The organism is Acinetobacter sp. 766875 (assembly GCF_000582055.1).
GTDB lineage: Bacteria > Pseudomonadota > Gammaproteobacteria > Pseudomonadales > Moraxellaceae > Acinetobacter > Acinetobacter nosocomialis.
Map to the genome: position 1 here is coordinate 1 of NZ_JEXX01000021.1, position 57,671 is coordinate 57,671.

Sequence of the window (57,671 nt, forward strand, 5' to 3'; positions counted from 1 at the left end):
TGGAAAAAGCTGCCGCCTTCTAGCATGGTCACAAACTCTTTACCCGCATTAATCAGTTCAGGGTCTTCTTCACCTACAGCTGGTGGTGGGCCAAATGCCAATAGGCCATTTTCAGAATGAAGGAAAATATCTTTATCGTTAGGTAAGTAGCTGGCAATTTTAGTCGGTAAGCCAATGCCCAAGTTTACATAGGCGCCATCGGGAATATCTTGTGCCACACGTTGTGCAATCTGGTCACGGCTGAGTTTCTGGTAGCTCATGTTATTTCTCCTTATTGCTTACTGTGCGGGCTGTACTTGTACAACATGCTGTACAAAAATGCCTGGGGTGATGATGTGTTCAGGGTCTAATCCCCCCAGCTCAACCACTTCAGAAACCTGGGCAATAGTGACATCAGCAGCCATGGCCATGATCGGGCCAAAGTTACGTGCAGATTTACGGTAAACCAGATTGCCCCAGCGGTCGCCCTTGTAGGCTTTAATCAGGGCAAAGTCAGCCTTGATCGGATATTCAAGTACGTAATCTTTACCATCAATCTCACGGGTTTCTTTACCTTCGGCCAAAAGAGTTCCAAAGCCTGTTGGAGTAAATACAGCACCTAAACCCATACCGGCAGCTTGAATACGACAAGCCAGATTACCTTGCGGTACAACCTCAAGTTCCACCTTTCCGGCACGGTATAGTTCATCAAACACATAAGAATCTGACTGACGTGGGAAAGAACAGATCACTTTTTTTACTGAACCGGCCTTAAGCAGTTTAGCCAGACCATAGTCACCATTACCGGCATTGTTGCTCACAATGGTTAAGTCTTTAACACCGAGTTCAATCAGACCGTCAATGAGTTCAGCGGGTTGTCCTGCGGTACCAAAACCACCAATCAGTATGGTTGCACCATCTTTAATCTGCGATAGAACCTCGCTTAGTGAGGACTTACTTTTGTCAATCATTAGACAACTCCATTGTGCTCATTGAAGAAGAGATAGGTAAGAGAGTTAGGCACACTGAGGCGAGAAGAATAGATAAATATTTCACTCAATCCCGAGTGTTTCCCTTAGATTTCCCTTTTAATCATTTTTGATAATTTTCGTATTTTGATCTAGTAAGCTATATATAGTTTTGTTCGATTTAGGATTTTTTTGTTCGACTATCGAACATTATCTCATTAAATTACTTAATCTATCTTATAAACTCAAGTTGTAAAAAAATACCAATAATTTTGCATAGATATGTATAAAACAACATATTTGCTTAGGCTATTTCATAAATAAAATAACCATCAGCACTGTATATAAAACCTTAAGACTGTGATTGTAAAATTAAACGAGCAAGTTCCAAATCATCAGGATAAGTAATTTTTATATTATCAGAGCGCCCCATGACCACTTGTACACTTTCGCCCACAGATTCAAGTGCACTCGCCTCATCGGTAATGGTCAAATTATTTTTTAATGCTGTTTCTATTGCTTTTTTAAGCATGCCAATTTTAGCAATTTGGGGAGTTTGAGCCTGCCACAAAAGTTCTCGACTCACAGTTTTATCAATTTGGTGTTGTTTAGTTACTTGTTTTAGCGTATCGCGTACAGGAATTGCCAAAATAGCACTCTGGTTTGTTTCAACTGCGGTTTTAACAAGAGCACTAAGACATTCAAAAGTCACACAAGGTCGTGCAGCATCATGTACTAATACCCAGTCATTCTCATCCGCTATCTGCAATAGATAATTTAGAGCGTTTAATACTGAGTGCACACGTTCAGCACCACCATTACAAAAATGAGCCTTATATTTATCCTGAAAAGCTAAAGTCGAGGCAAAATTATCCTGTGCACCAATTGCTAAAACATAGCCACTTAATGGAAGTTGACTTAAACGTTTAACCGTATGTTCTAAAACAGTAGCGTCTTGAATGTATTGATATTGCTTTAATTCAGTTTTGGAGAACCGACTTCCCGAACCAGCAGCAGGGATAACTGCCCATAATTTAGTCTGGGATGTCTGGCGATGGAGGTGTCTCATTAGTTTCCAAATCTACTTTAGCGTTCGGGTCAATATAAATAGGCTTATAATTGGTACTAATTGTACTCATTTGAACAAATGTTTCATGAGGCTTAACTAAACCAAGATCAAGACGAGCATGCTCTTCTATTGCTTCTGTACCGTTTTTTAGGTCAAAAACCTCAGCTGCCAAAATGCGGTTTCGCTCTTTAAGCTCATCATTTACTTCGGCTTGCTGTTGGATCTGTTGCATAAGCGCTTGATGAGGAAAATAACCACCCTCACCTAACCAGAACTGATATTGCAATATAGCTACTAAAACAATAACCAGTAGCAATATAAGTTTGCTTGAAGTGGATCGAAATACTTCTAACATAGCATTAAGAGCTTTAATTAAAAACTTTTATTAAGTTTTTGTATTGTATGACAATTTACAAGCGACATGCAAAATTCCTGCAAAATTCCTGCAAAACGATGAATGATCATATTACTTTAAATTGACCATCGTAACATGTTTCATTTTGTCAAAATTAAACTCAATTGGAAAGGAAAATAATGTTTATAAACACAACTGTTTATAAATCAATCTATGTATATAAAAGTTACTCTTAAGAATGAGTAAAAACTGCAAATATCATAGAAAAACCAGCAACCGCCAACATGCAATCTAGCAATAAATTAAAAGTTTCCTCAGACATCTTTATTACAAATGTTTTACCAATATAATTACCAATAATTAAAGAAAAACCAACCGCAACTCCCGCAATTAAAATATTTTTATGTAAAACACCTAGCGCACCAAAAGTTAAGCTTTTTGTTACGTAAATTCCAAATGAAGCTGCCGCCTCTGTTGCCAAGAGAGCTCCCTTAGTTAAACCAAAACCATTAAAAACCGGAAGTAATAATGGACCTGTGGAGAATACTACACCAGTGATATAGCCAAGCACTCCACCTGCGACTATCATTTGCCATGAATTAAATTTAAAACTATGGCGTTTGGCATAATGCCTAATCGGTATTAAGCAAAAGAAAAAGAAACCTATACATAAGTTGGATAATATCGGTGACATAACCCATAAAGTATTGGCTCCCAGTATCGTTGCGGGTATGCCCAGACTCGTAAACAACAGAAATGCTTTAATATTAAGATCTTTATGCCACATCACTACACGTGAAATATTACCCATGATTGCGGCAATTGCCATAATAGGTACTGCAAGCTTCGCCCCAAAAATATAAGAAAGTATAGGCAACAAAATAATAGATGATCCAGTCCCTACTACCCCACTAATCAGTCCTGATAGAACCCCAATAACAGCAAGTGCTACATAGATCATAGGCCTAACCAAAATAATTATTCTTAAGAGTCTACAATAGTCTAGGTTTTAAAATCGTACTATAGCTCTGTTCTGTTTTAGTATTTAAAATTTGCATTTTAAAATACTTAATTACTTATGCGATTAGCCCTATAAAACTTATTAAATTTTTATTTGAAGCTATATAAAATCACATATTTCTTATATTTTTAACCAATAACTACCTAAAAAAGTATACTTTTTTGCTTTACATTTTGATAAGAATTTTAAATGTATTTTTGATACATATTTTAATAAGTGAGAAGAAGATGGATCTTTCTAACATTTTTATAGGTGACACAACTTGGACCTTTGTTTTAGAAATTTTAATCCGATGTACTGTGATGTTTATTATCATCATTACTTTTTTAAGACTATCTGGTAAACGTGGTATTCGACAACTTTCCTTATTCGAACTGGCTATTATTTTATGTTTAGGATCTGCTGCTGGCGATCCTATGTTTACTAAAGACTTACCTATTGCTCATGCATTTGTTGCTTTTGTAGCTATTATTTCTTTATACCGCCTCGTTACTTGGGGTATGGTAAAAAATAAAAAAATTGAAAATTTATTAGAAGGACGAGCTCTCTGTGTCGTTAAGGACGGTCTCTTAGTTTATAAAGATTTCCAGAAACAAACATATTCTCATGACGAGTTTTTCTCGGAAATGCGCCAACAAAATGTAGAGCATTTAGGTCAAGTCCGAACAGCCTTACTTGAATCTGATGGTATTTTGAGTTTGCTTTATTATGAAGATGAAGACGTTAAATGGGGACTTCCTTTATTTCCAGATGCTTACCACAAAGCTGATGTACTTAAAATTAATACTTTTTATTCTTGTATGAAATGCGGTGAAACAAAAATTTTAAACAAACTCGACCAAGAATGTTCTCGCTGTCATCATCATAGTTGGGCTGAATCTTTAAAAACTCGACGTTTAGGATAAATAAAAAAGTGCTATTCCCAAAAAAGAAATAGCACTTATATTTTAAATATTAATTTGTCATCAATATTTAAATCAGCAAAGTATTATTCAAAAGATTAGTTTAAACCTTTGAACTCAGCTTTACCGCGGTAAACCGCTTTAGTCAACTCTTCAATACGAAGTAATTGGTTATATTTAGAAACACGGTCAGAACGGCAAAGTGAACCAGTCTTGATTTGACCTGCTGCTGTACCAACTGCTAAATCAGCAATAGTTGAATCTTCTGTTTCACCAGAACGGTGAGAAATAACAGTCGTGTAACCATTTGCTTTAGCAAGGTAGATTGCATCTAAAGTTTCAGTCAATGTACCAATCTGGTTATATTTGATCAGAATTGAGTTACCTACTTTCTCATCAATACCACGTTGTAAAATCTTAGGATTAGTTACGAATAAATCGTCACCAACCAATTGGATTTTATCACCAAGAATTGAAGTTAAATAGCTCCAGCCTTCCCAATCAGACTCATCTAAACCATCTTCAATAGAGATAATTGGATATTGCTTAACAAGACCAGCTAAGTAATCAGCAAATTGATTGCTTGTAAAAGACTTGTTGCCTTCACCTTCAAGAATATATTGACCATTCTTGTAGAATTCTGAAGATGCACAGTCAAGTGCAAGCATCAAATCTGAACCAGCTTTATAACCAGTTTGCTCAATTGCTTGAAGAATTACAGTAATTGCTTCTTCGTTTGAACGAAGGTTAGGTGCAAAACCACCTTCATCACCTACAGCTGTATTCAAACCTTGTTTTTTAAGAACTGATTTCAAAGAATGGAATACTTCTGCACCAGCACGCAATGCTTCAGCAAATGAAGTAAAACCAACTGGCTCAATCATGAACTCTTGAATATCAACAGTGTTGTCTGCGTGAGCACCACCGTTCAAAATGTTCATCATTGGTACAGGCATAGTCAAAGTAGTTTGACCACGTAAGTTAGCAATATATTGGAACAATGGAAGTTTTTGTTCAGCTGCTGCTGCGTGAGCTGCTGCCAAAGATACTGCCAAAGTTGCATTCGCACCTAATTTAGATTTGTTTTCAGTACCGTCAAATGCAATCATTTTTTCATCAAGTGCTTTTTGATCAAAAACACTCTGACCAACAAGCAATTCATGAATTGAGCTATTTACATTCTGAACAGCAGTACGAACGCCTTTACCCAAGTAACGTGATTTGTCACCGTCACGAAGTTCTAAAGCTTCACGAGAACCAGTTGAAGCACCAGATGGTGCACATGCACGACCAACCACCCCAGATTCTAAGATGACGTCTGCTTCGATGGTTGGGTTACCACGAGAGTCCAAAATTTCACGTGCACGAATGTCAACGATTTGGCTCATGAACAATTCCTCAGTTGAATGAATAACGCGATGCAAGTTCCTGCATCAATGAGTATCTAACTTTTTGAATCCTTTAACTAAAGTATCCAATTCTTTTAGTTGTGCCAAGAATGGCTCAAGCTGCGACAGGCGCAATGCAGATGGTCCATCACATTTTGCTTTGTCTGGATCTGGATGAGACTCTAGGAATAATCCCGCTAAACCTGTTGCCATACCAGCACGCGCCAAAGTTGTAATTTGAGCACGGCGACCGCCAGCTGAGTCAGAACGACCACCTGGAGTTTGTAAAGCATGAGTCACGTCAAAGAATACCGGTACATTCATTTCTTTCATGATGTCAAAGCCAAGCATATCTACAACTAAATTGTTATAGCCAAATGCTGAGCCACGCTCACAAAGAATAAGTTTGTCATTTCCAGCTTCCAAACATTTATGCAAAATATGACGCATTTCATGAGGAGCTAAAAACTGTGCTTTTTTAATGTTGATAATAGCTTGGGTTTTAGCCATTGCTTCAACAAGATCAGTTTGACGACTTAAAAAAGCTGGAAGCTGGATAATATCAGCGACTTCGGCAACTGGTGCTGCCTGATATGGTTCGTGAACGTCGGTAATAATTGGAACATTAAAATGCTTTTTAATGTCACCTAACCATTCAATACCCTTTTCAAGTCCAGGACCACGGAATGAATGCAAACTAGAACGGTTTGCTTTATCAAAGCTCGCCTTAAATACATAAGGAATATCTAGGCGTTTACAAATATCAATATAAGTTTCAGCAATTTCAAAAGCTAAATCTTTTGACTCAAGTACGTTCATTCCGCCAAATAATACAAATGGCAAATGATTTGCCATTTGTATATCGCCTAAACGTACAACTTCTTGTGGTTTTAATTGTGGCATTTAAACTTTCCCAGTTTATTTAAAATCGCATTACTTACTTTTTTGATGCTGTGTTTTTGCAGCGTCAATAAAACTAGCAAATAATGGATGTCCATCACGTGGTGAACTTGTAAATTCCGGGTGGAATTGTACAGCAATAAACCAAGGATGGTCAGGAATTTCTACAGTTTCAACCAAATGTTGTGCTGAAGAATAACCAGAAATCTTCATGCCCGCTTTTTCAATCGCCTCAATGAAACGATTATTCATTTCATAACGATGACGATGACGCTCAGTGATTTCAGCTTTTCCGTAGACTTCACGTGTTTTTGTGCCTTCAACCAATTCTGATTTTTGTGCACCTAAACGCATTGTTCCGCCTAAGTCAGACTCAAGGCTACGCTGTTGTAATTCACCACGCTCATCTAACCATTCAGTAATTAAACCAATGAGTGGATATTTTGTAGAACGGTTAAATTCTGTAGAAGATGCTTCTGGCATACCTGCAACATGGCGAGCATATTCAATAACTGCCAATTGCATACCTAAACAGATTCCTAAGAAAGGAATACGATTTTCACGTGCGTATTGAATAGCTTTCATTTTGCCTTCAGTACCACGTTCACCAAAACCACCTGGTACTAAAATTGCGTCAGCTGTACTTAAAATAGATACGTCTTGGCTTTCAAGCTCTTCAGCGTTGACATAATCAATTTGTACTTTTACACGATTTTTAATACCCGCATGTAACAATGCTTCGTTTACAGATTTATAAGCATCTGGTAACTCAACATATTTACCAACCATAGCTACACGTAAAGTGTATTCAGGGTTCAGTAATGCTTCGACTACATTGTCCCAATCTTCTAGATTTGCTTCTGGAAGATCATTAAATCCAAAACGCTCACAAATTAGATCATCAACGTTTTGTTCATAGAAGGTACGTGGAATTTGATAAATCGTTTTTGCATCTTTACATACCACTACAGCACGTGCTTCCACGTTAGTGAATAATGCAATTTTGCGTTTAGTATCAACATCTACATCATATTCAGTACGGCAGATAAGAATGTCTGGCTGAATACCGATTGAAAGTAACTCTTTTACAGAATGCTGAGTTGGTTTAGTTTTTAACTCTGCTGCCGACTTAATATATGGCAATAAAGTTAAATGCATAAGCATGGTACGTTTATGACCAAGCTCAACCATTAACTGACGAACCGATTCCATGAACGGTAAAGATTCGATATCACCTACGGTGCCACCAATCTCTACGATAGCAACATCGTAGCCTTCACCTGCGCGAAGAACACGTTCTTTAATATTATCGGTAATATGAGGAATAACCTGAACTGTACCACCTAAGTAATCACCACGACGTTCTTTATTTAAAACGTCTTGATATACACGACCACTAGTGAAGTTATTTAGTTTGGTCATTTTCGCGCGACGTAAGAAACGTTCGTAATAACCCAGATCCAGATCGGTTTCTGCACCATCTTCGGTAACAAAAACTTCACCATGCTGGAATGGGCTCATTGTCCCTGGATCGACATTAATATAAGGATCCATTTTAACCATTGTGACTTTTAAGCCACGAGCTTCCAAAAGTGCAGCAACAGAAGCAGCAGAAATACCTTTACCTAGCGATGAAACCACACCACCAGTGACAAAAATAAAATGGGTCATTAAGTTTCTCGTACAATCAAGCCGAAATCGGCCTACAATGTTTGGCAATTTTACTGTACTCTGCCCCTATAAAGCAAAGTCAAACCGCATCAATTCAAAGAACAATAAACAACTGGTTATTCTATCAGCATTTTTAATAAAAAATTAGCTCAATCTGACATGATTTTTTCATTGCTATTTACTGTTATAATGCCAATTCCTCAATTAAATGTTGTTTAGGGCAATGGCAAATAAAAAACTTTTAATCTGTGCTGCAATTGCGGCTGGACTATTGTTAACCGCATGCGTTAAAAAAGAGACACCGAAAGAAGAAGAGCAAGACAAGGTTGAAACTGCTGTTTCAGAACCTCAACCAGAGAAGCCTGCAAAATTTGAATCTTTAGAGAGTGTAGATACTCATCAAGAAGCTCAAGTTCCAGCGCAACCACAAGTTGAAGTTGAACGTGAAGAAACAACTAATACTACAACTGAAATTCGCCGAGAAACCCGTCCTGCGCATTCTGCTGAATCTTCACAGACACAAGTTGCTGAACAACCTAAATCTGAGACACCAAAGGTAGAACCTAAACCTGAAAAAAAACCTGAGCCTAAAGCAGAACCTAAACCTGAAAAGGCTCAGTCTAAACCAGCTAAGGCAACTGAGCCTGCGAAGACAGAAGATGACGCAGTTGCTGCTGCAATTGCTGCTGCAACACCAGCACTTAAAAACTAAGCTTCTGTTTTATAAATGCCCAAATTAATTTTTTGATTTGGGCATTTATACAAAATTCATAATAAAAACAGATTAAATTCATTTAAATTTCAATTCAAACACTTGGAAAAATGAAGCAATACCGCTCTTATTTTAAGATATAAAAATAAAGCCCAAAATTTGAGCTTCACTTATATATTCAATAATTATCTATTTATTTCGTTCAATTAGAAAATAATCAGACATAAGACGTGCTGCCCATGACGTACTGCGCCATCCTTCATAAAATGCACAATGACTTCCCTTTTTAGTTGTGACTACAGCAACAGTACTCATTTGCTGAATTGGCTCTTTATAAGGTTCTAAATTTTTAATAGAGCAAACAGGGTCATCTTCTGCATTAAGAATCATTAATGGAATTTTGATATTTTCAAACACATAAATCGGGTTAATAGATTTACAGTAAGTCTCGTAATCTTGAAAACCTGCCATTTCAAAGTATTCTTTTTCAAATTCTTCTAAATTGGTCGTCGATAAGACTTTTTCTAAAGATGCTATTTTGCTCCACGTATTTTGATACGGATAAATAAAATACTTGAAGAGTTTTTTCGTCATCATTTTACTGTAAAAAGGATGAACATTTTTAAAACCAATTTCCGTGTTATAACCCGGGCACATCGCAAAAGCAGCTTTAAAAGGTGTATCTTCGCCTTGTTCACCTAAATAACGAACAAGCAAGCCAGTACCTGCTGAAGAACCTACTGCATATAAATCTGATGTCGGAAATAAACTTTGAATATAGTTAAGCTGTTCTTTTAAATCACTAGTAGATCCAAAAAGAGAAATTTGCGGCACAGGCATTGGCAAACCTGCGTGCCCACGGCGCAGGCATAGTGCAATTCGCCAGCCTGTATATTGATTCAAATCACGTACTAACTCACGCATACTTTCAGGCGTACCTGTAATAGTATGCATAATTACAATTGTTGGAGTATCTGCCGGTAAATCATATCCATACCAAGCTATAGCGGTAATCCCACCATCACTCATAGTGAGTTGATCAATTCGGTCATATGCCAACTTTATTGTCTGTTTTCTAATAAGATCAAAATAGAGTAAATGGACATGACTGTTGGTTAACCAAGGCGTAGGTCGATATTTCTGTTTGAGTTGAGGAAGCTTCTCCAACACATCTTTTATTTGCCCTTGAGGATCATAATAAACTTTTGGATGCTCAGCACCTAACACTAAATCAAACAGCTCTGAACCGAAATCTTTAATTTTACTAAAACAGATATGCCCATGTCCAATGACTACCTCTGACTATGAGTTAAATGATTGCCGCACTAAAGCAGCAACCTGCCTTCCCCAAATTGCGTAAACTTCTTTACTTGGATGAAAACCATCACTTGCCATTGTCAAATTCATGGCTTGAAAATTTTCAATATCGTATTGAAGAAACTTAAACTGGCTCTGCGGTGCTAACCATTGTTGTAATTTTTGATTCATTTGCTCTGCATATTGCCCAAATAACCAAGCTAGTGGATTGGGTAAAGCAGGGAAATGTTGCATTGGAGGCACACCAGAAACGATAATCAACTTTGGCTGAAAACGTTTCTGTATGTGCTCAAATAATTGCTTCTGTTGTTTAATCCATGATTTAGCAGAAGTTAATTTAGTAACATCGTTTACACCAATAGATGTCACAATCACATCATACTTCCGCTCATCTAAATGCTGTAAAGCATTAAAAACTTGTCGAGTTGTATCACCAGTTTTAGCATGAAGTTTCCATTGCAGGGAAAATTCATTTTGCAGTTCTTGAATAATAGCACCAGACAAAGCATCTTTCTGATTTTCTACACCAACACCTGCTGCAGCAGAATCTCCCAAAATAAGCATGGATAAAGGCTTGCCTTGACCAATACAACCTTCTCGTTCACCTTTGGCTTCTGCTAAACGTGGCGTGTTCTTTCGAACTTTACTACCTTGTACAAATAATACGGGCAATAAAAGCAATGTTGAAAGTTTTAACCACATTTTATATATCTCAATACTCTTAGGCTATTTAACAAAATTATTGAGGTTTAAATTGAGCTATTCTTATACCCATTTGCTCAGCTAATGCAGCTAAACCACTCATTGGACGAATCATTACTTCAAAATCAATAATTTTACCCTGTTTATTAAAACGAATCATGTCAATCCCTTTTAATGATTTATCACCTACATTCGCACTAAACTCCAGTACTACATTTTCACCATCTTCTGTGTAAAACTCTCTGTGATAGGTAAAATTTTGGAATACTTGAATCACATTAGTAAGAATAAAGAAAACAACTTGTCTTCCCTCATAAGGTTTATAAGCGACTGGTGAACGGAAAACGACTTCATCTGCCAGCAAATCATTTAAGTTCGATAAGTCGTTTGATTGAATCATGTGGTGCCATTTTTCTAATGACTGTTTAGTTGTTTCAAGTGTCATTTTTCTTTTCCTTCAAATTGGTTTTAGTAGTGAGCATTCTCTTAATTAAGATAATACTCACTTAACTCATTAAAGAACCGCTGCTAGTTCAGCACCTTGACGAATAGCACGTTTAGCATCCAACTCACCGGCTTCTTTAGCACCACCAATCAAATGAACATTCTTACCATCTGCTTTTAATTGGTCATACATTGCAGTAAATGATTCTTGGCCTGCGCAAATCACTACGTTATCAACTTCAAGCACTGTTGGTTTTCCATCAACAGTAATATGAAGTCCTTGATCATCTACTTTGTCATACTGTACGCCTGCCAACATTTTCACATTTCTGTTCTTAAGCCCTGTACGGTGAATCCAACCAGTCGTTTTACCTAGTCCCGCACCTACTGAAGAAGCTTTACGTTGTAACAAATAGATTTCTCGTTCAGAAGCTTCAACTTTCGGCTGCTTTAAACCACCAACGTGTTCATAGTGAGTATCAATACCCCACTCTTCATAAAATTTTTCTGGATTTAAACTACCACTTTCACCTTCATGGGTTAGATACTCAGCTGTATCAAAACCGATACCACCTGCCCCAATAATGGCAACACGTTGACCTACTGGTACACGCTCTTTAAGTACTTGTAAGTAGCTCAGTACTTTTGGATGATCAATACCTTCAAATTGTAATTGACGAGGTGTTACACCTGTTGCAACTACAATTTCATCGAAGTCTGATTGGCTTAACTCTTCATAAGTCGCTTTATGATTTAATACAAGTTCAATGTTCGGACGTAATTCAATTTGACGATTAAAATAACGTAGTGTTTCGTAGAACTCTTCTTTACCAGGCACAGTTTTAGCAATATTAAACTGTCCACCAATTTGATGACTTGCTTCAAAGATTTTAACTTGGTGTCCACGATCTGCCGCATATACAGCAAAACTTAAACCTGCTGGTCCTGCACCAATGACAGCGATATTCTTCTGTTTTTGTGCTTCTTTAAAAATAAGTTCTGTTTCATAACATGCGCGAGGGTTAACTAGACATGTTGCGATTTTCATAGAGAAAATATGATCAAGACACGCTTGGTTACAGCCAATACAGGTATTGATTTCATCACTACGACCTTCACTTGCTTTTAAAACAAACTCAGGATCTGCAAGCATTGGACGTGCCATTGAAACCATATCTGCATGACCCGATGCCAATACATGTTCAGCCATTTCTGGGGTATTAATACGGTTTGAGGTAATTAATGGAACGGAAACTTCACCTTTTAATTTTTCAGTGACCCAAGTAAATGCAGCTCTTGGAACTTTAGTGGCAATTGTTGGTATACGAGCTTCATGCCAGCCAATACCCGTATTAATGATCGTAGCGCCAGCTTTTTCAATCGCTTTAGCAAGTTGAATCACTTCTTCTAAAGTAGATCCGCCTTCAACTAAATCAAGCATTGATAAACGGTAAATAATAATAAAGTTTTCACCGACTATTTCACGTGTACGTTTTACAATCTCGATAGGAAAACGAATACGGTTTTCATAGCTACCACCCCATTCATCATCACGATGGTTTGTTCTTGCTGCTATAAACTCATTAATTAAATAACCTTCAGAACCCATAATCTCAACGCCGTCATATCCAGCGTATTGAGCAAGCTTCGCACAGTTTGCAAAATCATCAATCGTTTGTTGAACCTCTGCAGAAGTCATTGCTTTAGGTTTAATTGGATTAATCGGTGCTTGAATTGCCGAAGGTGCAACAATCTCTGGCTGATAAGAATATCGACCCGTATGTAATATCTGTAAAGCAATCTTTCCGCCAGCAGCATGTACAGCTTCGGTAATGACTTTATGTTTTTCGGCTTCTTCTGTGCTATCTAGCTTAGAAGCATGAGCAAAGGTTAAACCTGCCTGATTAGGTGCAATACCGCCAGTAACAATAAGACCAACATCTCCTTTAGCACGTTCCGCATAAAAAGCCGCCATGCGCTCATAACCACCTGGCGCTTCTTCTAGACCAACGTGCATAGACCCCATCAATACGCGATTTTTTAATGTCGTAAAACCTAAATCTAATGGTTTTAATAAATGTGGATATAACGACATAACAACTCCTTGGCTTGCTAATCTGCTTGCTTAATGCAACTTGTTGCACAAATTTATAATCAAATTTTGACTTTTATGCAACATGTTGCATAATCTTATGAGTCACACTTTACTTTTGCTTACAAACGGATTGCCATGTCACTTCCCCATGTTTTACTAACCAGCTTACTAGAACGTCCAAGCACTGGCTTTGAACTCGCTCGCCGTTTTGACCGCTCTATGGGCTTTTTCTGGAATGCCACACATCAGCAAATTTATCGTGAACTCAATAACATGCTAAAAAAAGGCTGGGTTTCTACTTTAGAAAATGAGATGGATAGCGGCCGAAAAAAAACTTATCAAGTCGAACAACTTGGGCGTATAGAACTGGCCTCATGGATGACACAGCAAAGTGAACCCGCTCAGCTTAGAGATGACTTAATGGTAAGATTGCGTGCCGAGGCACAATTGGGCAATAATCAAATATTACCCGAACTGTTACGACATCTTGGCTTACACCAAGAAAAGCTTAAGCTTTACCAAAATATTTACGATAAAGATTTTAAAGATAGTGATGACTTGAATAATCGAGTGTTATATATCCACAAAATGATCTTGGAACTCGGTATCACTATGGAAACTGAGTGGATCAAGTGGTTAGAACAGGTCATCCCACAATTAAAACTTTTTGCTCAAGATAACGCATCTGGAGAATAACCATGCCTTATTACACCATGCCCGATCAGGAAAAATTATTTGTACGCCGTGTTGGTCGTGGTGAACCAGTATTAGTATTATCTGGTCTAGGTATGCAAAGTTGGCAATGGCTACCGTTTATCTACGCAAATCGTAAAGAATATGAATTTATTATTCCTGACTGGCGTGGTTTTGGCGGTTCAAAAAACTGTGCTATTCCCGAGCAAGATGCTATATCAAGCCACTGGCAAGATGTCGCTCATTTAATTGAACAACTAAAACTTGATCACTTTATTTTAATGGGCTATTCAATGGGTGCTACCACTGCAATGCATGGTATGAAGCATGCTCATCTTGCTCAGCAGTTAAAAGCTTATTTACATATTGATCAAACGCCTAAAATATCTGTAGATGCGACATGGCAATATGGTTTATTCGGACCATTACATGCCCAATTTAAACAATTACTCAATGATATTTATCAATTATTATCAAAACATAAAAATGCTAAATATCTTTATGAGTTATCACTTCCAGACCGTCAAAAATTGGTACGTTTGTGGGTAGATTTTATTGAATTGCAAAGTAGCAATCCTTTTAGTCCATTTGTTTTTAAAACTGCGTTAAAACAGCCATTTTTACAGAAATACTTATTACCGATTCAACGCTTAGACTACTTATTTTGGTACGTCGAAAATTATCTTTTTCACAATGAAGACTATCGTGAGGCATTGCAACAATTACAGTGCCCAACAACTTTCTTTATTGGCCGTAATTCAACACTCTATCCAGAAACTGGTCAGACACTGATTGCACATAGTGTCGAACATGCAAAAACAATTTATTTCGAGCGTTCTGGCCACACGCCATTATTAACCGAGCCAAAAAAATTCGGGCATGAAATCACTACTTTTTTATCCGAACTCAAACATGCTTCATAAAAAAAAGGGATCTGCAAAAACAGATCCTTTTTTAAACCATAAATCATTAAGCTGAATGAGCTAACTCATTTGCTTTTAACTCTTCAGCAACATTTAACAAAAGTTGTTCAGTTTTATCCCATCCTAAACAACCATCTGTCACAGACTGACCATAAGTCATTTCACACGAAATTTTCTGATTACCATCAACTAAATGACTTTCAATCATGACACCCTTCACCTGAGTTTTTAAGCGTTCAGCAACGATTTGCTGCAAAACCTCTGGCTGACGTAAAGGGTCTTTACCACTATTGCCATGACTACAGTCAATAACTAAGGCAGGTAGGTTTTGTTTGTGCTTTTCTCTAATTGCCTGAATTGAAGCCAAATCATAATTAGGACCATGATTCGCTCCACGTAAAATCAAGTGTGGCAATGGATTTCCAGCACTCTGAATCACTGAAGGCAAACCTTGCTGATTCATACCTAAAAATTGATGCTCATTTTGTGCAGATTGGATAGCATCTAAAGCAATTTGAATCGAGCCATCCGTACCATTCTTGAAACCAATACTGTATGGCATATGACTTGAGATTTCACGGTGAATTTGAGACTCGCTGGTACGCGCACCAATTGCGCCCCAAGCCAACAAATCATCAAAATAACCTGTTGCCATTGGACTTAGAATTTCGCTCGCAATCGGCAAACCCTTTTCAATAATTTGTAAATATAGCTCACGCGATTTTTCTAAACCTAATTGTAGATTAGATGAACCATCAAGGTTTGGGTCATACATGTACCCCTTCCAACCTACAGTTGTACGCGGCTTTTCAATATAAGCACGCATCACAATGAATATTTGATCTTTAACTTTTTCTTGTAATTTTTGCAGTTTTTCTGCGTATTCAAGAACCGCAACTGGGTCATGAATTGAACATGGTCCTGTAATAACCATTAAACGCTGATCTTTACCAGCAAGAATATTTTGAATAATTTGACGGTGTTCTGCAATTTGACGTGCGAAGGTCTGCACAAGCGGATATTTAGCTTTTAACTGGAGAGGTAAACTAACTGGTGTTTCTTTTGTATTACTTTGAGTTAGTAAAGTATTTAAAGCATTCATTGGTCTTTTCCTTTGGACTGAAACCGAATCAGTCCGATCATTTATTTGAGCGTTTTGGATCTATTCGTTGGCAAAGGTAGGCAAAAGTAAAACCAATAAAAGTTGCTAAAGTATGAATAAGTCATGTTGTTCATTTTGAGTTCCTCGATTTGAAAAAGATAAAGCATAAAAAAACCTGAGCGGGGTTGCCGATCAGGTATTAACTGTGATGGGCAACTTTCGTGCCCGAATACGCTCAGGCAACTATCTAAATTGCCAGAAATAAAAGTAAGCGTTAGAATTCACAGATTGATTTAACATCTTTATCTCAAATATTAAAAAATGTTCCTTAAATCTAAAATACGCATTGTTGATGAATTTGACAAGTATTTTTTGCGAAAAAATTTCTTATTTTTTAGTTAAAATTTAATTGCTCACTTCATTATTAGCGAATTAATCCTTGCGGCTGCAAAATAATCAAACTTGCACCACAAAGCACTATAAAACCACCTAAAACATCCCATCTCGTTAAAGCGATTTGATCGACAAAACGAAGCCACATGAGTGCAGTAAAAATATAAATACCGCCATAGGCCGCATAAATGCGCCCAGAAGCAGCTGGATGTAATGTAAGTAACCAAACAAAGATCGCTAAGCTTAAGGCTGTAGGGATCCACAACCAAGCAGACTTCCCTTCTTTTAAAATAAGATAAGGAAAGTAACAGCCTAAAATCTCAGCGATCGCAGTAATAATAAATAACCCGAACACACTAAGTATTCGGGTTATAGAAAGACTATCAATTAACATAAATTAAGCTGGTTCTGCCGTATGGTGATCTTCAAAAACTTCAAGTTTTAGACCAACTGCCTTGCCATCTTCTTTCTTCACTGATACCGCCACATTACCACCATGATCTGCAAGTTCACCAAACAGAATCATTTCAGCTAATGGTTTCTTCAAGTGTTCTTGAATGAGACGTTGCATTGGGCGAGCACCCATTAAACGGTCATAACCATTGGTTGCTAACCAGTCACGCGCACTTTGATCTACATCTAGAACTACACGTTTTTCATCTAACTGTGCTTGTAATTCTGTTAAGAATTTATCAACTACAGATTCAATCACTGTGGTTGGTAAAGCTTTAAACTGAATAACACTGTCTAGACGGTTACGGAACTCTGGAGAGAATGCACGCTTCATAGCTTCTTGGTTATCCGAGCTATGGTCTTGCTCAGTAAATCCAATGCTTGCACGAGAAATGCTTTCTGCACCAATGTTTGTCGTCAATACAATAATGACATTTCTGAAGTCTGACTTACGACCATTATTGTCAGTTAACGCACCATGGTCCATGATTTGCAACAACAGGTTAAACACATCTGGATGTGCTTTCTCAATTTCATCGAGCAATAAAACACAATGCGGATTTTTATGAATCGCATCTGTGAGCAAACCACCTTGGTCATAACCGACATAACCTGGAGGAGCACCAATTAAGCGAGAAACAGCATGACGTTCCATATATTCAGACATATCGAAACGGACAAGCTCTACACCTAAAAGTTTTGCTAATTGCTTAGTGACTTCCGTTTTACCAACACCCGTTGGACCAGCAAAGACGAAGCTACCAACAGGCTTGTCTGGTGATTTCAAACCAGCACGTGATAACTTGATTGCAGAAGCCAATGCAGTAATTGCCTCATCTTGACCAAATACAACACGTTTTAGGTCACGCTCAAGATTTTCAAGTACTGATTTATCATCTTTAGACACTGTCTTAGGCGGAATACGCGCAATTTTAGAAACGATGTCTTCGATATTTTCTACAGTAATTAAGCTGTCTTCACTTTCTGCTTTTAAGCGGCGTTGTGCACCTGCTTCATCAATGACATCAATCGCTTTATCCGGCAAGAAACGATCATTAATAAATTTCGCAGAAAGCTCAACCGCAGAAACTAAAGCTTTGTCGTCATACTGTACGTGGTGGAAATCCTCAAACTTCGTTTTCAAGCCACGTAAAATATCAATAGTTTCAGAAATGCTTGGTTCATTTACATCAATTTTTTGGAAACGACGAGATAACGCATGATCCTTTTCAAATACCTGACGATATTCTTGGAAAGTCGTTGAACCGATACAACGTAAAGTACCATTTGCCAATGCTGGTTTAATAAGATTCGATGCATCCATTGTACTGCCCATACTAGAGCCTGCACCAATGATCATATGAATTTCATCAATGAATAAAATCGCATTTGGATTTTTCTTCAAAGCATTTAACAGTTGTTTTAAACGTTTTTCAAAGTCACCACGGTATTTTGTACCAGCAACCAATGCACCTATATCAAGGCTATAAATCTCTGCGTTGCTAAGTGGTTTTGGTGCTTTACCATTTACGATGAGCCATGCAAGGCCTTCTGCAATTGAAGTTTTACCTACCCCTGGATCCCCGACTAGTAATGGGTTGTTTTTGCGACGGCGGCAAAGAATTTGTGCTGTACGCTCAATTTCTTTTTCACGACCAATGAGTGGGTCAGTTTTACCCTTTTGCGCTTCAACATTTAAATTAAGCGTATAAAGTTCTAATGGCCCAGCATTGCCTGAGTTGCTTTCACCCTCAATGTCTTCAACTTCTTCTTCAACCTGCACTTCGTCTTTACGTGTCCCATGAGACAAATATTGAGTCAAAGTAAGTCGATTAATTTGATGACGTTTAAGTAAATAAACAGCAAAAGAATCACGCTCTGAGTACATTGCGACCAAAACATCCGCACCTTCAACAGTACGATCACCACCACTTGATTGCACATGGAAAATTGCACGTTGCAAAATGCGGTCAAAACTTTCTGTTGGATGTGGAGCTTGCTCGCTATTTTCGCCAAGCTTAGGAGTATGTTGTTCTACATATTCTTCTAATTCTTTACGTAAAGAAACGATATCAGCGCCGCATGCTTTTAATGCATTCACAGCCGAATCGTTATCGAGTAAGGCTAATAGTAAGTGTTCAACTGTAAGAAACTCATGTCTCTTTTGACGAGCCATGCTAACAGCCAAACGTAATGATACTTCTAATTGACGACTGAGCATGTGACCCCCTTATGCTTTAGGCTCAATCTGGCAAAGTAATGGATGACCTTGCGATCGAGCGTAATTATTAACAAGGTTTGCCTTGGTTTCCGCGATGTCTCTTGGATATACCCCGGCAGTACCTTTACCTTCATAGTGTACTGTTAGCATTACTTGAGTTGCTTGGTCAAGATTCATTGCAAAGTATTGTTGTAAAATTTCAATTACAAAGTCCATTGGCGTGTAATCGTCGTTCAATAATACTACCGCATATAAAGGAGGACGCTTGAGTTCGGGAGGTGCTGTTTGAACAACAACCTCTCCGTCATGATCTTCGTTTTGCGAATCACTTAAGCGTGGATTGAAGTGCCAATCGACATAGCCAGACTGCTGAAAAGAAGCCTTAATATCTTTTAAATTTGTTTGACGCTTATTTGTTCGCATATGATGTTACTATTGTGAATTTGCTTCAGCTTGAGGAATTTCTGCAACAAAAGCAGAAGGTGTTTCGACAGGTTTACCGCGCTGCCAACTAAAACGTTTAATCACTGGTGTTTCAGAACCACCTATTAAACGTACTTCAATATACTGAGGTGTGAAGCCCTTAGGCATTGTCCATCGGCCAGTCAAACGCTCAAAATCAGTGAAGTTAAAGTTCTTATCTTCAAGTGGCACAACCAAGACTTCAGTATCTTTAATCAGTCTTATTTCAACTGAACCTGAAGCACGGCGTTTATTTGGACTCACCTGCACCAAATCAAGCTGATATTCATAAGCGTTTTCTGGTAACGGTTTAATTGCCAAATCCTGAATGGTTAAGCTTAATCCACCACGTTGTCTTAAAATTTCACGGTAGATATTACTCATACCTTCTTGTTGCGTTTTATCAGCATTGGCTTGATTAAGTGCTGTAAACAAGTCATTTGCATTTGTAACAGCAACATCACGCTCTTGTACAGCAGCATTCAGGCTTTTGTTAACTGCATCTAACGCTGTTTTTTGTTTTTGCACTACTTCAACCAATTGCTCTGCATCTGCATCGTAACCTACAACAGTTAAACCTTGACGGTGCCCAATTGTATAGCCGAGCGCAAAACAACCACTCATTAAAATAGCAGCACCAATAAACAAAGGCTTATTGGTGTTTAAAAATTTTTTCTTTTGCAACGAACTTTCTACAGAAGTCGTCTGTTCCGAGTTTTGCATCGTCATCTCAGTGTTTAAGATCAGAGTCAAGACACACATTTAAATCGAAATTTAAATGTGTGTGAAGCAAAAAAGAGTTTTTTATGGTAATAAACCAATCCCTTGTAAGCCTTCATCTTCATTAAAGCCAAACATAAGATTCATATTTTGTACAGCTTGTCCAGATGCTCCTTTTACAAGGTTATCTTGAGCGGCCAAAATAATGAGTTTATTTGGTTGTGGTTTATACAAAGCAATGCGTAATTCATTTGCCCCACGTACACTACGTGTTTCAGGTGAACTATTGGCAGGCATGACATCTACAAATTTTTCATTTGCATAGAAGTTTTCATACAAAGCTTGTATATCTGTTTGTTTCCCCGCCTCTGTCAAGTCCACGTAAATTGTACTCAACATACCTCGAATCATCGGTACTAAGTGTGGAACAAACAAAAGACCTTCAAAAACATCTTTTTCGCCTGCAATATTTTCCAAAGCTTCTACAATCTCAGGATGATGGCGATGTCCCGCAACACCATAAGCTTTAAAGTTATCCGCATTTTCACTGTAAATCATGCCCAAACTTGCTTTACGACCAGCACCAGAAACACCAGATTTTGCATCAATAATAATATTCTTTGTTTCAATTAATGCTTGTGCTGATTTTAAAAGTGGAGCCAAGCCCAGTTGAACAGTCGTTGGGTAACAACCCGGATTACCAATGACTTGAGCTTGCTTAATTTTTTCACGATTTAACTCGGTTAAACCATAAACAGAATCTTTTAGCACGTCTGGGCACGCATGTTCCATACCATACCATTTTTCAAACTGTTCAAGATTTTGTAAACGAAAGTCTGCTGCCAAATCAATAACTTTAGTTCCAGCCTCGATCAAATCTTTTGCGTGCTGCATTGCAACACCATGTGGAGTTGCAAAAAATACAACATCACATTCTTTTAATGCATCAATATTTAAATCTGAAAATTGAAGATCTGTATGTCCACGTAAGTTTGGGAACATATCAGCAACTGGTTTGCCTGCTTCTGTACGTGAAGTAAGAACTCGAACCTGCGCTTTTGGATGTCGTAATAAAATACGTAATAGTTCAACGCCTGTATAACCAGTTCCACCAACAATTCCGACAGAAATCACGTGCATTACCTCAAATATTGAATCTATACTTGCGGTAGTATGACAGGATGTCCAGGCTTACAAAACCATTTCATGCTTGGTAATTTTAATTTTTTTATTTTTTAGCGTTAATTACATAGCACTTGCTGGTCTGTCAGAACCAAACAAATATCAGTAAATAAATACCAGATTCATTTGTGGAGAGCTAGGATGCTTGATCAATCAAAACAAACAAAGTTGTGCACTTATCTCGGCCTTAGTACTTTAATTTTAAGCGCAGCCCTTGTTGGATGTGGTGGTGGCAGTAGTAGTGGAGGTTCATCTAGCACTCCGACACCGACTGTGCCAACTCCTGAAGTCACGACAGATTTTACACTTAAAACCCCCGTCGAAATGCGCAATGTGCAACTCAAAGTCTATGACAATACCGACAATAGTATTTTGATTGATACCCAAGTTGCCAGTTTAACAAGTTATAATATTAAACTTCCAAGTACCAAGTTGAATCGGCTTTATCGAGTAGAAGTCACAACTCAAGCCTCATCTCAGGTATTTGATCCAATTAATTCTAAATATGAGAACATTTCTGGCGTCTATCACGCTTTTATTACTCCAAGTTCAATAAGCAATAAAACGCAGCCGATTAGTCCAAGTTCAGAAGCGATTTATCAGCGTGCCGTAATTCGTTCAGGCCAACTTCCACAAGAAACGATAGACCCGACCCGTATTGAACAATCACATGTTGATTTGGCTTCTCAAGATGTTTACACCGCTCTTATTAGTGCGTTTAAAGATGCTGCCATTCCAAGCTTAAGCCCAGCTAGCCCGCTGACTGTACTAAATTTATTACAGTATTCAACAAAACAACCTAGTACTTATGTAGATAGCTATCTGAGTTTCGGATATTTACAATACTGGAATACGATTCATGGTAGTACCAATGCATATCAAGAACTTACAAATAGTCTTGCCACTGATTTAAAAGATGGATATTTAGATGGCAAAAAGCTTAATGGTGACAATACAACCATGACATCTATTTTTAGTCCATCGCCAGATAATATTGACCCTGTAAAAAATACGCTTTTGGACATAGCAGCCAATCAAAAAGCGACTCGCGATTATTTTGCTACCAATTTAAAAGCTGCCACATTGCAACTAGCAGATGCACAAAGTCAGTCCAGTTTAGATCAAACAGGATATGTTCTTTTGCAGAAAAAACTCTATTCTGGAGTTGTGCCTTCTGGAAATACAACTGACTTTTTCCGTATAGATGGTGCTGGTGACTACCGACGTGCCGTAGGATTTAGTGGTATTACAACAAGTTGTAATGGTTCGGCTTATCCATGTAAACAAGGCTTAACTAGCATCAATATATCTGACCCTAAACTGCCTGCTACGGACTATTTAGTTGGTCACTATGAAAACAGCGCATCGGGTTGCCAACTTAATTTCCGTGCTAATGGCCAAATTGAGTTAATTCAAGGTTCACTAAGTTATCGCTCAGCCTTAAGCGCAGATAGTACAGATAATTTACTGCAAACCGACGCTGCAAGTTATAGCTACTTACTTAACTCAAGTTCATCCGAACCTAACAATTCAACACAGCAATATAATTTTATACAGCTACATATTAAAGCGAATAAGATTGTCAGTGCTCAAGCTGGTCTTGATAGCCGCAAGGCACCAGATGTCTTACAAACAACACAATTAGAATGTAGCTTTAGCTAAGCTGTCACATACCACCACGCAGGCAATGGGTTACCTTTTAATTGTCTGCGATGCTGCATATAGTTTGGGTCGAACTTTGCAACTTCGGCCCAAAATGCAGGACTATGGTCGAAGTGTTTGGTGTGAGCTAATTCATGAATGCAAACATAACGAGTAATTTGAGCAGGCATAAGAACCAGACCTGCATGCAGCATAATATTATGTTGACTACTGCAACTGCCCCAACGAGTTTTAGGACGTCGGATAGCACACTCTGCATAACTCAACCGAGTTTTTTGGCTAAGCTCTGACAAAAGTGCTGGTAACTCTTGTTTGGCATAAGCAATAACGGCGCTTTGTAAAGCTTGATAGGTTTGCTGGTCTTTAATAAATAAACGATTATTTTCCCAATCAAATTGAAAAATGCGATGTTGCTTCTGTACAACAATTTGAAAAGGCTGCTCTCTATTAAAAAAAGAAATTTCTGAAGGAATCGCAAACGAGGTAGATTGAGCGTGGTGCTGTTTATTCCATGTCTCGATCAACCATTGTTCAGACTGAGCCAAAAACTGCTGAATTTGTTTCTTACTACAAAATAGCGGGACAGTAAGTCGTATAGACGCAGGCTCAACACGTAAGCGCAATTTTCTTGCCCTTACGTGACGAACAATTTTAATTTCTGGCATTTCCACAGACATTACTGTGCAGTACGCTCTTCAATACCATTATTTGTTGCAACAATTGCAATCGTTGCTGGATTTAACGCAAAAATACCGTTAGTCACAACACCCGGAATATTGTTGATTGTCTTTTCCAAATCAATTGCATTTAAGATGTTCAAATTAAATACATCTAAAATAACGTTTCCGTTATCTGTTACCACACCTTCACGATAAACCGGATCACCACCTAAGCTAACCAATTTACGAGCTACAGCAGAGCGCGCCATTGGTATCACTTCTACTGGTAATGGGAAATCACGACCAAGTTGATCAACCCATTTTGAATCATCAACGATACATACAAATTTTTTAGCAATTGAAGCTACAATTTTTTCACGAGTTAATGCTGCGCCGCCGCCTTTAATCATATGCATGTGACGATCAATCTCATCTGCACCATCAACATAAGCATCAAGGCTGCCTACATGGTTCATATCAACCACTTCGATACCTAATTTTTTAAGACGGTCTGCTGTTGCTTGAGAACTTGCTACTGCTGCTTCTAATTGTAGTTCAGGCAATAAGTCAATTAGAAAATTTACAGTACTACCGGTTCCTACTCCCAAAATGCCACCTTTGGGTAAGTGTTTTAAAGCAGCTTTCGCAGCGGCTTGTTTCTTTTCATCTTGGGTTGCATATAGGCTCATTACATCACTCAACTATTTTTTGACATTTATGCGCCAATAAACGGCGCAAATGCACAAGGGTTTGCTACAATAATTTCCTATTTTAAACTGTTATAGGGAAGATGAACATGCTGTCTCGTGTGGTACGACAAATTTTACAAGCAACGGTTTATGATGTTGCAATTGAAACACCTCTCGAAGCAGCTCCACGAATTAGTCAAAAATTAAATAATACAATTCGTTTTAAGCGTGAAGATTTACAACCGGTTTTTTCTTTTAAATTACGCGGTGCTTATAACCGTATTAGCCAATTACCAAAAGAACAGCTTGAACGTGGTGTAATTTGCGCATCTGCTGGCAACCATGCACAAGGCGTAGCATTGTCTGGTCAACGTTTAGGAATTCCTGCAATTATTGTTATGCCAAGTACTACTCCTGATATTAAGGTTCAGGCAGTTAAGCGTTTAGGTGGGCAAGTTGTATTACATGGTGATAGCTTTGATATTGCAAATAAATACGCTCAGCAGCGTGCCGAAGCAGAAGGATTAGTTTTTATTCCTCCTTATGACGATGAATTGGTTATTGCTGGTCAAGGTACTATTGCAAATGAAATATTGCGCCAATGGCGCGATGTGGAATACGTGTTCGTTGCTGTAGGTGGTGGCGGTTTAATTGCGGGTGTAGCAGCTTACTTAGGTGAAGTTGCACCACATGTAAAAGTCATTGGTGTTGAATATGAAGAGTCTGCATGTTTAAAAGCAGCACTTGAAGCCAATGAACGTGTAATCTTGCCACATGTAGGTTTATTTGCAGATGGTACTGCTGTTGCACAAATTGGTGCTTTGCCGTTTGATATTGTTCGTCTTCGTAAATCAGATAACTCTGGCCCAATTGTTGATCCAGACATTGTTACTGTTAATACAGATGAAATCTGTGCCGCAATTAAAGATACTTTTGATGAAAACCGTAGCATTGTTGAACCATCAGGTGCAATGGCCCTAGCTGGTATTAAAAAATATGTAGCGGAGCATAAAATTAGCGGTAAAAACATGGTATCGATTGTTTGCGGTGCCAACATGAACTTTGACCGCTTACGTTACATTGCAGAGCGTACTGAGCTCGGTGAACAACGTGAAGCAATTTACGCGGTGACACTTTCTGAAGAAAAAGGCGCATTCTTAGGTTTCTGCCGTGCTCTACAGGGCCGTAATATTACCGAGTTTAACTACCGTGCAAATAACACAGAAGAAGCACAAGTTTTTGTGGGTATTAGCTTAAAAGGTGGTGACGCTGAACGTCATGAAATTTTAGAACAACTTAAACAGCAAAATTATGTTGTAGATGATTTATCTGATGATGAAGTTGCTAAATTGCATATTCGTTATTTAATTGGCGGTCATGCTAATCTAGATGATGAAAGATTGTTCCGTGTTGAATTCCCTGAACGTCCAGGTGCATTACTCACCTTCTTAACTCGTTTAGGTCCAACCCACAATATTACGCTGTTCCATTACCGTAACCATGGTGCTGCAGAAGGCCGTGTATTGGTTGGCTTACAAGCAACAGATGCCAAACAAAATCCAGATGGTTTAATTGAAACCCTAGAACAAATTAGCTATCCATACGCAGAAATTACTGACAATGTGGGCTATAAACGTTTCTTGAAATAATCTTTGTTTTATAAAAAAGCTGACAAATTTGTCGGCTTTTTTATTATTTGAGCCCAATATTTTCTATATTTACATTGCTTCTCTTTATCTCAAAGAAAATATCATTAAAAATAAAGCCCTAATTAAGTATAAAAGGTTATTTATGGCACAGTTCGCGGTCATTGGCTTGGGAAGTTTTGGAGCAACAGTTGCTCAAGAACTCACAAAATTAAATCATGATGTTATTGGCATTGATACAGTCAAAAAGAATGTTGAAAATCTTGCCGATGTTTTAACTCATGCTGTCATTGCTGATGCTACAGATGAACATGTACTGGATGAATTAAACATTCAAAATTGTGATGCGGTTGTTGTTGCAATTGGTGAAGATATTGAGGCCAGTATTTTATGTGTGCTGAATTTAAAAAATCTTGGTATTGATAAAATTTGGGTAAAAGCAAAGACAAAGGCCCATCACACAATTTTGTCTCACCTCAATATCAATAAAATCATTCATCCCGAAGAAGACATGGGTGTACGTGTTGCGCAAGCACTTAACTATCCAATGGTAAGTCGTTACATGTCTTTAGATGATGATCACTATATTGTGAAAATCGATATTCCCGAGAAATTAAATGGCATTAATTTGTATGGGATTATGCAACAAGCACCGCAAGTTAAAACTTTACTTGTAAAACGACAGCAGCAAATTTTATTTGAAACTGAAGAGACTTTTACCCTACAAACGCATGATATTCTTATTTTAGAAGGTCATTTACAGCAACTTAAAAAGCTCTCTAATTGTTTCCTATAAGAACGAACCTAAAAAATATGTCTCTTAAGCCTAAACCACATAAAACATTAAACCTAAGCCCACCTTCTCTTTTAGCGCTGGGTTTTCTAGGCTTTATTGTCTTTGGCACATTATTACTCAAACTTCCAATTGCCAATAACGGACATGTTAGCTGGATGGATGCTCTATTTACGGCGACTTCGGCAGTCACCATTACAGGTTTATCCGTTCTAAATATACATGAATCTTTTACACTTTTTGGGCAAGTCATTATTTTATTGTTGATTCAATCAGGTGGTTTGGGCTTCATGACTTTTGCTATTTTGGCCGCACTGAGTCTTTCGCCTAAAATTGGTCTTAAGCAGCAAATGATGGCTCAGGACAGCCTGGGTCAAACGAGCCTATCAAAAGTGACCTTCGTAGCTAAAGGAGTAGTAACTTATACTCTCTTATTTGAACTGATCGGCATAATCATTCTCACCTGTGCATTTACCCCCGCTTTTGGCTTCGCTCGTGGTTTGTATTATGCAATTTTTTATAGTATCTCTTCGTTTAATAATGCCGGTTTTTCATTATTTAATAATAGTTTAATGGGTTTTCAAAACAACTATGTGATCTGCCTTACGGTAAGTTTGCTTTATACAATAGGTGGACTTGGCTTTTTAGTTCTCATGGATATTAAACAAAATAAAAAATGGAAAAAACTTAGCCCAAATAGCAAACTGATCTTAACGACTATTGCCATTATTAATTTAGTGGCCTTTATTTTAATTTGGGCTATGGAAGCACAAAACCCTCATACGCTAGGAATGCTAAGCGTAGGTGATCAAGCTTTACATGCTTGGTTCCAAGCGACTGTTCCACGATCTTCAGGGTTTAACACCATTGACACAGGTGCAATGACTAATAGTAGTTCTTTGCTTATGATGCTACTTATGTTTATTGGCGGTGGTTCATTAAGTACTGCTGGCGGTATAAAAGTGGGTACTTTTGTTATATTAGTTTTAAGTGTTCTGTCCTTTTTAAGACGTACTGATGAAATCAGGGTTTTTAATCATTCTGTTTCTCACGAAACTACTTATAAGGCCTTGGCTGTTACTGCGATTACCAGCATACTCATATTTATTGGGTTCTTTATACTTTTGCTTTTAGAACCAAAAGCCGACTTTATGAACTTACTATTTGAAGTCGTTTCAGCCGCCTGTACGGTAGGCCTTTCCCGCGGTATCACGCCAGATTTACATAACGGTAGCCTGTTTATATTAAGTTTACTTATGTTTGCTGGGAGACTTGGACCTTTAACACTGGCGTATTTAATTGCTACTCCTAAAAAGAGCCGTCTCAAGCATCCTCAAGCCAACATTCAAATTGGTTAATAAAAAAGCCGCTGTTAAAGCGGCATTTTTATGGGTTCGAACTTAGTACCAGTTCATGAGTGAAACACCCAAACCTGCATAAGTTGCACGGTGGTTATAGTCAATTAAGCTTTCACCATATCCATTAAATAGCTGGAAGTGACCACGTAACTTACCACTAATTGGGAATGCCCAGTCAAACTGAACAGCTCCATGAGAGTCATCTCCACCTTTTAAAGAGTGACGTAACATTAGGGAGAAGTCGTTATCTTTCCACTTATAAAAAGCGGTCAAATCGCCTCGTCCAATATAATCTTCAATATCGGGGTTGTTATCATCTTTGGCAGCTTCATTAATACGTATCCAAGGACGAAGCATTACAGCAAAATTGCCACGCTCTAAGCCGACATTAAAGATAACACGGTTCCAACTACGAGATAACGGATCTGAACGACCATTCGATTGGTGATTTAAAGTGACACCAAGCAAGCGACCATCTAAACCGAGTAACTCATAGTTTGTTCTAAACATTAAGCTAGCTTCAGGCTCATAGTTTGTTTCACGGAAAGGCCGAGATTCTTTAGAGTTAAAGGTCTGCCAACGTGAAGATTGGGTATAACCTACCCACAAATCACCATTGTTACCAAAAATATTTTCCCAAGCTTTAGTTTTCAAAGAAATTTGAAATTTAGTTTCGGTAGATTTCAAATCTTGAGCTTCTTTAACTGTATTATTGGGATTTGGGCTAGTTGGAAATTCATTTTTATCGCTGGTCCAAAATACAGGTAGTAAATAGACAGGCTGATAAGCACGAATGTTCCAAACACCAAGTTTACTTTTTTCAGATAACTCCCAACGTTGATCTAATAAAGAAGTAGTAGGTTCAATTTTCGGAGCTTTCCCTATTACTTTAATATTACTAACCGTATCTACAACCTTCTCTTTAAATGTTTCAGGCTGAACAGCAGGTTTATCAATTTTTTTAACAGGCTCTGGTACTGCGGCAGCTTGAACAGCGGGTAAAGCTGAGGGCTTAAATACAGAGTCATAACAAGCTAGGCGATCAGCATTTGAAGCTAGGGCAACACATGCATCTACGGTCGCAGGTTTTACAGGGGCTAAGGTGTCAGCATATGCCACCGACGCACATAAACAGCTAAGCAGGGTCCCCATACTTAGCTGTAAAGATGTGCGTTCAAATTGTCTGAACGCCATGTTCATCTCCAATTTTTATTTTAATTAACTTGTTTAATCGTAAAGCCCAGTTGTTGCAATTCATCACGTTTTGCAAAAGGTGCAACCACAGCTTTTACAGGTGTTTGTTCAATTAAATATTGACGTGCAACACGTTGTAAATCGTCTAAAGTTACATGCAATAATCTTTCACGTAAGGTACGACGGAAAGTTGGAGTTCTTGCATGTAACAGTGCATAACACGCTGTAATTGCCTCACCTGCTGGTGAACCAGGTTTATCCATACTCGCCACCAAACCAAGAATTGCTTCTTCAAGCTGATGAGGTTGTTGCTCTGTATTTAACAACCATTGCACACTCGCTTCAAAGTCTTTAAACGTGTCAGCTAAACGAGGATCACGGTAACTAAAGAAACGGAATGAACATGCATTTCCATCATAGCTAGCACCACCACCATAAGCACCACCTTTTTCACGGATAGCGCTGTGCAAGAAACCATTACGCAAGTATGCTGCCAATACCATTAGAGGTGCCGCATCCGGATGAGACACTTCAACTGCTTGATATGCAGAGGCACAGAACTGAACATTGGTTTGAATTAACCAAGCTTCATGTTCATTATCATTTTCTTGCTCGACTTGGGTTAACTCAGCCGCTGCTGTATCAACGTTTAATTTATCCCAAACGTTTTGAATTTCTTCAACTAAACGCTCTGACTGATGCTCTTCACATACAAGCAAGAACTGTTTAGGCGCTTGCAATAGTTTGGTATGGATATGCTTCAATTCAGCAATCAGGGCATCATAAGCAGCATCGTCTTGAGTAATGTTAGTAACAAGCTCGCCTAACCAGTTCAACGCACCTAAACCTGTGTTTTGATAGTCACGTTGAGCCAATGCACTCATATTACGAGAAGCGATCTGCATCGCGTAGCTATGACCAGCACCAGATAAACGAGACTGCCAGCGTGTCTTACGTTGTTGCAACAACTCAATAATTCGCTCTTTTTCATCAAAGCGGAGTTGTTCAAATGCTAATTTTAATAGATGAATTGCATCAAACTTCTGCGTTAGAGATTTAGTCGTTAATGTTAACCAAGCGCTAATTTTGTCTTTATCATCAACTTTACTGCGTAATGAAGCGCCCATTCCTAAACCACCACTTACAGCTGTTTGTAAGTTTTGTAGTTCAAGATAATCATACTCACCTGCACCAACTTCACCCATTAAGATAGAGAGCAAATTAAAGTATGGCGATTTAACAACATCATCAGGAATCTGAATGAGAACTTGTTGATAGTAAATACCATTCGTTCCTGCATGATACAAATTCAACGGCGTATCCATTCGATTACAGATAATTTCGCGCAATTGACCTTGTACAATATGCAAGTCAGCTGGAACGTCTTCTAGGCCTACTTTTGGTAATAGCTCAAGATTATCTGGCGTATCTTGACGCTCTTGTAACGCTTTGGTTTTAGCAACGATCTCTGCTTTATCTTCTTCAGTGAGCTTTTCACCAATCGCAGCTAAACGTGCTTTTTCAGCTTCTTGCTCTTTTACTGACTTGGTTGCATCAGGTACTAAAGTCATTTGTACGCGGTGCGGATTATCTAACAAATGTGTTTGAATTAAATTAGATAACCACATTGGGTCTTGTAGTTCTTCTTTGACCTGAGCAATAGCACTGTCAACATCCCAAATTTGAATCGGGTCGTTATGGTGAATAGCGCCACTTAAACCATTTAAAATTAGGCTTAAGCCATATGGTGTGCCGTCACCATTAATTTCACGTTGATGCAATTCGATTTGATGCAAAATTGCATCAACTAACGATGAGTCAATTGGTTTTGCAGCCACTTCACGTAAAACATTTAAGACACCATCTCTAAAGCTTTGTGCATGCTCTGGATTTGAACCTTGAACGCCGCAATAGAATGTCATTTCAAAATTACTGTCGTCTACTCCCATTAAAGGACCAGTCGACTGAGCATAACCACAAGTTTCTAAATAATGACGTAGTGGTGAAGCAGAGTTTTCTAGTAAAACACCTTCGACCAAACGCATACCTAGACGTAGTTTGATATCACTCGCTTGTGGTAACAACCAAGACAACACATGGTAAGTTTTGTCTTTTAACTCATCACCATCAACAGCATAGGTTTCAGTGACTTCAACAGGAGCTGTTAAACGTTTTTCTGGTTTTGAATATAAAGTTGTACCCGCAGTAAATTTATGTAGAGCTAGTTTTTCAAACTGCTCTTGTAACTCATACGCAGTTTGGTTACCAAAAGTCATAAATACCGCATTACTTGGATGGTAATGAGTTTTATAAAATTCGACTAACTGTTCATAGGTTAAGTCAGGAATATCTTTTGGATCACCACCTGAGTTGTAGTGATATGTAGTTTCAGGGAATAGATGATGAGCCAACTGATGATAAAGCTGGTCAGACGGCGCACTCATCGCACCTTTCATTTCATTGAACACTACGCCTTTATATACAGGCTGACCGTTTTCAAGTTCAATACGGATTCCTTCTTGAGCAAAATCAAGAGGATTCAAATTTGCCGAGAAAGCTGCATCAAGATAAACAGAGAGTAAGTTTTGGAAATCTTTCTTATTTTGAGTTGCAAATGGATATGCGGTCCAATCTGCTGCTGTAAACGCGTTCATAAATGTATTTAATGAACGGCGAATCATTAAAAAGAATGGGTCACGAACAGGAAACTTTTCAGAACCACATAAAGCGGTATGCTCTAAAATATGTGCAGTTCCTTTAGAGTCCATAGGTTGTGTTCTGAACGCAACAAGAAATACATTTTCATCATAATCAGTTGCCAAGTGATAATGCACCGCACCTGTGACTTTATGCTTATATTCAGACACTAAAATATCTAATGCTTCAACATGGTGCTGACGTAGCAACTGAAACGCAGGGTGAACAGTTTGAGAAATGGTTTCAGTGACATCTACAGTCATGTGATCTCCTAACATATCGGATAAGTGAATAAGTCTCATTATAGCCTGAGTCGGCTTGAGATTGGCGAACAAAAGCCAAGTAAAATACTATGTTTTTGTTGAGTATTAGTTTTCATGGGCATAGCTTTGATATCAAGCACATAGCCAGCTTAGTTGTATCCTACCAGAACAAAACCTTTTAATACTATCTATATGCTACACGACAAATAAAAAAGCTCACCAAAATGATGAGCTTTTTAGACTTTTTCAATTAAAAACGATAGCGAAGTGCAACTTGAGCATTTAAAGGATCGCCCATCATATTTGAATCATTTGCTCCACTATGGCCTGAAACAAAATAATCGCGATCAAACAAGTTATTTAGGTTTAAGTTCACATCATAACGTTCACTTTGATAACCTAAAGCTGCATTTACAACCGCATACCCTGGTAAAACGTTTTTGTTATCTGGCGCACTAAAGCGTGATGATTCACCACGACCACCTACAGCTGCATACCAATGATCATTAATTTGATATTTTAACCACAGGTTAGCTGTGTTGTTTGGCGTAAGCGCTGAGTGATTACCCGTAAATCCAACAGTCGACTTTTCAATCTTACCATCCATATAAGAATAGCCAGCTAGCACTGACAACTGATCAGTCAACTGACCTGTTAATGAAAGTTCAACACCTTTTGTTTTTTGCTCGCCTGCCAATAGTGCTTGATTTGGATTAGCTGGATCTTGGTTTTGAATATTGGTTTGGCTCATTTCAAATAAAGCCAATGTCACATTCAATTGATCATTCACATCCCACTTTGCACCCACCTCATAATTTTCAGTTTTTGTTGGTTTTAAATCATCACTGTTTTGATAAAAAACAAATGAATCAGCCAAAGGCTGGAAAGAACGATTATAAGAAGTATAAAGTGAAAGATTATTTACTGGCTGATAGACCACCCCAATTCGTGGAGAATAAGTATTGTCAGTACGGTTTAAGTCTAAATTCGTACTCGTTTTATCATCACGATCTTGAGATAGATTGTCATAACGTAAACCAACTAAAACTTTAAGTTGATCTGTTACTGTCATTAAATCTTGCAGATACACACCATAGTTTTCAAAGGTATTACTATTGTTATTGCGTGCAACTGTTGTTCCAGTATTAATAGGCGCCCAGTAATCTAATTTAGGATTATATAAATCAGTAGTTGTCTTCGCACCTTGCCAAAGTATCTCATCTTTATGCTGTTTGCTATATTCAGCACCAATTAAAGTATTGTGCTTTAAGAAACCTGTATTAAATAAAGCGCTCAACTCTTGTTGAACATATATACCATCTTCATTACGCAGGCGTTTATTTTGAGTCAAAGTAATTTTTGTCTTATCAGCAGGATGCGTATCAACACTATATTGACGATCTAATGAGTAGTTATAGTGGCGAACTGCACCATGATATTTGAGTTGATCATTAAACTCATGATCCAAGCTGATAGTCTGGCTTGAGATTTCAGTATCGACATCCCCAACTTCTTTACCGTTTAATGCACCATAAAAAGTTTTAGGATTTGTCTTAACTGGTTTACCTGTAATTGGATCTGTCGGGAAGCCTTGATCCGCTAAACGATCATCATGCAAATAGTCAGCCTGAAGTAAAAGTTTGGTTTTATCAGTAATATCCCACTGTACAGATGGAGCCACCGCCTGTCGTTTTAAAAATGCCTGATCGCGATAACCATCTGAGTCTTCAACTGCACCAGTTAAACGAACTTTAACATTCTCGGCTACTTTTTCATTTACATCGACTTCTGCACGACGTTGCCCTGTAGTACTGCCAATCAGGCTCACTTCACGCAAGGATTGATCCATTGGTTTTTTATTAATCTTGTTAACTAAACCACCCGCCGAACCGCGTCCATATAATACAGAAGCAGGTCCTTTTAGTACCTCAACTCGTTCAACATTCGACATATCACGAAAATACAAAGCATCATCGCGAATACCATCTACATAATTATCTGTGATTGCAGAGAAACCGCGAATCATGACCTGATCACGTTGTCCATCCCCCACACTAAAGCTCAAACCGGCAACATTTTGCAAAGCACCTTGCATAGAAGTCACTGTCTGCTCTCTTAGAATTTGTTTCGGTACAACATTTACAATTTGAGGAACATCTTTTAATTGCATAAGTCCTTTAGTGGCACTTGATGCTTGTCCTACCTCTTGTTTTAAACTGTTTTCCTTCTCAGCTTTTACTGAAATCGTTGGAAGGTTGGTTACAGCCTGTGAGTCTGTCTCTGCGGCATATACATGGCCTGTTATAACCCCAACTGATGAAATAAATAAAATAGAACGTTTCATGTAAGTTCGCTATGAATAATTTCAGGCGAAGTTTCAATGAAATACTATACATTTGTAAATATTATCAAGAATCATTATTAATTGATAATATTTATTAAAAAGAATATTTCGATTGCTTAGGCAAACAATAAAACTCTACTAACTGCTGAATTACCTGAATTTTATTCAATAAACTACAGCAAATGTTAGCAATGGTGTAAAATTATCAGTCTGATTTTTTATTCTGTGACAACACATATGGCAACTGTAGATCTTTTTGCAATTGGTAATGCATTAATCGACCAAGAATTTAAAGTGTCTGATGATTTTCTTAGTCAGCAAGGCTTACAAAAAGGCACCATGCAGTTGTCTGACGGTGAAACACAATCTACCCTTTATGAAAAATTAAAGCAAACTCAAGACTACAAAGGCCAAGCAAGTGGTGGTTCTGCTGCAAATACAACTGTAGCTTTTAGTGCATTAGGTGGTAGTGCTTTTTATGGTTGCCGCGTTGGCCATGATCAATTAGGTGAAATTTACCTACAAGGTCTAAATGATGCGGGCATTCAGACTACGCCAAAGTCAATCAGTGAAGGTGTAACAGGCACCTGTATGGTACTTATTAGTCCAGATTCTGAGCGTACTATGCATACCTATTTAGGTATTACAGCTGAACTCTCTCAAGACCAAATCGATTTTGAGCCATTAAAAACAGCAAAATGGCTTTATATTGAAGGCTACCTTTCTACGAGTGAAACGGCACGTAAAGCGGTAAAACAAGCTCGAGAAATAGCTAAAGCTCACGGCGTTAAAATTGCGTTATCTTTATCAGACCCTGCAATGGTTCAATACGCACGTGAAGGCTTAGAAGAGCTTATGGATGATGGTGTAGATTTATTGTTTTGTAATGAACAAGAAGCTTTAATGTATACCAATACTTCTACTATTGAGGATGCACTCACTCAGTTGCGTTTTAAAAACCATACTGTTGTGATTACACAAAGTGCCAAAGGTGCTTTAGTTGCAAATTCAACCCAACATTTTCATGTACCTGGCCGTCACGTAGAAGCTGTAGATACGAATGGCGCTGGTGATGCTTTTGCTGGTGCCTTTCTCTATGCATTAAATCATCATGAAGATTTAACTGCTGCGGCGCAGTTAGCCATCTTAATTTCTAGTGAAGTTGTGTCTCAATTTGGTCCTCGTTTAGCCATTAATGACTATGCTAAACTTCTCGAAAATTTTCAGAAGGAATGTGCTTGAAATGGAAAGGATCTGTATGACGGAAGAAGTTCCTGAGCGTGAAGCTAGAGCTTTTGACACTTTACAAGGAACGACTATTTTCATTACACAGCGTGATGGCTCATTCTATGCCTATCAGAATTTATGCCCGCATTTGCAAACCGAACTTGAGTATTTAGAAAATCAATTTCTAGACCAAGACAAAGAATATATTCAATGCTCTACTCACGGTGCTTTATTTAACGTGGAAACTGGCGAATGTATTTCAGGTCCTTGTTTAGGTGATTTTTTAAATAAAGTTGAGATTAAAGTACATTCAGATGGCGGTATTTATATCGTAGACTGAGATCATCAACATTAGAGTTTCTACCATGGCTGATTTCTTTTTTAATTATTATCTTATGCCATTTCATTTAAGTGTTGTGGCTTTGATATTGCTCAGTGTGGTAGAAACTATTGGTATGTATATCGGGTTACGGCCGAGTCAACTCCTAAAAAAAATTGCACCAGACTGGCTTACTAACTCACCTATACTTAATGTTAAGTTTTCTAAAGCTCTAATTTTTGTTTTTTTACTCATTAATTTCAGTTTTGCTGGTTACTTCTTACAGCTGTCTTTCTTTGCTATACAGCATTACTTTATCACCCCGTTTTACTTAATCATCCCTGCACTGGTCATTGCAATCTTTTTTACCGTATTTATGATTCATTGTCTTGATCAAGTGATTAAACCAAAGCATACACATACCAATTACAATCTTTTAGGGCGACTAGCAACTATCTCTAGTGGTAGTGCCAGACCCGGTTTTTCAGCTCAAGCACGTGTACGTGATGAGTTCGGCCAACTACACTACGTGCAAGTTGAACCAGAATATGGCGAGCTAGAATTATATTCACAAGTCATTCTTATTAAAGTGCATAAAAGCCATTATGTTGCCAAAAAAATCTCCTTATCAAACGATCTTTTTGCACCCGATTAATTTTCCATAATTTTTGTCTTTTATCAGTTTAATAACTTTATTATTCCCTTCTATCTTTTTATTTTTTAATTAAAATTAATCCAACTATTTTAGTTAGAAATAAGAATAACTTTATTATATCCAACCATTTTAATCAGAATTAAATTTAACCATACCTTTTTAATCAACTTAAAATATTTATTTACAAGTGTTTTAGTTGGATTTAATAATCAATCCAAACTATTTTAGTAAGATATTTTATTCAAAATTATTTAAACGCATAAGATGTTGTTTTATATAAAAAAGATAATTAAGTTTTTATTTAAAATATATTTATTGTTTATTTTTAATATATTTTGATTAATAATGAAATTAATATGTATCGAGGTTTATTTTATGAGCCTTAAAAATCTAGATATTAATGCCAAATTAGTTAGAGAAATTACGATTATTCTAATAATTAAAGTCGTGCTTCTCTTAACAATCAAACATATTTGGTTTGACGCTCCCACTATCCCCCAAAATTTCGACAATCAAGTCGCTGAGCATATTGCAGGCGATAACACTTCCCACATTAAGGAGACACGTTGATGATTTCTGAAAGCGTGGTTGATCTTTCGCGGTTCCAATTTGCCATGACCGCAATGTATCACTTTCTTTTCGTACCTTTGACCCTAGGCCTTGCATTTATTCTGGCTATTATGGAAACCACTTATGTGATATCTGGTAAAGAAATTTACAAAGATATGACTAAGTTTTGGGGAAAATTATTTGGTATTAACTTTGCCTTAGGTGTAACTACAGGCTTAACCATGGAGTTCCAATTCGGGACAAACTGGGCATATTACTCACATTATGTAGGTGATATTTTCGGTGCACCATTAGCAATTGAAGGCTTAATGGCATTCTTCCTTGAGTCAACATTTATTGGTTTATTCTTTTTCGGATGGGATCGCCTGAGCAAAGTACAACATTTAGGTGTAACTTGGTTAGTTGCTCTTGGCTCTAATATGTCAGCGCTCTGGATTTTAGTTGCGAATGGCTGGATGCAAAACCCGGTAGGTGCAGCATTTAACTTCGAAACCATGCGTATGGAGCTTGTCAATTTCGGTGCACTTATTTTCAACCCAGTTGCACAGGTTAAATTTGTACATACTGTTTCTGCCGGATATGTAACAGGTGCGATTTTCGTACTTGCCATTTCAAGCTACTATCTACTCAAAAAACGTGATCTTCCTTTCGCCCGCCGTTCATTTGCAATTGCCGCAATTTTCGGACTCGCTTCTACACTTTCAGTGATTTTGCTTGGTGATGAATCTGGTTATGAGCTAGGTGATGTGCAAAAAACTAAACTCGCTGCAATTGAAGCAGAATGGGATACTCACCCTGCTCCTGCTCCATTTACGTTATTTGGTGTACCCAACCATGAAGAAATGCGAACAGACTATGCAGTTAAAATTCCATATGCATTAGGTCTAATTGCAACTCGTTCAACAACTAAAGAAGTCACTGGTTTAAAAGACTTAATGCAACAGCATGAAGTGCGTATTCGTAACGGTATGCTTGCTTATGCTGAACTTGAAAAACTACGTGCTGGTGATCGCTCACCTGAGTTGTTAGCTTCATTTGAAAAAAATCAAAAAGATTTAGGTTATGGCCTACTTCTTAAAAAATATGCACCAAATGTTGTAGATGCAAGCGAACAAAACATTCAAGCAGCTGTGAAAGACACTGTTCCAAATGTTACAGCATTATTCTTCTCATTCCGTGCAATGGTTGCATCTGGCTTCTTAATGTTGCTTCTTTTCATTTTAGCGACTTGGGCTGTTGCGAAAAGAAATGCTGAGAATAAACCTTGGCTACTTAAATATGCATTATTTGCCTTACCACTTCCATGGATTGCTGCACAAACTGGTTGGTATGTAGCTGAGGGCGGCCGTCAGCCGTGGTCTATTGGTGAGATTTTACCAACACACTTATCAGCTTCAAGTTTAAGTACAGGCGATGTGTGGGGTTCCATCCTCGCGTTAGCAGCGTTCTATACCGTCCTTTTAATTATTGAAATGTACTTAATGATTAAATTTGCTCGCTTAGGACCAAGCTCACTTCACACTGGTAAATACCATTTTGAAAAACAAGAGCCAAAAGCAGCTGTTAATGGGGAGGCTTTATCATGATTGAATACGAACTCCTGAAAATCATATGGTGGGTGTTAGTTGGGGTCTTGCTTATTGGGTTTGCTTTAACCGATGGCTTCGATATGGGCTCAATGGCACTCATGCCTTTTGTTGGCAAGACTGATAACGAACGACGTGCTGCTATTAATACCATAGCACCACACTGGGATGGTAATCAGGTCTGGTTTATTACAGCAGGTGGCGCCTTATTTGCTGCGTGGCCAATGGTTTACGCGGTTGCATTCTCCGGAATGTATTGGGCCTTATTACTTGTGCTATTTGCCCTGTTCTTACGCCCTGTAGGTTTTGACTATCGTTCTAAACTCGAAAATAAAAAATGGCGCAACTCTTGGGACTGGGGCCTTTGTATTGGTGGTGCGGTGCCTGCTCTAGTTTTCGGTGTAGCATTCGGTAATTTATTCTTAGGTATTCCTTTTAGTTTAGATAGCACATTGCGCTCTGAATATTCGGGTAGCTTCTTTGCTCTTCTTAACCCGTTTGCTTTAGTTTGCGGCGTTGTCAGTTTATCTATGTTGTGTGCGCACGGCGGTGCTTGGCTTATGCTTCGCACAGACGGCGCTTTAAAACAGCGTTCTGCTAAGGCCACTCAAATTATGGCAGCAGTATTCTTGGTTTGCTTTCTTGTTATTGGAGCTTGGTTATACTTCGGTCAAGTTCCTGGTTATAGCTATGCTGCTGCAATTGATACAAATGCTGCACTTAACCCTTTAGCTAAACAGGTAGTCACAAATAACAACCCAGGTTGGATGAACAATTACACTAATTATCCAATTACCAAGATCGCTCCAGTTCTCGCGATTTTAGGGGCAATTATTGCATTCTTTACAGCATCAAAAGCAAAAGCAGGCTTAAGCTTTGCTGGCACAAGCTTAATGATTGTAGGTGCGATCTTAACTGCTGGTTTTGCACTCTTCCCATTTTTATTGCCATCAAGTGTTAATCCAAACTCTAGCTTAACAATGTGGGATGCGGTATCAAGCCATCGTACTTTAGGGGTTATGACTGTTGCTGCATGCATATTCGTTCCGATCATTTTGCTCTACACCAGTTGGTCGTATTACAAAATGTGGGGCGTGATTACCAACAAACATATCGAGTCAAACTCGCACAGCTTGTACTAATAAGGAGAAGCATATGTGGTATTTCGCATGGATTCTTGGAATTTTGATGGCATGTTTTGCGGGTGTACTCAGTGCACTTTATATCGAACATCATCAAAATTTAGATGAGGAATAAATCATGGCAAACGCAATGACAGCACCAAATCAACGAAAAGCTCAAGCATTCGCAATGGCCATTTCATTTCTGTTGGCATTGCCGCTTGCTGTAATTTTACTGGTGCATCCTTCCCTCATGTTAGATGCAAACGGACACTATAATCATAGCCAGCTTATGCTGGTGATGGTGGGTATTTCTGGAGGCTTCATTTACGGGGTTGGTTTTGTACCACACTTCTGGTTATGGAAATGGTTATTTAGCCCATGGGTAGCTTGGCCTCTCATGTTGCTAGGCTATTACATCTGGTTTTTAACCTAAAAAAAGGACCTCATTTGAGGTCCTTTTTCATTTCAATTAGTTTAATTGGTATAAGTGGTATTCCAACGTCTGCTTCAGTCGGATATGGTTCTACATGACCTGTTTTTGTATAACCACGTCTCTCATAATAAGCAATTAGCTCCAAACGTACATTTAAAACATACATGAGTGCACTGTCCAATTCTGGTGTTTTTTGCAAAGCGAACTGTTCAGCATACTCCAGAACCGAACGACCTACTTTCATATTCTGTATTTGAGGATCTGTACAGAATGTTCCTATCTCAACAGTATTGTTCTGAAATGTAAGACCAACACATGCAACAATTTGTGAAGAATCTATTTCTGCAACCAATAATACTGAGTTAGACAATTTCAATTGCTGTGTCAATTGTTCTTGACTAATACGTTGGCCTTTTACGAATTCAACTTCAGTTGTCCAGCTTCTACCTTGTTGTGTTCTATAAGAATGATTAATCAAGTCTACAAGTAATGGGATATCACTTAGTTCAGCTAAACGGAAATTTAAATTCATCATAAATATGCTTAGGCTATTTTAAATATTAAAAAATAAAACCGATATTAAATCGGCTTTATCTTGAATAGCAATTGCTTAATTTGATTGTTCAGCTAACCAAGCCATAAATTTTTGACGCTCAGCCTTAGAAGATTTTTGCCAAAGCTCGACTAGACGCTGATCATTTGTTTGTGCAGCACCTGCCGAAGGTACTGTTGCGGCAATAGATGTTGTAACTTGAGAAGTAGATGGCTTGGCAGCAGCATAAACAGGTTCAGGCTGTGGTTTAGAAGGTTTTGTCGTAAAGTCAGCCACCTTACCCAACAAACCCGTTGCAAACCAAGGTTTTGCTTCGTTGTTTGCACCCGTTTGCTGAACAACCAGTTCGTTATTTGAGTTATATAAAGCGACTGTTGGTTGCTCAGCATATTTCTTTGCTTGCTCATATTTTTTTGGTACACCCACCATAGCAAGCTTATAAGTTTGACCATCTTTTAAAGTTGGAGTTTGAATTGTAACAACACCAGACTTAACAATATCGTGTTCACCATTTAGATGTTCAAAGTACTCTTGATAACGCACACTTAGGTTTGTTTCACCCGCATCAACTTTGTAGTTATTTTTAGAGGAACGGAATAATCCTGAATTGACTTCTTGACCGTTCACCGCAAGGATTACAATTTCCTCAGGTGCCGTAATTGTAACTGCTGAAAATACCGAACCGCTTAGTAATAAACCAATTGCAGCAACACTTAATCTTAAAGTCATCTGTTCACGTCTCTATAATATTTAATAGTTTGTAAAAACATGAGCAATATGCAATATGATTATGACGATTTTATGACACTATCTGTTTTAGCATAGCTACACTTAAAACTTTTAAAATATATTATTGAATTATAATAAATAACTATTTTTTATGTTAATTTTGAACACAAAAAAAAGAGTACCATTGAGGTACTCTTTTGATTAACTAAAATTAGTTAAATGTTTTGAAGCGATCTTCATCGTTAATGAATGCTTTTTCACCAGCTGGTGCTTCAACAGAACCAAATACTAATTGAGCACGTAATTTCCAAGTTGATGGGATATCAAATGCTTCAGCAGCGTCAGCATCAACAATTGGGTTATAGTGTTGTAAAGAAGCACCTAAACCAAGTTCTGAAAGCGCAGTCCAAGTTGCAAATTGTGCAATTGCGGTTGAATGTTCAGACCAAACTGGAAAGTTGTCTGCATATAGTTCAAATTGCTCTTGCAAGTTTTTAATAACAGCTTGATCTTCGTAAAATAGTACTGTACCAACACCGGCAACGAAACTATCAATTTTTGCATTAGTACCAGCAAAAGCATCTGCAGGAACAATTTTACGTAATGCCTCACGAACCAAATTCCAAAATTTAGTATGTGATTCACCATATAGAGTAACTACACGTGAAGATTGCGAATTAAACGATGAAGGACTATGTTTAACGGCTTCACGAATTGTTTCTTCAATTTTTGTGCGATCTAATGCAACATTTTTACCAATTGCATAAATAGTACGACGGTTTTTAATTTTATCTAAGAAAGTAGACATTTTTATTTCCTACCTATTTGTTTGACCATTGGCCGTTGTTTGGGAATGAATATAGTCTATGAAACTCATTTCTTATAATCAGCATTAAAAATATGACAGTTCGTTTTATTTTCGCAACAATAAAAAAAGATATGGATATAAAAAAACCTCACTATTTCATGAGGTTTTTTAGAGTTTAGCTGCAAATTACTTTTCTGTTTCAAATAATGCCGCTACAAATGATTTTGCCGAGAACGGTCTTAAATCATCAATTTTTTCACCCACACCAATAAAACGAATTGGTACATGAGTACGACTAGCAATATTAAACAGTACACCACCTTTTGCAGTGCCGTCCAACTTAGTAATAGTAATACCAGTTAAACCTACTGCTTGATCAAATTCTTGTACTTGGTTAATTGCATTTTGCCCCGTACCTGCATCTACTACTAACATAATTTCATGAGGTGCCGTAGCATCAATTTTTTGCATAACACGCTTAACTTTCTTAAGCTCTTCCATTAAGTTACTTTTGTTATGTAAACGACCTGCGGTATCTGCAATTAACACATCAATACCTTTAGCACGCGCACTTTCAAAAGCATCGAAGATAACCGAAGCACTATCTGCACCATGGCCTTGAGCGACAACAGCAATGTCGTTACGCTCACCCCAAATTTGCAATTGTTCAGTAGCAGCTGCACGGAATGTGTCACCTGCTGCTAACATAACTTTCTTGCCTTCGCCTTGTAAACGCTTAGCCAGTTTACCAATAGTGGTTGTTTTTCCAACACCATTCACGCCCACCATTAAAATCACATAAGGTGATTTATTAGGGTCAATATGCAAAGGCTTCACACGTGGAGCCAGTAAAGCAACCAACTCTTCTTGTAATGCTTTATAAAGCGAATGTGAATAAATCAAATCGCCACGTGCAGTACGTTCAGTCAAGTTGGTAATAATCGTTTTTGTTGCATCTACACCAATATCTGCAACTAATAATTGCTCTTCAACTTCTTCAAGCAGCTCATCATCAATTTCTTTACCACCAATTAAGATATTTACCATACCATCGGTGAAATTACGGCGAGTTTTGCTTAAACCTTCTTTCATTCGCCCAAAGAAACCAGATTTTGGTTGCTCTGGTTCAGTTGAAGGTGCTGTCTCGACAACTTCTGGTGCTTTTACTTCTTGCTTAACAGGTGACTCAACGATAGGAACATCGATAGCAGGTAAATTAGGCAATGTGACATCGTCATCCCCGATCTCAGCATCTATCAAGAATTTATTTTGCATATTCGATTGTTGTTGCATGCCGATTCCTTGAAAAGCAGCGTGTTAAAAAATAGAAAGTTTAGCATAAATTCAAGTTTTTGCCTGCTCCAATAGCGAGCAAAACCTTTCTAAAATAAAGACCATGCTTATTGAGTATCTTCTTGTGCTAACGCAGGATATTCCTTGATGTGATCATGTTCAAACTGATAAGCGTACATTAACTTTAGATACTCTGCCCTATGAATTTTTGATTGATTCATTATCAACTCTGCCATATCTTGAGTTCTAGGATATGTAGCCTGTCGAGAAAGTTGTACAATTCGTTGATACTGTTCCGAGTTCACAGGACGAAGCAATGCTAAATAAGACAGCATAAAAATACAGCCAATGATAATAATCACAACCAGATTAAAACATTGGTCTGCCTTTAACTCAGACTTTAATTTAAGAAAATTTTCTTTGAATGTGAGCATGACCTACCTCTAATTGATGTAGTGTAGGGTTCAATGCACTTCAGCACAAGGTCAAAATCCAGTAAGGCTAATATTCTTTAGCCTTACTGGATGATAAACTTTAGCTTATTAAAGAACGTATTACAGAGAAGTATAAGATTGCTGCAATAATTACTAGCACAAGTAACATGGCAAAAATACTTAATCCTTCTTCAGCATCAGCTGGATGCAATTCATCTTCATCTGCAATTTTTTTAAGTTCACCATCATAAACCTGATAGAACCAAGCTTTTTGATTAGGATCCAATTGGCGAGCATAGTCAAAAACCCGTTTACGTTGCGCCAAACAATAATCACCTAAATGTATTTCTTGATGGAAAATTGCTTCGTCTAATAATTTACGATGGTAATGAGCAAGCTCTATGATTTGCTCCTCTTTAGGAGGAGTATCAAAAACAAAGCCATCGATAGTATTTGTCATAGTTATTCTCCTTGTCTTTTATTCTCATATTGATTTTACTCAAAATTATTTGTGAATAATGTTTAATCATGTATCCTAATAGTGAACCAACTAATGCTGAACAATAGTTGACAAATCCATTAATTTGTAATATTAGTTTAACAATTCTAAGTTACATTAGTTCAAAGGCAGTGGCCTTTAGAAAAAGTAATCATAATTAAAATAAGGAGTTTTATATGATTCAACGTATCTCTCATCATGATTTAGAACATGTATACGCAACTGCAGTTAACACAATTCACTCTCAAATGAATTTCCAAGATGCTGTTGCGCAGTTAGAAGAAGTTGCGCGTGCTGGTCACGGCAAAGCTGCCCTATTCTTAGCAGAGCTATATTATCAAGGTTTCCGTGTAGAACGTGATTCCATGAAAGCACAATATTGGCAGAAACTAGCCACCATGCAAGCATAAAGAGACGTCACTTAGGTGGCGTTTTTTTATACCTATATAAAACCAAAATTACCTATTTATCTAAAGCCTTACTTCGCCACTTTAGCCGTGGCTCAGGTGGCGTTTTTTTATACCTATATAAAACCAAAATTACCTATTTATCTAAAGCCTTACTTCGCCACTTTAGCCGTGGCTCAGGTGGCGTTTTTTTATACCTATATAAAACCAAAATTACCTATTTATCTAAAGCCTTACTTCGCCACTTTAGCCGTGGCTCAGGTGGCGTTTTTTTATACCTATATAAAACCAAAATTACCTATTTATCTAAAGCCTTACTTCGCCACTTTAGCCGTGGCTCAGGTGGCGTTTTTTTATACCTATATAAAACCAAAATTACCTATTTATCTAAAGCCTTACTTCGCCACTTTAGCCGTGGCTCAGGTGGCGTTTTTTATACCTGTAAAAAGTTCAATATAAATTAACCATAACTATGTTCATCTTGCGCTTCGCCAAAGCTTTAGTCGCTTTGTCTTGCTCAGGTGGCGTTTTTTTATATCTGAAAAAACTAAAGTTATTAATTTTTTCTGCAACCCTACTTCACTATTCTTAGTCATAACACAGCATTATTTTTTAGTATTGATTTATATAGATATTTCAAGTCATCAATATTTGTTTACGATTTGACACCTGTTTAAACTGAAATGTCATGTGGTTTTCTTATAATAAGCAAGACAAGTTGAAAACCTTTAAATTTAAAATGAACAGTTTAAGTAATCTACAACCGGTTTCTAAAGACTTGATGATCAAGATTTATATTTTAAGAACCATGATGTATTGTGGAGTTCTTTGGGGACTATTTGATGAAGGCTGGGCCATTAAATCAGATCAGGAAGATTTTATTTTTCCTTTTTGGTTAAATGGAGTGCAAGCACATCGATATGCCAAAACTCATTGGCCTAATTACAAGCCAAGAAAAATTACCCCAAAAGACTTTCATGAATCTTTATTACCTACTTTAACACGGTTAAAAGTTACCCCTGCATTATTTAACTCATCTCATCGTAAGTTGAAGTTATCTACTCAACAAATGCATCATTTCTTTTTTAATCATCCAAAATGGCAGGTAGCTTAAAGTTTTTAAGCTACCAAACTTAGAGTGCTTTTTGAGCGTTTAAGCGTAAAACTAATATTTGAATGACTCGTAAGTCTTTGCTTTTTTCAAAAATCGAGCTAATTTAAATCAAAATGATAAAACAACAGGACAGAAAAAATGACTATCGTTGCACAAGTAATTAAGAACAAATCTGAACAAGCCATTTTTACAATTTCACCCGAAGCGACTGTCCTCGAAGCAATTACGATTATGGCGGAAAAAGGTATTGGTGCTTTAGTCGTAGCAGAAGGTGAAAAAGTTGTTGGAATATTATCTGAACGCGATTACACACGAAAAGTAACGCTTATGGAGCGTTCGTCTTATAGCACCACAGTTGCTGAAATTATGACGGCAAAAGTAATTACTGTAGGTTTAAACAATACAGTTGAAGAATGTTTACAACTCATGACTGATCGTCATTTACGACACTTACCTGTATTAGATAATGAAAAATTAGTTGGTTTTATTTCAATTGGTGACTTAGTTAAAGCAGCTATGGAAGATCAGAAAGTTTTAATTGAACAATTAAAGCAATATATTTCAGGCTAAATACAAAAATAAAAATGGGCGATTAACGCCCATTTTTATTGTCTTTAAAACTTAAAGATAATTCGCAATTAAAGCAACTAAACGCTCTAGCAAAATATCAGCTTGAGCTTGTGTCATGTTAATTGGAGGTAATAAACGAACCACCGACCCTGCCGTAACGTTAATAATAAGTTTGTATTCATCACGAGCAATCGCAACAAGTTCAGCACAATCTTTAGGTAGTTGAATACCGATCATCATACCGAAACCACGTACTTGCACATTCTTATCCGACAATTGGGCACGTAATTGATCAACAATATAATTACCTACTACTGCTGCATTCTCTACCGCATTTTCCTTCTGGATTGTGTCAATTACCGTGTAAACCACACGAGAACCCAATACTGTACCGCCATAAGTAGAACCATGACTGCCTGGCCCTAACAAACCTACAGCCTTACCTTGAGTCATTACAGCACCTACAGGGAAACCATTACCCAATCCTTTTGCTGTAGTTAAAACATCCGGAATAATATTTGTATGTTGATACGCAAAGTATTTACCGGTACGGCCATTACCAGTTTGGATTTCATCTAGCATCATCAACCAGTTATGCTGATTACAAATTTGGCGAACTTCTTCTAAATAGCTAAATCCTTGAGGTGCAGTATTAATACCACCTTCACCTTGGATTGGTTCAATTAAAATAGCGACGATATCTGGATGTTGTAAGGCTGCCTCTTGAATGGCTTCAATGTCACCAAATGGGACTCGAATAAAGCCTTCCACCAAAGGTGCAAAACCTTCTTGTACTTTCTTGTTACCAGTTGCAGAAAGTGTCGCCAAAGTACGACCATGAAATGATTGTTCAGCAACAATAATCTTTGGCAAGCTTATACCTTGTTGAGTACCAAATTTACGAGCAATTTTAATCGCTCCTTCGTTTGACTCAGCACCACTGTTTGAAAAGAAAATTTCTTCCATACCTGAAACCTCAGCAAGCTTTTGCGCCGCCGCAGTTTGCCATGGAATTTCAAATAAATTGCTCGTATGCACTAGAGTAGCTGCTTGTTCTGCAATAGCTTCTGCAATAGCTGGATGAGCATGTCCTAGTCCACATACAGCAATACCAGTAAGTGCATCTAAATATTCTGTACCATCTTGTGTATAAAGATATGCCCCTCGGCCTCGGACAAAACTGATCGCTTGGCGACCATAAGTAGCCATTAAGTGTGTTGGTTGATCAGGTTGTACTGGAGCCAGGGTAATATCAGTCATCACGAACTCTTTCTGTATGAGGTTTTAAGAAGGGTTTATATAAACAAAAACTTGCACTGATGAAAAGTCCCATCCTTCATTTATCTAAAATTTCGTCTGCTTTTTGCTATCGCTTCGGTTTATACAATAAAATATTGAATATTCTGTGCAACTTTAAGCAACAAGGCGGTTTGCAAAGCGATGTGAACACCCCCTATAATGCTGCAAGATTAGTTGAGGATCTATTTATGACTGAACAAGCACGTGATACTGAAGCGTTAATTCGCGATCAAATTGCGAAGCATCCCGTTTTACTTTACATGAAAGGCACTCCACAGTTTCCACAATGTGGTTTCTCTGCACGTGCAGTAGAGGCGCTCAGTCAAATTGGTCGTCCATTTGCATATGTGAACATCTTAGAAAACCCTGATATTCGTGCTACTTTACCAAAAATTGCAAACTGGCCTACTTTCCCACAATTATGGGTAAACGGCGAGCTTATTGGTGGTAGCGATATCATGCTTGAAATGTTCCAAAATGGCGAATTAAAACCATTAATCGAACAATACAGCGCAGCTCCAGAAGCTTAATAATAAAAAAGCCAATCGAAAGATTGGCTTTTTTATACTTATAAATTTAACAATCACTTATACCGATATAACGAAATAGTCCATCAACACCAAGATCTGCTTTTAAAATAGTTAAATTTTTATACGGTGTGGTAGTTATCGCTTCAAAAATATTCATGTTCGGATCTTCATGCAACTCATCTACATTTTGATTCATAACTTCTTCAAAACGATCAGCTACAAATTCAAAGCCTAAATCCATTGCAATAAACAATGTATGTTCACAAGGTTGGACGTACTGCTCTTGTGTCCAATCAATAACTGAAAGCTTACAGATTGGGCAAAGGATATTGGCCGATGCATTTTCTAATTCAACTAACTGGTAAGACATACTTTTAAAAAACCGAGAAAAATCTATTTTATGAAAAATAATATGTAAACGCTATATTTGTTTTAAGCTTTATAAAATAAATTACAAAAGCATTTCAATGTAATTACATTAAAATTTCAAATTATTTAATTCCCTTTTCTCACTGGTATTTATCGGCTTTTTACAAAAAATTAAAATCAAACTTTATCGTTGCAAAACTAATAATGTAAAATCTTTAGTGTTGCATAAATAGGATATTTTAATGCTCACAGATCTTGATGATTTTTATTGTTTTGCCCTTGTTGTTGAGCATGGTGGATTTAGTGCTGCCGAACGTGTTACGGACATTCCAAAATCAAAATTAAGTCGTCGTGTTTATAATTTAGAGGAAAATTTAGGGGTACGCTTAATTCAGCGCAGTTCTCGTCATTTTGCTGTTACCGATATCGGGATGGATATCTATAGACACGCACAAGTTATGATGAATGCTGCTCAAGCAGCCCATGATTTAGTTGATCACTTAAGTATTCAACCAAGAGGCGTAGTCAAAGTAAGCGTTCCTGTAGACATTGCACAAAACCAGCTACCTAAAATTTTACCGGCATTCTTAAAAAAATATCCCGAAATTCGTTTACAACTTATTGTAAGCAACCGTCGCGTTGATGTGATTAATGAAGGTATTGATGTAGCTCTACGTGTCAGGTCTAAATTAGATGATGACCCTAGCCTAGTACTTAGACAGTTTGCGCTCATAGAACAAAGTTTATTCGCAAGCCAAGCTTACTTAAATGAGTTTGGTAATATTAAGTCACCTGATGAGTTAAGTGATCATCGTATTTTAAGCTTGTCCGAAGAGCATTTAGATCAACAATTTATTTTACATGGTCCAGATAGCCAACTGAAAAAAGTGAAAGTTAGCCCCACTGTAATGGGAACAAATCTTTATATGTTTGCCCAACTTGCGAGTCAGAATTGTGGTATTGCCTTATTGCCAGAAACAGCAGCTGAAGATTTTGTAAAATCGGGTCAGCTTGTACAAATCTTACCGGACTGGAAAGCAGCTCACGGTATATTTCATGCTGTTTACCCATCTCGTAGAGGATTACTCCCAGCAGTGCGTGTATTTATTGATTATCTTGTGGAACATCTCTCAGAGCATTAATAAATTAAGCTCCATAAAAAAGTTCGATAATATATCGAACTTTTTATTTTATAACGATTAAATTTTTGGATAATTTCCTACCCCTTCTGGCCAAGGTGTAAGTAGCTCAAAACCTGTATCTGTAACTGCAACCATATGTTCCCATTGAGCAGATAAAGAAAGATCTTGAGTAATGACGGTCCAACCATCATTTAATTCTTTAACTTGAGGTTTGCCTGCATTCACCATAGGTTCAATTGTAAAGACCATACCTTTCTTTAGAACCAAACCTTGTCCACGTTGTCCATAATGCAGAATATTAGGCTGCTCATGGTAAACTTTACCAATGCCATGCCCACAATACTCTCGAACAATGCTATAACCCTCGCGATGAGCAACCGATTGAATAGCGTAACCAATATCACCTAAAGTAGCGCCAGGTTTAACTGCATGAATACCAGCAACCATTGCCTCATAAGTTGTTTCAACCAACTTTTTCGCATGTGGATTTACGTTTCCAACGTAGTACATACGGCTCGTATCGCCAAAGTAACCATCTTTAATAATCGCTACATCAATATTAATAATATCGCCATCTTTTAAAACTTTATTTGGAGATGGAATACCATGACACACTACTTCATTGACTGAAGTACATATTGTTTTTGTGAAACCGTGATAACCAACATTGGCTGGTATGACCTTTAAAGTATTTACGATGTAATCATTGCAAATATTGTCTAAATACTCAGTTGTTACGCCTGGCTTAACGTACTTCCCTATCATTTCTAAAACTTGTGCAGCCAAACGCCCAGAAATTCTTAATTTTTCCAGATCTTGTTCTGTTTTAATTGTAACAGTAGAAGCTCTCATTCAATTTTATCCTCGTAGGCACTGTTTTGATCACACCTACAAAAATGTTAGTTAATTTATAGTATTTTAGAATGGATATATGATAGGCGGAAAGCTTTAAATGCCCAAATATTCAACATTCATAATAGTATTTTATATTTTTATTTTTACATAATTTTTTTAAAAAATCAGAGTTAAAAACTATTTTCTCTATTTCTTTCAAAGGTTTTTCAAATAGATAACTTAACCAGTTGATATTTTTCATATCTCTGACTGATTTAGAAAACTTGAAAAATCTCTTTTTCACATAAAATAGCGCTTGATCATGCTCTCTTTTACTCTAAAATTCTTTCTTTTTTGTTAAATTTAATTTATGCAACAACTTCGTACTGGAGATATTATTGCCTTAGGTTTTATGACCTTTGCCCTCTTTATTGGGGCAGGTAATATTATCTTTCCTCCCATTGTCGCACAGCAAGCTGGTGATCATGTATGGTTAGCGGCCATAGGCTTTTTGATTACTGCTGTTGGCTTACCCGTAATTACGATTATGGCACTCTCTCGCATGCAGGGTTCCATTGAAATCATTAGTTCACCTTTAGGCTGTATCGCAAGTCTGATTTTAACAGTAGTCTGTTATTTATCAGTTGGTCCTTTATTTGCTACACCACGAACTGCAACAGTTTCTTATGAAATTGGTTTTTCCTCTTATTTTGGAACATCAAGCAGTAGTCTTTTAATTTATAGCGCAATCTATTTTACATTTGTTACTTTAGTTTCGTTATACCCAAACAAGCTTTTAGATACAGTTGGACATGTTCTAGCACCTCTAAAAATTATCGCTTTAGCAATTTTAGGTATTGCAGCGGTTATGATTCCTGCGGGCTACGTTCCTGCTCCAATTAATCATTACGTTAACTCTCCTGTTTCGGAAGGTTTCGTAAATGGTTATCTTACTATGGACACTTTAGGTGCCTTAGTATTTGGTATCGTTATTATTCAAGCAATTTATTCGCGTGGTGTTACAGATAAAAAGCTAGTCACCAAATATGCAATTATTGCTAGCCTTATTTCAGGTGTTGGTCTTACTTTAGTGTACTTAAGCTTATTTAAATTAGGTTTAGGTAGTCACGAAGTTGCTCCAAATGCCGCAAATGGTGCTGTAATTCTGCATGCCTATGTTCAACATGCTTTTGGAAATATGGGTTCATTATTCCTAACTGGACTTATTTTCTTAGCGTGTATGGTAACTGCAATTGGTTTAACTTGTGCGTGTGGTGAATATTTTGCTCAACTCACCAAGTTACCTTATAAGCTTTTAGTATTTATCTTAGTTGGTTTCTCTTTCATTATTTCTAATCTTGGATTGACCAAACTCATTGCTGTATCAGTACCGGTTTTAAGTGCAATTTATCCACCAGCTATTGTGGTTATTATGCTCAGTTTCTTCTGGAAATTTTGGCATAAACCATCTTTTATTGTTGGTTCAGTAACAAGTATTGCTTTAATTTTCGGAATTATCGATGGGCTTAAGGTTGCGGGTTTTGGAGATAATCTTCCTACGTTCCTTCAACATTTACCATTAAATGAACAAAATTTAGCATGGTTGATCCCATCTCTAGTTGTTCTTGCGGTAACTACCCTTATCGACAAAGTTAAACATAAAAGCATTTAATCTGGTGTTTTTTTGAAATCGAGTTTTACCCAAACATGATTTTATATATTGAATAAAATGCTGAGTTTACCCAACCAGCATTTTATTTCCAACACCAATTATTTAATGACAATTCAACTATAGATATAATTAATTTTTACTGTAATATTACATTAAAATAATTTTTAGCTTACTCAGGAAAGAAGAGCATAAATGAAAAGTAAATATTATCTAACATTAGCAGATGCAGAGTTTTTAATGGAAGAAGCTCAAAAATATGCTATCGAACACAACTTCAAAGTCAGTATAGCTATTGTTGATGAAACAAGCTCTTTATTACTTATGAAACGCCTAGATGGCGCCTCTCCTCTCAGTACACATATATGCCTAGAAAAGGCTAAATGCTCATCAATGAGTGGCCGTCCTTCAAAATTTTACGAAGAGCTTCTTCAAAATGGCCGTCTTGGTTTCTTAAGTCTACCAAGTGCTAAAGGTATGCTAGAAGGCGGAAAAGCGATTATTTATGAAGGCCAGATTTTAGGCGCAATTGGTGTTTCTGGTGTCCAATCTTTTGAAGATGCTGAAATTGCACAGCACGCAATTGATGTCTTCTTAAAGAAACAAAGCAACTAAAGTAAATTGAGAGAAAAGAGAAATTATTACACTTTTCATCTAAAAATTTCTCTTTTCTAAAATATTAAGTATTTTATACAAAAATATTTAATATTTACCTTTCTTATACCTTAACTATTTATAAATATAGAGGTTTTCATAAAACTGTTCAAAAATTTTTCAATTGACTATTGAATTAAGCTAAAAATACAAGTACAACATTAAACTTATTCTTGACTAAAACATTCGGTTTTAGCGCAACCACAAGGAGGGATGGAGATGTTATCATTACATTTCAACAAACAAGTCTTCATTAACACTCTGAACAGTAAAGATTCAGTTGTTTATGGAGTAACAACACTTGCTCTTATGCTGACTCTACTGTTTCAAGGTATGATTAAAGGGAATCTGAAACCCGAATACTTTATGTATGCCATGGTTGTTTCTTTTGTATTTTGTGTATGGGCCTTTGTCGACCACAAAATGCGAAAATTAGCTAAAAGACGACTTAGTCAATAGAAATAAGAATTCAAAAATGGATGAGCAATCATCCATTTTTTATTTATTTAAAAATAGAAAAATCGTTCCCATTACCAAAATAGCAGTTGCCATCAGTTCAGTAATAATTAAAGCAATCATCATAAATGTCATCAGCCAGGTCGGCAAATTAACCTGCCCTAACCTATGCGGTTGTTTAAACTGATTGGTCGTATCCTGCAAAAACCCATGAATGATATAAACTAAAATTGAGAAACTAAAAAACAGTATATTTGCCAATACACAGCATACAGCAATATCCTCATTTAAAACCGTGAAATAGCTCAATACAGCTAGAATGAGTGTAGCTGCTGCATAAAGCAAACTGCTTCTATGTGCAATATCTACATAATAATGTACACGGCTTAATTCGGAACGGCGAATTTGCCAATATTTCCATACCCCGGTTAACATTCCTATCCATAAAAAGACGCCACTAAAGACAATAGCCAACTGTACGGCTTTCGATAAATCCATCATTTCCTTTATTCGTTTTATTAAAATTTGATGAGCTATATAACATAAATCTTGACTTTATAGTCACAATTTAATCAAGTACCTTTTCAGAACTCATATACATTAAGATAAATGATTAGCCAATTAACTTTAAATCTATGGATAAGACTTTTGAATCTTTTTGGATTACCTGTAAAGATGGTTATCAGCTTGCAGCTCAATTTTATCCTGCTCAAGAAAAGAAAACTGAATATCCTATTCTCATTTGTCCAGCAACAGGTATAACTAAAAACTTTTATCACTCTTTCGCCGCATGGTTAAGCCAACAAGGCTACGATGTATTGAGTTTTGACTTTCGTGGTATTGGCGAGTCCCTACATGGCGCTTTAAAACAAAGCACCGCAAGTATTACCGACTGGGGAACACTTGATATTCCTGCTGCAATTGATGCTTTATTAATAAAAACGAAAGCAAATCAAGTTATTCTTATTGGACATAGTGCTGGTGGACAACTACTAGGAGTCGTACCTAATTATAATAAAGTCGCAAAAGTAATAACGGTTGCTGGTTCAACTGGACATATTAAAGGCCTTAAAGGAAAAACCAAGGTTTTAGCACCAGTTATGTTTAATATTATCTTTCCTATCTCTAGTCTTGTTAAAGGTTATGGAGCAACTCAATTTATTGGTATGGGAGAAAACCTACCTAAAAAAGTTGCTCAACAATGGCGAGAGTTTTGTAGCCGTCCTGGATATGTGAAAAATGCCATAGGCAAGACGATTTTTCATGATTTTCATTCAGATATTCAATGTCCCATTACGGCTATTTGGGCCGATGATGATGAGATTGCAACTAAACGTAATGTACAAGAATTATTAAGTTTATATCCAAACGCAAATAAAAAAATGATTGAACTTAGCCCAAAAGATTTAGGCTATAAAGCAATTGGTCATATGCTGCTATTTAAAAAATCACATCAAAAACTTTGGTCTATTTTAGAACAAGAAATTAATCATTAAACCCTGCTTTTATTTTCACCTCTAAGTCAGTAATCCGGCTTAGAGGTTTTTTTGTATTAAAAACGAGCAGCTTTTTACTTAAATGCGTCGATATACATTTAAAGTTCTGCTAAGGTAATTCATCTGAAGCTGTTGTCAAAACAGGTATATTTACTTGTTTAATGCAAACAGCTTCTTTTTTTCTGTTTTAGCTAAAGCCAAAGAAATTGTTCAAGGATAATTATGCTAGCACTAGAGCCTCAACATATTCATATGAATCAACATGCTGTTGATAAAACACATGCATTAAAGTGTCTAGTAGATATATTAGAAAAAGATGGGTTAGTTACGCCTGAATATATAAGGGGACTCATCAATCGTGAACAACAAAGCGCGACTTATTTAGGCCAAGGCATTGCCATTCCCCACGGTACTCCTCAATCACGTGAATATATTTTAAAAACAGGTATTCGCTTAGCCCATTTTCCCGAAGGTGTGATCTGGGATGGAGAAAATAAAATTTATTTAGCTGTAGTGATTGCAGCAAAATCTGATGAACATTTGCAAGTTTTGCAAATTCTTACTCGTGCCTTAATGCATGACGTCAGCGAACAAGTAAAAAATGCTTCTAAACCTGAGCAGATTATTGAATTACTACAAGCTCAGCCATTATCTTTAGCACTTCATGAAAATCTTATTCAAACCGAAATCGATGCACAAGATATCGAAGATTTACTTTGGGCCGCCTCTCAAACACTAAAAAAACATAATTTTGTAAAATGTGGTTTTCTAAGTTCACTTGATCCAGAACAAGCCATTCAACTGCAAGATCAAATCTGGTCCATTTCTAGCAATCATTTTGTTCAGCAACCAGCTATTAGCATTACTAAACCATCACAGGCTTTAGAACTAAATGGTAAAAAGCTGAACACCCTCGTTTGTATAGCAGCCAATGACCAACTCGATAACGAAAGATTTAATCGTTTAATTGATATTTTATTTAACCCTGAGCAAGTTGCCGAGCTAGATAAAACTCAAACTCCAAATGAAATTGCAAAAATTATTGGGGCTGAAGTTGTTCCGGACTGGCCTCAATGCTCAGTTGTACTGGCAAATGCTCACGGCTTACATGCCCGACCAGCTACACACCTTGTTAATCTTACAAAAACTTTCCAAGGTGATATTCAAGTTGCTGTAGACGATGGTAGTTTTGTTTCTGCTAAAAGTTTAACGCGTCTTTTAGCCTTAGGTTGTAAACGTGGTCAAACTCTACGTTTTATCGCAGAACCAGAAACCGATGCCGTAGAAGCCTTAGATCAAGTTATTTTGGCAGTGCAGCAAGGCTTAGGTGAAGAAGTTGAAGCGCTACCTGTAACCAGTGAAACACCTAACCAGCTTCCTGCTCAAACTGCAATATCAAATGCTACGACATTGGGCAACAATACGGGAATTGCAGCATCAAGTGGCTTAGCTTTTGGACCAGTACATGTGATTAAACCAAAGGTTTATCAATATGAACGTATGGGTTTAAGTGTAAAAGCTGAGAAAGAAAATTTAGATATTGCATTACATGCTGTAAAAAATAATATTCACCAAGTTATTGCCAAAGCTGATGCTTCTGAAATTAAACAAATCTTTCAAGCTCATTTAGAAATGCTTGATGATCCTGATTTGATTAATGGTGTATATCAAAAAATTAACCAAAATTTATCAGCACCTGCTGCTTGGCATGAGCATATTGAAGCTGCAGCTAAAGCACAGGAAGCTCTACCAGACCGTTTACTTGCTGAACGTGCAACAGACTTACGTGACATTGGTGACCGAGTCTTAACACAGTTATGTGGTGAAGTGGTTATTGAAGAGCCTAAAGAGCCATATATTCTAATCATGCACGATGTTGGACCAAGCGATGTCGCACGTCTTAACAAAGACCGCGTTGCAGGTA

At 37.4% G+C, this 57,671-nt stretch carries 59 protein-coding genes and 1 pseudogene (1 of these 60 running past the window's edge); 27 read left to right on the forward strand and 33 right to left on the reverse strand.

Annotated elements, in window-relative coordinates:
- The 5 genes from J576_RS15285 to J576_RS15305 all read right to left on the reverse strand — a co-directional run.
- A partial coding sequence (locus J576_RS15285; protein WP_033855642.1) for a CoA-transferase occupies nucleotides 1-260 on the reverse strand: 260 nt, incomplete at its 3' end.
- An 18-nt stretch (nucleotides 261-278) separates the two neighbouring features.
- Nucleotides 279-950 (reverse strand): 3-oxoacid CoA-transferase subunit A, encoded by a 672-nt coding sequence (locus J576_RS15290; protein WP_017394060.1) that lies wholly within the window; start codon nucleotides 948-950, stop codon nucleotides 279-281.
- A 349-nt stretch (nucleotides 951-1,299) separates the two neighbouring features.
- On the reverse strand, nucleotides 1,300-2,016 hold the full coding sequence (gene ispD / locus J576_RS15295; protein WP_002050693.1) for a 2-C-methyl-D-erythritol 4-phosphate cytidylyltransferase: 717 nt from the start codon (nucleotides 2,014-2,016) through the stop codon (nucleotides 1,300-1,302).
- A complete protein-coding gene (ftsB, locus tag J576_RS15300) occupies nucleotides 1,982-2,371 on the reverse strand; it encodes a cell division protein FtsB (RefSeq protein WP_004701341.1) in 390 nt (129 codons plus the stop codon). The genes ispD and ftsB overlap by 35 nt, the downstream gene beginning before the upstream one ends.
- A 232-nt stretch (nucleotides 2,372-2,603) precedes the next feature.
- Nucleotides 2,604-3,332 (reverse strand): sulfite exporter TauE/SafE family protein, encoded by a 729-nt coding sequence (locus J576_RS15305; protein WP_002050721.1) that lies wholly within the window; start codon nucleotides 3,330-3,332, stop codon nucleotides 2,604-2,606.
- 287 nt (nucleotides 3,333-3,619) lie between these two features.
- Between J576_RS15305 and J576_RS15310 the strand changes: the two genes are divergently transcribed.
- Nucleotides 3,620-4,297, forward strand: coding sequence for a DUF421 domain-containing protein (locus J576_RS15310; RefSeq protein WP_025467871.1), 678 nt, complete (start codon nucleotides 3,620-3,622; stop codon nucleotides 4,295-4,297).
- Between the two features lie 95 nt (nucleotides 4,298-4,392).
- Here J576_RS15310 and eno read toward each other — a convergent pair whose 3' ends face one another.
- The 3 genes from eno to pyrG are packed head-to-tail and all read right to left on the reverse strand — an operon-like array spanning nucleotide 4,393 to nucleotide 8,253.
- A complete protein-coding gene (gene eno, locus J576_RS15315) occupies nucleotides 4,393-5,682 on the reverse strand; it encodes a phosphopyruvate hydratase (protein WP_002050727.1) in 1,290 nt (429 codons plus the stop codon).
- A gap of 45 nt (nucleotides 5,683-5,727) precedes the next feature.
- Nucleotides 5,728-6,585, reverse strand: a complete 858-nt coding sequence (gene kdsA / locus J576_RS15320; protein ID WP_002050694.1) for a 3-deoxy-8-phosphooctulonate synthase — start codon at nucleotides 6,583-6,585, stop codon at nucleotides 5,728-5,730.
- A gap of 30 nt (nucleotides 6,586-6,615) precedes the next feature.
- The gene (gene pyrG, locus J576_RS15325) at nucleotides 6,616-8,253 is read right to left on the reverse strand and encodes a CTP synthase (RefSeq protein WP_002050609.1); all 1,638 of its coding nucleotides are present in this window, start codon (nucleotides 8,251-8,253) and stop codon (nucleotides 6,616-6,618) included.
- Nucleotides 8,254-8,476: 223 nt separating this feature from the next.
- Here pyrG and J576_RS15330 point away from each other — a divergent pair, with 223 nt between their 5' ends.
- Nucleotides 8,477-8,965 carry a hypothetical protein gene (locus J576_RS15330; RefSeq protein WP_002050668.1) on the forward strand — a complete coding sequence of 163 codons (489 nt, stop codon included), beginning with the start codon at nucleotides 8,477-8,479 and terminating at the stop codon, nucleotides 8,963-8,965.
- 189 nt (nucleotides 8,966-9,154) lie between these two features.
- On the opposite strand, the pseudogene J576_RS15335 reads toward J576_RS15330, so the two are convergent.
- The 4 genes and pseudogenes from J576_RS15335 to J576_RS15350 all read right to left on the reverse strand — a co-directional run bounded on the left by J576_RS15335 (nucleotide 9,155) and on the right by J576_RS15350 (nucleotide 13,523).
- Nucleotides 9,155-10,248, reverse strand: a pseudogene (locus tag J576_RS15335) (YheT family hydrolase).
- A gap of 19 nt (nucleotides 10,249-10,267) precedes the next feature.
- The gene (locus tag J576_RS15340; protein ID WP_002050682.1) at nucleotides 10,268-10,984 is read right to left on the reverse strand and encodes an SGNH/GDSL hydrolase family protein; all 717 of its coding nucleotides are present in this window, start codon (nucleotides 10,982-10,984) and stop codon (nucleotides 10,268-10,270) included.
- A 37-nt stretch (nucleotides 10,985-11,021) separates the two neighbouring features.
- Nucleotides 11,022-11,429, reverse strand: a complete 408-nt coding sequence (locus J576_RS15345) for a nuclear transport factor 2 family protein (protein WP_002050709.1) — start codon at nucleotides 11,427-11,429, stop codon at nucleotides 11,022-11,024.
- Between the two features lie 69 nt (nucleotides 11,430-11,498).
- Complete coding sequence (locus tag J576_RS15350; RefSeq protein ID WP_002050632.1) at nucleotides 11,499-13,523, reverse strand: NADPH-dependent 2,4-dienoyl-CoA reductase; 2,025 nt, start codon at nucleotides 13,521-13,523, stop codon at nucleotides 11,499-11,501.
- Nucleotides 13,524-13,658: 135 nt separating this feature from the next.
- Between J576_RS15350 and J576_RS15355 the strand changes: the two genes are divergently transcribed.
- Together J576_RS15355 and J576_RS15360 are read left to right on the forward strand one after the other, a co-directional pair.
- Nucleotides 13,659-14,219 carry a PadR family transcriptional regulator gene (locus tag J576_RS15355; RefSeq protein WP_002050679.1) on the forward strand — a complete coding sequence of 187 codons (561 nt, stop codon included), beginning with the start codon at nucleotides 13,659-13,661 and terminating at the stop codon, nucleotides 14,217-14,219.
- A 2-nt stretch (nucleotides 14,220-14,221) separates the two neighbouring features.
- Entirely contained in the window at nucleotides 14,222-15,139 is a 918-nt protein-coding gene (locus tag J576_RS15360) for an alpha/beta fold hydrolase (RefSeq protein ID WP_002050701.1), read from the forward strand.
- A gap of 46 nt (nucleotides 15,140-15,185) precedes the next feature.
- Here the strand turns inward: J576_RS15360 and J576_RS15365 are convergent, their stop codons facing one another.
- The 6 genes from J576_RS15365 to argC all read right to left on the reverse strand — a co-directional run bounded on the left by J576_RS15365 (nucleotide 15,186) and on the right by argC (nucleotide 21,630).
- Nucleotides 15,186-16,241, reverse strand: a complete 1,056-nt coding sequence (locus J576_RS15365) for a 3-deoxy-7-phosphoheptulonate synthase (protein WP_002050697.1) — start codon at nucleotides 16,239-16,241, stop codon at nucleotides 15,186-15,188.
- Nucleotides 16,242-16,665: 424 nt separating this feature from the next.
- Nucleotides 16,666-17,028, reverse strand: coding sequence for a YnfA family protein (locus J576_RS15370; protein ID WP_025467870.1), 363 nt, complete (start codon nucleotides 17,026-17,028; stop codon nucleotides 16,666-16,668).
- A gap of 3 nt (nucleotides 17,029-17,031) precedes the next feature.
- A complete protein-coding gene (gene clpA / locus J576_RS15375) occupies nucleotides 17,032-19,308 on the reverse strand; it encodes an ATP-dependent Clp protease ATP-binding subunit ClpA (RefSeq protein WP_002050677.1) in 2,277 nt (758 codons plus the stop codon).
- A gap of 9 nt (nucleotides 19,309-19,317) precedes the next feature.
- A complete protein-coding gene (clpS, locus tag J576_RS15380) occupies nucleotides 19,318-19,731 on the reverse strand; it encodes an ATP-dependent Clp protease adapter ClpS (RefSeq protein WP_001260033.1) in 414 nt (137 codons plus the stop codon).
- Nucleotides 19,732-19,740: 9 nt separating this feature from the next.
- Nucleotides 19,741-20,499 carry a DUF6776 family protein gene (locus tag J576_RS15385; RefSeq protein ID WP_079377015.1) on the reverse strand — a complete coding sequence of 253 codons (759 nt, stop codon included), beginning with the start codon at nucleotides 20,497-20,499 and terminating at the stop codon, nucleotides 19,741-19,743.
- A 75-nt stretch (nucleotides 20,500-20,574) separates the two neighbouring features.
- Nucleotides 20,575-21,630 (reverse strand): N-acetyl-gamma-glutamyl-phosphate reductase, encoded by a 1,056-nt coding sequence (argC, locus tag J576_RS15390; RefSeq protein WP_016805333.1) that lies wholly within the window; start codon nucleotides 21,628-21,630, stop codon nucleotides 20,575-20,577.
- Nucleotides 21,631-21,813: 183 nt separating this feature from the next.
- Here argC and J576_RS15395 point away from each other — a divergent pair, with 183 nt between their 5' ends.
- Entirely contained in the window at nucleotides 21,814-23,334 is a 1,521-nt protein-coding gene (locus tag J576_RS15395) for a hypothetical protein (protein ID WP_002050648.1), read from the forward strand.
- On the opposite strand, the gene J576_RS15400 is transcribed toward J576_RS15395, so the two are convergent.
- The gene (locus J576_RS15400; RefSeq protein WP_002050669.1) at nucleotides 23,331-24,011 is read right to left on the reverse strand and encodes a YgjP family zinc-dependent metalloprotease; all 681 of its coding nucleotides are present in this window, start codon (nucleotides 24,009-24,011) and stop codon (nucleotides 23,331-23,333) included. The two genes, J576_RS15395 and J576_RS15400, sit on opposite strands and share 4 nt — an antisense overlap.
- Nucleotides 24,011-24,682, reverse strand: a complete 672-nt coding sequence (gene rpiA / locus J576_RS15405; protein WP_000061060.1) for a ribose-5-phosphate isomerase RpiA — start codon at nucleotides 24,680-24,682, stop codon at nucleotides 24,011-24,013. The genes J576_RS15400 and rpiA overlap by 1 nt, the downstream gene beginning before the upstream one ends.
- Nucleotides 24,683-24,783: 101 nt before the next feature.
- On the opposite strand from rpiA, the gene ilvA reads away from it, so the two are divergent.
- The 3 genes from ilvA to J576_RS15420 all read left to right on the forward strand — a co-directional run bounded on the left by ilvA (nucleotide 24,784) and on the right by J576_RS15420 (nucleotide 28,479).
- Complete coding sequence (ilvA, locus tag J576_RS15410; RefSeq protein WP_170318178.1) at nucleotides 24,784-26,331, forward strand: threonine ammonia-lyase, biosynthetic; 1,548 nt, start codon at nucleotides 24,784-24,786, stop codon at nucleotides 26,329-26,331.
- A gap of 142 nt (nucleotides 26,332-26,473) precedes the next feature.
- A complete protein-coding gene (locus J576_RS15415; protein ID WP_002050624.1) occupies nucleotides 26,474-27,124 on the forward strand; it encodes a potassium channel family protein in 651 nt (216 codons plus the stop codon).
- Between the two features lie 17 nt (nucleotides 27,125-27,141).
- Complete coding sequence (locus J576_RS15420; RefSeq protein WP_002050670.1) at nucleotides 27,142-28,479, forward strand: TrkH family potassium uptake protein; 1,338 nt, start codon at nucleotides 27,142-27,144, stop codon at nucleotides 28,477-28,479.
- 42 nt (nucleotides 28,480-28,521) lie between these two features.
- On the opposite strand, the gene J576_RS15425 is transcribed toward J576_RS15420, so the two are convergent.
- The 3 genes from J576_RS15425 to J576_RS15435 form a co-directional block, all read right to left on the reverse strand.
- Nucleotides 28,522-29,673 carry a phospholipase A gene (locus J576_RS15425; protein ID WP_002050661.1) on the reverse strand — a complete coding sequence of 384 codons (1,152 nt, stop codon included), beginning with the start codon at nucleotides 29,671-29,673 and terminating at the stop codon, nucleotides 28,522-28,524.
- 20 nt (nucleotides 29,674-29,693) lie between these two features.
- Nucleotides 29,694-32,633, reverse strand: a complete 2,940-nt coding sequence (locus tag J576_RS15430; RefSeq protein ID WP_002050683.1) for an insulinase family protein — start codon at nucleotides 32,631-32,633, stop codon at nucleotides 29,694-29,696.
- A gap of 250 nt (nucleotides 32,634-32,883) precedes the next feature.
- Complete coding sequence (locus J576_RS15435; RefSeq protein WP_002050685.1) at nucleotides 32,884-34,977, reverse strand: TonB-dependent receptor; 2,094 nt, start codon at nucleotides 34,975-34,977, stop codon at nucleotides 32,884-32,886.
- Nucleotides 34,978-35,214: 237 nt separating this feature from the next.
- Between J576_RS15435 and J576_RS15440 the strand changes: the two genes are divergently transcribed.
- The 8 genes from J576_RS15440 to J576_RS15475 all read left to right on the forward strand — a co-directional run bounded on the left by J576_RS15440 (nucleotide 35,215) and on the right by J576_RS15475 (nucleotide 40,891).
- The gene (locus J576_RS15440) at nucleotides 35,215-36,219 is read left to right on the forward strand and encodes an adenosine kinase (protein WP_002050662.1); all 1,005 of its coding nucleotides are present in this window, start codon (nucleotides 35,215-35,217) and stop codon (nucleotides 36,217-36,219) included.
- A gap of 16 nt (nucleotides 36,220-36,235) precedes the next feature.
- Nucleotides 36,236-36,544, forward strand: coding sequence for a Rieske (2Fe-2S) protein (locus J576_RS15445; RefSeq protein ID WP_002050689.1), 309 nt, complete (start codon nucleotides 36,236-36,238; stop codon nucleotides 36,542-36,544).
- Nucleotides 36,545-36,569: 25 nt separating this feature from the next.
- The gene (locus tag J576_RS15450; RefSeq protein ID WP_002050666.1) at nucleotides 36,570-37,178 is read left to right on the forward strand and encodes an OB-fold-containig protein; all 609 of its coding nucleotides are present in this window, start codon (nucleotides 36,570-36,572) and stop codon (nucleotides 37,176-37,178) included.
- A 375-nt stretch (nucleotides 37,179-37,553) separates the two neighbouring features.
- On the forward strand, nucleotides 37,554-37,748 hold the full coding sequence (gene cydP / locus J576_RS15455; protein ID WP_025467867.1) for a cytochrome oxidase putative small subunit CydP: 195 nt from the start codon (nucleotides 37,554-37,556) through the stop codon (nucleotides 37,746-37,748).
- Complete coding sequence (locus tag J576_RS15460; RefSeq protein WP_002050656.1) at nucleotides 37,748-39,334, forward strand: cytochrome ubiquinol oxidase subunit I; 1,587 nt, start codon at nucleotides 37,748-37,750, stop codon at nucleotides 39,332-39,334. Before cydP ends, J576_RS15460 begins: the two co-directional genes overlap by 1 nt.
- Entirely contained in the window at nucleotides 39,331-40,476 is a 1,146-nt protein-coding gene (gene cydB, locus J576_RS15465; protein WP_002050611.1) for a cytochrome d ubiquinol oxidase subunit II, read from the forward strand. Before J576_RS15460 ends, cydB begins: the two co-directional genes overlap by 4 nt.
- Nucleotides 40,477-40,489: 13 nt before the next feature.
- Entirely contained in the window at nucleotides 40,490-40,591 is a 102-nt protein-coding gene (gene cydX, locus J576_RS15470; RefSeq protein WP_000270276.1) for a cytochrome bd-I oxidase subunit CydX, read from the forward strand.
- The gene (locus J576_RS15475) at nucleotides 40,592-40,891 is read left to right on the forward strand and encodes a cyd operon YbgE family protein (RefSeq protein ID WP_079377014.1); all 300 of its coding nucleotides are present in this window, start codon (nucleotides 40,592-40,594) and stop codon (nucleotides 40,889-40,891) included.
- A 10-nt stretch (nucleotides 40,892-40,901) separates the two neighbouring features.
- Here the strand turns inward: J576_RS15475 and J576_RS15480 are convergent, their stop codons facing one another.
- The 6 genes from J576_RS15480 to J576_RS15505 all read right to left on the reverse strand — a co-directional run bounded on the left by J576_RS15480 (nucleotide 40,902) and on the right by J576_RS15505 (nucleotide 45,168).
- On the reverse strand, nucleotides 40,902-41,426 hold the full coding sequence (locus J576_RS15480; protein ID WP_002050626.1) for a GNAT family N-acetyltransferase: 525 nt from the start codon (nucleotides 41,424-41,426) through the stop codon (nucleotides 40,902-40,904).
- Between the two features lie 75 nt (nucleotides 41,427-41,501).
- Complete coding sequence (locus J576_RS15485; RefSeq protein WP_002050610.1) at nucleotides 41,502-42,173, reverse strand: YccT family protein; 672 nt, start codon at nucleotides 42,171-42,173, stop codon at nucleotides 41,502-41,504.
- Nucleotides 42,174-42,384: 211 nt separating this feature from the next.
- On the reverse strand, nucleotides 42,385-42,981 hold the full coding sequence (locus tag J576_RS15490) for a nitroreductase family protein (RefSeq protein ID WP_002050635.1): 597 nt from the start codon (nucleotides 42,979-42,981) through the stop codon (nucleotides 42,385-42,387).
- Between the two features lie 186 nt (nucleotides 42,982-43,167).
- The gene (ftsY, locus tag J576_RS15495; protein WP_002050665.1) at nucleotides 43,168-44,274 is read right to left on the reverse strand and encodes a signal recognition particle-docking protein FtsY; all 1,107 of its coding nucleotides are present in this window, start codon (nucleotides 44,272-44,274) and stop codon (nucleotides 43,168-43,170) included.
- A gap of 107 nt (nucleotides 44,275-44,381) precedes the next feature.
- On the reverse strand, nucleotides 44,382-44,708 hold the full coding sequence (locus J576_RS15500; protein WP_002050644.1) for a hypothetical protein: 327 nt from the start codon (nucleotides 44,706-44,708) through the stop codon (nucleotides 44,382-44,384).
- 100 nt (nucleotides 44,709-44,808) lie between these two features.
- Nucleotides 44,809-45,168: a hypothetical protein gene (locus tag J576_RS15505; RefSeq protein WP_033855686.1), complete on the reverse strand. Its 360-nt coding sequence runs from the start codon at nucleotides 45,166-45,168 to the stop codon at nucleotides 44,809-44,811.
- A gap of 215 nt (nucleotides 45,169-45,383) precedes the next feature.
- On the opposite strand from J576_RS15505, the gene J576_RS15510 reads away from it, so the two are divergent.
- The 4 genes from J576_RS15510 to J576_RS15525 all read left to right on the forward strand — a co-directional run bounded on the left by J576_RS15510 (nucleotide 45,384) and on the right by J576_RS15525 (nucleotide 47,298).
- Nucleotides 45,384-45,617: an SEL1-like repeat protein gene (locus J576_RS15510; RefSeq protein ID WP_002050673.1), complete on the forward strand. Its 234-nt coding sequence runs from the start codon at nucleotides 45,384-45,386 to the stop codon at nucleotides 45,615-45,617.
- Nucleotides 45,587-46,078 carry a leucine-rich repeat domain-containing protein gene (locus tag J576_RS15515; protein WP_033855687.1) on the forward strand — a complete coding sequence of 164 codons (492 nt, stop codon included), beginning with the start codon at nucleotides 45,587-45,589 and terminating at the stop codon, nucleotides 46,076-46,078. Before J576_RS15510 ends, J576_RS15515 begins: the two co-directional genes overlap by 31 nt.
- Before the next feature lie 275 nt (nucleotides 46,079-46,353).
- A complete protein-coding gene (locus tag J576_RS15520; RefSeq protein WP_001087274.1) occupies nucleotides 46,354-46,728 on the forward strand; it encodes a DUF2750 domain-containing protein in 375 nt (124 codons plus the stop codon).
- Nucleotides 46,729-46,866: 138 nt separating this feature from the next.
- Entirely contained in the window at nucleotides 46,867-47,298 is a 432-nt protein-coding gene (locus J576_RS15525; RefSeq protein ID WP_002050640.1) for a CBS domain-containing protein, read from the forward strand.
- A 51-nt stretch (nucleotides 47,299-47,349) separates the two neighbouring features.
- Here the strand turns inward: J576_RS15525 and J576_RS15530 are convergent, their stop codons facing one another.
- The gene (locus J576_RS15530) at nucleotides 47,350-48,558 is read right to left on the reverse strand and encodes an aspartate aminotransferase family protein (protein WP_002050642.1); all 1,209 of its coding nucleotides are present in this window, start codon (nucleotides 48,556-48,558) and stop codon (nucleotides 47,350-47,352) included.
- A gap of 227 nt (nucleotides 48,559-48,785) precedes the next feature.
- On the opposite strand from J576_RS15530, the gene grxD reads away from it, so the two are divergent.
- The gene (grxD, locus tag J576_RS15535; RefSeq protein ID WP_000138830.1) at nucleotides 48,786-49,127 is read left to right on the forward strand and encodes a Grx4 family monothiol glutaredoxin; all 342 of its coding nucleotides are present in this window, start codon (nucleotides 48,786-48,788) and stop codon (nucleotides 49,125-49,127) included.
- 46 nt (nucleotides 49,128-49,173) lie between these two features.
- Here the strand turns inward: grxD and J576_RS15540 are convergent, their stop codons facing one another.
- Nucleotides 49,174-49,497, reverse strand: a complete 324-nt coding sequence (locus tag J576_RS15540; protein WP_002050660.1) for a hypothetical protein — start codon at nucleotides 49,495-49,497, stop codon at nucleotides 49,174-49,176.
- A 241-nt stretch (nucleotides 49,498-49,738) separates the two neighbouring features.
- Here J576_RS15540 and J576_RS15545 point away from each other — a divergent pair, with 241 nt between their 5' ends.
- Nucleotides 49,739-50,638, forward strand: a complete 900-nt coding sequence (locus tag J576_RS15545) for a LysR family transcriptional regulator (RefSeq protein WP_033855688.1) — start codon at nucleotides 49,739-49,741, stop codon at nucleotides 50,636-50,638.
- Nucleotides 50,639-50,695: 57 nt separating this feature from the next.
- Here the strand turns inward: J576_RS15545 and map are convergent, their stop codons facing one another.
- The gene (map, locus tag J576_RS15550) at nucleotides 50,696-51,490 is read right to left on the reverse strand and encodes a type I methionyl aminopeptidase (RefSeq protein WP_002050620.1); all 795 of its coding nucleotides are present in this window, start codon (nucleotides 51,488-51,490) and stop codon (nucleotides 50,696-50,698) included.
- A gap of 352 nt (nucleotides 51,491-51,842) precedes the next feature.
- Here map and brnQ point away from each other — a divergent pair, with 352 nt between their 5' ends.
- The 3 genes from brnQ (at nucleotide 51,843) to J576_RS15565 (ending at nucleotide 54,254) form a co-directional block, all read left to right on the forward strand.
- Complete coding sequence (gene brnQ / locus J576_RS15555) at nucleotides 51,843-53,144, forward strand: branched-chain amino acid transport system II carrier protein (RefSeq protein WP_002050637.1); 1,302 nt, start codon at nucleotides 51,843-51,845, stop codon at nucleotides 53,142-53,144.
- A gap of 192 nt (nucleotides 53,145-53,336) precedes the next feature.
- A complete protein-coding gene (locus tag J576_RS15560; protein WP_002050687.1) occupies nucleotides 53,337-53,756 on the forward strand; it encodes a GlcG/HbpS family heme-binding protein in 420 nt (139 codons plus the stop codon).
- Between the two features lie 258 nt (nucleotides 53,757-54,014).
- Complete coding sequence (locus tag J576_RS15565; RefSeq protein ID WP_031951149.1) at nucleotides 54,015-54,254, forward strand: hypothetical protein; 240 nt, start codon at nucleotides 54,015-54,017, stop codon at nucleotides 54,252-54,254.
- A gap of 39 nt (nucleotides 54,255-54,293) precedes the next feature.
- On the opposite strand, the gene J576_RS15570 is transcribed toward J576_RS15565, so the two are convergent.
- The gene (locus J576_RS15570) at nucleotides 54,294-54,749 is read right to left on the reverse strand and encodes a hypothetical protein (protein ID WP_002050667.1); all 456 of its coding nucleotides are present in this window, start codon (nucleotides 54,747-54,749) and stop codon (nucleotides 54,294-54,296) included.
- A gap of 137 nt (nucleotides 54,750-54,886) precedes the next feature.
- Between J576_RS15570 and J576_RS15575 the strand changes: the two genes are divergently transcribed.
- Entirely contained in the window at nucleotides 54,887-55,747 is an 861-nt protein-coding gene (locus J576_RS15575) for an alpha/beta hydrolase family protein (RefSeq protein ID WP_002050699.1), read from the forward strand.
- Nucleotides 55,748-55,969: 222 nt separating this feature from the next.
- On the forward strand, nucleotides 55,970-57,671 hold the 5' portion of the coding sequence (gene ptsP, locus J576_RS15580; protein ID WP_002050614.1) for a phosphoenolpyruvate--protein phosphotransferase. It continues 1,157 nt past the right edge of the window; only the first 1,702 of its 2,859 coding nucleotides appear in the window; its start codon is at nucleotides 55,970-55,972; its stop codon lies off the right edge, out of view.

Coding starts and splice junctions, on each gene's coding strand:
- J576_RS15510 (WP_002050673.1), top strand. CDS start 45,384: ATGATTCAACGTATCTCTCATCATGATTTAGAACATGTATACGCAACT.
- J576_RS15500 (WP_002050644.1), bottom strand. CDS start 44,708: ATGCTCACATTCAAAGAAAATTTTCTTAAATTAAAGTCTGAGTTAAAG.
- J576_RS15350 (WP_002050632.1), bottom strand. CDS start 13,523: ATGTCGTTATATCCACATTTATTAAAACCATTAGATTTAGGTTTTACG.
- map (WP_002050620.1), bottom strand. CDS start 51,490: ATGAGAGCTTCTACTGTTACAATTAAAACAGAACAAGATCTGGAAAAA.
- J576_RS15570 (WP_002050667.1), bottom strand. CDS start 54,749: ATGGATTTATCGAAAGCCGTACAGTTGGCTATTGTCTTTAGTGGCGTC.
- J576_RS15370 (WP_025467870.1), bottom strand. CDS start 17,028: ATGTTAATTGATAGTCTTTCTATAACCCGAATACTTAGTGTGTTCGGG.
- clpS (WP_001260033.1), bottom strand. CDS start 19,731: ATGCGAACAAATAAGCGTCAAACAAATTTAAAAGATATTAAGGCTTCT.
- argC (WP_016805333.1), bottom strand. CDS start 21,630: ATGCACGTGATTTCTGTCGGAATTGTTGGTGGAACTGGTTATACAGGC.
- J576_RS15490 (WP_002050635.1), bottom strand. CDS start 42,981: ATGTCTACTTTCTTAGATAAAATTAAAAACCGTCGTACTATTTATGCA.
- J576_RS15425 (WP_002050661.1), bottom strand. CDS start 29,673: ATGGCGTTCAGACAATTTGAACGCACATCTTTACAGCTAAGTATGGGG.
- ilvA (WP_170318178.1), top strand. CDS start 24,784: ATGAACATGCTGTCTCGTGTGGTACGACAAATTTTACAAGCAACGGTT.
- J576_RS15365 (WP_002050697.1), bottom strand. CDS start 16,241: ATGAATGCTTTAAATACTTTACTAACTCAAAGTAATACAAAAGAAACA.
- J576_RS15540 (WP_002050660.1), bottom strand. CDS start 49,497: ATGTCTTACCAGTTAGTTGAATTAGAAAATGCATCGGCCAATATCCTT.
- ispD (WP_002050693.1), bottom strand. CDS start 2,016: ATGAGACACCTCCATCGCCAGACATCCCAGACTAAATTATGGGCAGTT.
- J576_RS15420 (WP_002050670.1), top strand. CDS start 27,142: ATGTCTCTTAAGCCTAAACCACATAAAACATTAAACCTAAGCCCACCT.
- J576_RS15435 (WP_002050685.1), bottom strand. CDS start 34,977: ATGAAACGTTCTATTTTATTTATTTCATCAGTTGGGGTTATAACAGGC.
- J576_RS15505 (WP_033855686.1), bottom strand. CDS start 45,168: ATGACAAATACTATCGATGGCTTTGTTTTTGATACTCCTCCTAAAGAG.
- J576_RS15395 (WP_002050648.1), top strand. CDS start 21,814: ATGCTTGATCAATCAAAACAAACAAAGTTGTGCACTTATCTCGGCCTT.
- J576_RS15385 (WP_079377015.1), bottom strand. CDS start 20,499: ATGACGATGCAAAACTCGGAACAGACGACTTCTGTAGAAAGTTCGTTG.
- J576_RS15560 (WP_002050687.1), top strand. CDS start 53,337: ATGAAAAGTAAATATTATCTAACATTAGCAGATGCAGAGTTTTTAATG.
- J576_RS15485 (WP_002050610.1), bottom strand. CDS start 42,173: ATGACTTTAAGATTAAGTGTTGCTGCAATTGGTTTATTACTAAGCGGT.
- J576_RS15430 (WP_002050683.1), bottom strand. CDS start 32,633: ATGACTGTAGATGTCACTGAAACCATTTCTCAAACTGTTCACCCTGCG.
- clpA (WP_002050677.1), bottom strand. CDS start 19,308: ATGCTCAGTCGTCAATTAGAAGTATCATTACGTTTGGCTGTTAGCATG.
- cydP (WP_025467867.1), top strand. CDS start 37,554: ATGAGCCTTAAAAATCTAGATATTAATGCCAAATTAGTTAGAGAAATT.
- rpiA (WP_000061060.1), bottom strand. CDS start 24,682: ATGAGCCTATATGCAACCCAAGATGAAAAGAAACAAGCCGCTGCGAAA.
- J576_RS15345 (WP_002050709.1), bottom strand. CDS start 11,429: ATGACACTTGAAACAACTAAACAGTCATTAGAAAAATGGCACCACATG.
- J576_RS15530 (WP_002050642.1), bottom strand. CDS start 48,558: ATGACTGATATTACCCTGGCTCCAGTACAACCTGATCAACCAACACAC.
- J576_RS15460 (WP_002050656.1), top strand. CDS start 37,748: ATGATTTCTGAAAGCGTGGTTGATCTTTCGCGGTTCCAATTTGCCATG.
- grxD (WP_000138830.1), top strand. CDS start 48,786: ATGACTGAACAAGCACGTGATACTGAAGCGTTAATTCGCGATCAAATT.
- J576_RS15565 (WP_031951149.1), top strand. CDS start 54,015: ATGTTATCATTACATTTCAACAAACAAGTCTTCATTAACACTCTGAAC.
- J576_RS15360 (WP_002050701.1), top strand. CDS start 14,222: ATGCCTTATTACACCATGCCCGATCAGGAAAAATTATTTGTACGCCGT.
- cydB (WP_002050611.1), top strand. CDS start 39,331: ATGATTGAATACGAACTCCTGAAAATCATATGGTGGGTGTTAGTTGGG.
- J576_RS15450 (WP_002050666.1), top strand. CDS start 36,570: ATGGCTGATTTCTTTTTTAATTATTATCTTATGCCATTTCATTTAAGT.
- J576_RS15305 (WP_002050721.1), bottom strand. CDS start 3,332: ATGATCTATGTAGCACTTGCTGTTATTGGGGTTCTATCAGGACTGATT.
- pyrG (WP_002050609.1), bottom strand. CDS start 8,253: ATGACCCATTTTATTTTTGTCACTGGTGGTGTGGTTTCATCGCTAGGT.
- ftsY (WP_002050665.1), bottom strand. CDS start 44,274: ATGCAACAACAATCGAATATGCAAAATAAATTCTTGATAGATGCTGAG.
- ftsB (WP_004701341.1), bottom strand. CDS start 2,371: ATGTTAGAAGTATTTCGATCCACTTCAAGCAAACTTATATTGCTACTG.
- J576_RS15340 (WP_002050682.1), bottom strand. CDS start 10,984: ATGTGGTTAAAACTTTCAACATTGCTTTTATTGCCCGTATTATTTGTA.
- J576_RS15575 (WP_002050699.1), top strand. CDS start 54,887: ATGGATAAGACTTTTGAATCTTTTTGGATTACCTGTAAAGATGGTTAT.
- J576_RS15310 (WP_025467871.1), top strand. CDS start 3,620: ATGGATCTTTCTAACATTTTTATAGGTGACACAACTTGGACCTTTGTT.
- eno (WP_002050727.1), bottom strand. CDS start 5,682: ATGAGCCAAATCGTTGACATTCGTGCACGTGAAATTTTGGACTCTCGT.
- J576_RS15355 (WP_002050679.1), top strand. CDS start 13,659: ATGTCACTTCCCCATGTTTTACTAACCAGCTTACTAGAACGTCCAAGC.
- brnQ (WP_002050637.1), top strand. CDS start 51,843: ATGCAACAACTTCGTACTGGAGATATTATTGCCTTAGGTTTTATGACC.
- cydX (WP_000270276.1), top strand. CDS start 40,490: ATGTGGTATTTCGCATGGATTCTTGGAATTTTGATGGCATGTTTTGCG.
- J576_RS15520 (WP_001087274.1), top strand. CDS start 46,354: ATGAACAGTTTAAGTAATCTACAACCGGTTTCTAAAGACTTGATGATC.
- J576_RS15525 (WP_002050640.1), top strand. CDS start 46,867: ATGACTATCGTTGCACAAGTAATTAAGAACAAATCTGAACAAGCCATT.
- J576_RS15445 (WP_002050689.1), top strand. CDS start 36,236: ATGACGGAAGAAGTTCCTGAGCGTGAAGCTAGAGCTTTTGACACTTTA.
- J576_RS15440 (WP_002050662.1), top strand. CDS start 35,215: ATGGCAACTGTAGATCTTTTTGCAATTGGTAATGCATTAATCGACCAA.
- J576_RS15545 (WP_033855688.1), top strand. CDS start 49,739: ATGCTCACAGATCTTGATGATTTTTATTGTTTTGCCCTTGTTGTTGAG.
- J576_RS15290 (WP_017394060.1), bottom strand. CDS start 950: ATGATTGACAAAAGTAAGTCCTCACTAAGCGAGGTTCTATCGCAGATT.
- J576_RS15400 (WP_002050669.1), bottom strand. CDS start 24,011: ATGTCTGTGGAAATGCCAGAAATTAAAATTGTTCGTCACGTAAGGGCA.
- J576_RS15415 (WP_002050624.1), top strand. CDS start 26,474: ATGGCACAGTTCGCGGTCATTGGCTTGGGAAGTTTTGGAGCAACAGTT.
- J576_RS15330 (WP_002050668.1), top strand. CDS start 8,477: ATGGCAAATAAAAAACTTTTAATCTGTGCTGCAATTGCGGCTGGACTA.
- J576_RS15480 (WP_002050626.1), bottom strand. CDS start 41,426: ATGATGAATTTAAATTTCCGTTTAGCTGAACTAAGTGATATCCCATTA.
- kdsA (WP_002050694.1), bottom strand. CDS start 6,585: ATGCCACAATTAAAACCACAAGAAGTTGTACGTTTAGGCGATATACAA.